Origin of the sequence: Micrococcus terreus (assembly GCF_900116905.1) — a bacterium.
In the GTDB taxonomy this organism is placed as follows: domain Bacteria; phylum Actinomycetota; class Actinomycetes; order Actinomycetales; family Micrococcaceae; genus Citricoccus; species Citricoccus terreus.
In genome coordinates, this window is the sequence record NZ_FPCG01000001.1 from 453,282 (window position 1) to 510,952 (window position 57,671).

The following is a 57,671-nucleotide window of genomic DNA, read 5'->3' on the forward strand; positions in this document are numbered from 1 at the left end:
CGGCGGGCCTCTGGTGTGCTGACCAGCTGCCAGGCGTCGCTGACCGCACGGAATTCGGCAGGGTCGCCGCCGTGGTCCGGATGGGTGCGGCGGGCGGCCTTGCGCCAGGCCGCCTTCAGGGCAGCCTCGTCCGCGTCGAAGGGGACGCCGAGGACTTCATAGGCCGAACGCTGGGTGCTCGACTGGTGCTGGGAGCGGTGGCGCGAGCCGTGGTCGGGCACGGGGCTCCCTTCGGATGAGCGGCCAGGCGGGGCGCGTTGCTGGAGCGTCCGGTGGACGGAACGCCCGTCCAGACTACCGGGGAGTCTCCCGGGCGGATGGTGGCGGAGGGGGCAGGGCATACTGACGCCATGACCACTTCAGGCCGTGTGCCGGTGACGCTCCTCGATCCATCTGCCGGGGCCTGGCTGGCTCAGCAGCTGGCTGAGGGCGCACAGCTCCGGCACGAGGTGACGCGCGTGGTGCCGAGAGGACGGCCACAGCCGTACGAGGCCTTCGCTCGGATCTTCCATCCCGTCCCCTGGACGTGCGAGTGGACGGCGGCGAACGCTCGATGCGTGGAGTCACTCGGGCTGGTGCCAGATCGCGTGCCGACTGAGCCCGGTGCCATGGCAGACGGGATGACCACCTGGGCGGAGGTGGCGGCGGATCAGGGGACCGAGGTGCACGCCTCTGCTCAGTGGGCCGACCTCGCCCGCGGTGAAGCCGGCGGGTTTGCCACCTCCCGGAGCTGCCCGGGGCTGGAATACGGCCAGGTGTCCGACGGGGAGTTCATCGGACCGGGGGCTGCTGCGCTCGCGGACGTGCTGCTGGCTCACACCTCCACACCCGTGGACCTGGTGCTGGGCCTCTGGGAGGGCAACGGCTCCTTGAGCGTCGGCGTGGATTCCGTTGCGGGTGTTGGTGCCGGCGGTCAAGGTGACTTCGTCGGGCACCCGCTGGGGAACAGCGCCGCGGAAGCCCTGCGGACCGGTGAGGGGCTGCTCAGTGTGATCGGTGGGTACCGGAGGTACCTGCTGGTGGGCGACGACGGTTCTCGCCTGCGCGATCCCGTGTGGGGTGGGCGGGCGGACCTGCCGGGCGAGGGTGTGCGTCTGTGGCCGAACCTGGCATGGCCGCCGGACCGGGCCTGGACGATGGCCACCGAGATCGACGATTGCTGGACGCTGGTCGCCGGGTCGTGGGACCTGATCCGGGCGCTGTGCTCGCATCCGGACCTGGAGGCGCTGCCGATCCGCCCTGACGCTGAGTTGGGACCCTTCAGCGATTCTGTGAACGGGCGCTCGCCGTCTGTCTGACGGGGGATCTGGTCTCCGTGGGACCTCCCGCCTCCGCCGCATGGTGGTGCCCTGGGGGAGTGCGGGTTCAATCCCCGCCACTCGCCTGCATCCTGCTCGTTCACGTGCGCCCGTGAGCGATTCCATGACTCGGTTCCGAGTCCTGCACAGGTGACGTGTTCGGCGTTCTCATCCCCGATCGGCTGGTCTGGGCCTTAACGTGTCTGGGCGGTGTGTTCGAATATCAGTACGAGGAGAACGGGTTCTCGTGAGGTCGGCTGGAGGAGGTGGTGGTGGTCGTGGCAGTGGTGGTGGATGAGGTTGCGGCTATGCTGCCTTCGGCTCAGCATGTCGATGCCTCTGCTTTGTGCCTGGGTGAGCTGCTGTCGCTGACTCGGCACCTGACTCGAGAGCTGACGGGGCGCCTCGCGCGCCCGGACTTTGTGGAGTCGTTGAATCCGGTGGTGGACCCAGCTGAGGCCTCGCCGGAGGCACAGGAACACCTGGCGGCCGAGGCGGTGACGTTGCCGGTGGTGCAGGAGCAGGTGGCTGCTCTGGTGCGGGTGGTGGAGGGTGCGGCGACGGCGGTGGCTGGTCATACGGCCCGGGTGTTTGAGGATCCTCAGGCCCGGCGCCGGTGGTTGGGGCTGCCTCAGGGCAAGACCGGGTTCCGGTCCTCGGCTGATTTCGTGGAGAAGACCCATCACACGCCGGCCCGGCAGACCCGGGAGCGGGAGAACCGGGCGTCCCAACACCTGACGGTCTCCTCGGATAGTCCAGAGGCTGGTGGTTCGCTTCCTGAGGTGTCTGGTGCGTTGTGGTCGGGTGCGGTGGACCCTTCTGTGGTGGATGTGATCACTCGGACCCTGGGCCAGGCCCGCCGGGCGGCGGCCACGGCGCGGGTGTCGAGATCTTGGGTGGAGCAGCAGGTGGCTGCGGGTGAGGTGGAGTTGATGGGTCGGGCGCGTCGGGAGTGTCCGGGGGTGATGGTCCAGGTGTGCAAGCGCTGGCTGGCAAGGTTCAACGACGACCTGGAGCGCACCACCGGTGAGCCACCCCAGCAGGTGGTGCATCAGGGGCGTGCTGCCCGGTTCGTGCGGGAGGAGGGCGGACTGTTCCTGTGGCACTTGTTCCTGACCCAGGCCCAGCATGAGATCTTCAAGACCGTGGCCTCAGCTGGTGCCAATCCGCGGGCCCGGAAGAACCAACAGGCCGCTGATGGTGGGCCTGCTGGTCAGGACGGTGAGCTGTCGCCAGATCTCTTGAGCCTGTTTGATCAGGCCACGCAGGGCGCAGAAGAACAGGACCGGGCCACTGAGGACGAGGTGTTCTGTGCTGGTGTGGCACCGTGGGTGGAGCGGACGGAGGAGCGGAATCGTCGTCAGGTCGATGCGGTGATCACCGCCCTGACTGCGGCGTTGCGGATCAAGGATTCGGGGTTGCCGGATACGGGTGGGTATGCCCCTCAGGTGATGGCGGTGATCGACTACGACACCCTGGCCGGCAGACTCTTGGACCACCCCGACCCACCACCACCACCGGAGATCCCCACGGAGCTGCTCCGGCCAAGGGAGCCCGGGTATGAGCCTCCGGGGAAGCCACCGCCGGGTGGGGTGGACTTACGGGGGTCTTTGGTGTCGACGGCGGGGTTCTCTGGTCCGATCGACCCTAGGGTGATCAGGGCGTGGGCCTGTGACGGGCAGATCCTGCCGGTGGTGTTGGGGGCTCAGGGGCAGATCGTGGATGCCGGGCCGGCTCGGAGGCTGTTCCCGGCCCCGTTGCGGCGGGCGATCATCGCCCGGGACCGGGGATGTGCTGCTCCGGGGTGTGGGCAGCCGGCGACCTATTGTCAGGTCCATCATGTTCAGCATTATGAGCATGGGGGTCCGACCACGGTGGAGAACGGGGTGCTGTTGTGCGAGCACCACCACCAGGCGGTGCACCATGACCAGTTCCGGATCCATATGCGCCACGGGGTCCCTTGGTTCGAGGACACCAGCTCCACCGCCCGGTCCAGGCAGGCCAGCTCGAGGACCGGTGCTGAGCCGGAGCTGACCCGCAACCAGTACTGGGCCGACCACCCAGACCCACCATGGTGAGATTCAGGGACGCTGGCGGTCGCCCTGGACGAGTTCCTGAGGAATGAGATCGGCATGACGGACACCGCGGAGCAGGCCGGGAGGAGCAGGTCACCATAATGAGGACATGAGCCACCCCACTATGTCGCAGCGACTGCTGCTGTTCATCAACCCGGCCTCTGGGGCGGGACGTGGCGTCGGCGCAGGAGCTGAGGCCGTGGCCCGATTCAGGAGTGCCGGTGCCGATGTCCGCGTGGTGGACACGGCACCACAGACGGGAACCGTGACCGGCCGAATGTCCGCCCACGGTGCTGTCACCCACGACGACGTGACGGATGCACTCCGTACGAGTATCCAGCGGGAACGACCAGACGCCGTGGTGGTCGTGGGTGGTGATGGCATGGTCCACGCTGCCGTGAACGTCCTCGCCGAGACGGAGATCCCCCTGGGCCTGATCCCAGCAGGAACAGGGAACGACTTCGCCAGGAACTTCGGCATCCACCGACTCTCCGTCCGTACTGCAGTGGAAGAGATCATGGCAGCACTCGTCGCCGGTCCCCGCAGCGTGGACCTGGCGAAAGTGGAACTGCGTCCGCTTCCACCGGCGAACACCGTCGTGCAGAAGACTGCCGCGGACGTTCGGTGGGTGGCATCAGGGGTCAACGTGGGGTTCGACGCCGTGGTCAACGATCGGGCCAATGCACTGCGCTGGCCCACCGGACGTGCACGCTACGTGGTGGCCGTGCTCCAGGAGCTGTGGCGGTACACCGCACCGGCACTGACCGTCACCACCACGGACCAACAGAGTGCCACTGAGGTCAGGACGGAGCGGACCTTCGTGCTCAGCGTGCTGAACGGCTCCTACTTCGGCGGCGGGATGAAGGCTGCCCCCGGGGCCAGCGTGGACGACGGCCTGATCGACACCCTGTGGGTTCCAGCCATGCGCCCGGCGAGATTCCTCCAGGTGTTTCCGCGCGTACTCTCCGGCGGCCATGCCACCGTCCCGGAAGTGCGTCTGGCGCAGGTGCAGACTGTGGACGTGGCGGCATCGGATGAGGAGAGCGGCAGGGCCGCCACTCACACCCGGGGAGACCGCCGAGCGGCATCCCTGCCGATCGTCCATGGCGACGGCGAAGCGATCGGCCGACTTCCTGTGCGGATCACGGCTGCGCCGGGAGCGCTGCTCCTGCTCGTGGGGCAGGAGACAGAACGACCGGGAACCCTAGACTGAGGCGGTGCGGATGAACAGCGTCTACCTCGACCACGCCGCCACCACCCCGATGCGGCCGGTGGCGCTCGAGGCGTACACCGAGGCCGCCCGTCGGCTCGGCAACCCCTCCTCACTGCACCGCTCCGGACGGTCCGCTCAGCTGCATCTGGAGGACGCACGCGATGCCCTCGCCGCCACTGTGGGGGCACACCCCTCCGAGGTGATCCTCACCGCCGGAGGGACCGAAGCGGACAACCTCGCGCTCAAGGGGCTCTACTGGGCACGGCGGTCCCAGGACCCGAACCGCACCCGGATCATCCTCACCGGCGCTGAACACCATGCCGTGCTGGACACCATCACCTGGTTGGAGCAGCACGACGGTGCAGAGCTGGTGTTCGTCCCCATGGACGCTGAAGGACGCGTGGACCTCGCGGCCTGGCAGGCTGAGTTGGCCGTGGCACCAGAGCAGACTGCACTGGCCACCCTGATGTGGGCCAACAACGAGATCGGCACCATCCAGCCCGTGGCTGAGGCCGCCACCATCGCAGCCGACCAGGGCGTGCCGTTCCACACCGATGCCGTGCAGGCCGTGGGTTCCATCCCGATCGACTTCGCGTCCAGCGGTGCCACCACGTTGGCCTTCAGCGGGCACAAGCTCGGCGGGCCGGTGGGCATCGGCGCCCTGCTCGTTCGCCGCGATGCCACGCTCACGCCCGTGCTGCACGGCGGGGGACAGGAACGCCAGATCCGCTCCGGCACCCTTCCGGTGGCCCTGATGGCCGGATTCGCCGCCGCCGCCACCGAGGCACACCAGCACCTGGACGCCGAGCGGAACCGGTTGGGCACCCTCCGGGACCTGTTGATCGAGAAGGTGCAGGCCGCCGTCGGGAATGCTGTGCTGCGCGGGGCGCAGGACCGGGACCCTGCCACGGGAGAGAAGCTGCCGGCGGGAACCCGGCGGCTGCCCGGGAACGCGCACTTCACCTTCCCCGGGTGCGAGAGCGACTCGCTGCTGTTCGGCCTGGACACCGCCGGAGTGGAGTGCTCAGCGGGATCGGCCTGCACTGCGGGCGTGGCCCAGCCCTCGCACGTGCTCACGGCCTTGGGACTGGACGAGGCCGAGGCGAGATCGGCCCTGCGCTTCACACTGGGGCATACATCCGTGCCTGCCGACGTTGACCACCTTTTGGACGTGCTGCCCGGCGTCCACCAGTCCGCCCTGACCGCGGGGATGGCCGGCCGGGTCAGCTCGATCCGCACCGCCAACAGCCACCTGGAGAGGAACTGAGCGCATGAAGGTCCTGGCCGCCATGAGCGGGGGAGTCGACTCCGCCGTCGCAGCAGCGCGGGCCGTGGATGCCGGCCATGAGGTGGTGGGCGTGCACCTGGCGCTCTCTCGCATGCCCGGAACCCTGCGCACCGGATCGCGCGGCTGCTGCACCATCGAGGACTCACGCGACGCCTGGCGGGCCTGCGAGAAGCTGGGCATTCCGTACTACACCTGGGACTTCTCCGAGCGCTTCGCCGAGGACGTGGTGCAGGACTTCGTGGACGAGTACGCGGCCGGCCGCACCCCGAACCCCTGCATGCGCTGCAACGAGCGGATCAAGTTCGCCGCCCTGCTGGAGAAGGCCCTGGCGCTGGGCTTCGACGCCGTCTGCACGGGGCACTACGCCAAGGTGGTGGAAGGCGAACAGGGCTTGGAACTGCACCGCGCCGCCGACTGGGCCAAGGACCAGTCGTATGTGCTCGGCGTGCTCACCGCGGAGCAGCTGTCCCACTCCCTGTTCCCCCTGGCCGACACCCCCTCCAAGGAGCAGGTGCGTGCCGAGGCCGCTGAACGTGGACTGACCGTGGCCACCAAGCCCGACTCGCACGACATCTGCTTCATCCCCGACGGCGACACCCGCGGCTGGCTGGCCGAGCGGGTGGAGATGAGCGAGGGGCAGATCCTCGACGCGCAGGGCCAGGTGCTCGGCACCCACCCCGGCGCGCAGGCGTTCACCGTGGGCCAGCGCAAGGGACTGAACATCGGGCGTCCGGCGGCGGATGGCAAGCCGCGGTTCGTGCTGGAGGTCCGCCCCAAGGACAACACCGTGGTGGTGGGTCCGCGCGAGATGCTCGCCGTGGACCGCGTGGCGGGCATCCGTCCCTCCTGGGCCGGCGCTCCCGTGTCGGAGGAGGCCACTGGAGACTGGTTCGACTGCCACCTGCAGGTGCGTGCGCACGGGGACCCGGTGCCGGCACGTGCCCGCGTGGAGCAGGGCTCTGACCAGCTTCCCGACGACGTCACACCCGTGGGTGCCACGGCGGCGGGATCCGCTGGGGTCCGGTGGGTGATCGAACTGCACGAACCGCTCCAGGGGGTGGCGCCGGGCCAGACGGCGGTGCTGTACCAGGGCACCCGGGTGCTGGGTCAGGCCACGATCGACTCCGCGGTGAACTCCGCCCGGCTCGGGGACGCCGTCCAGGGCTGATCCCGTACGCACGGCTCAATGGGCGGGGCAGACAGACGTGGACGCACTACGGTGGAACGCATGAGCGCCGAGTACGACCCGCACGCCAGTTCCCTGCAGACCTCCGCCGACCCCGCCGTCCTGGAGGAGCTGTTCGCGATCCGCGGCAGCATCGACAACATCGACGCGACGCTCGTCTATCTGCTGGCCGAACGGTTCAAGTGCACCCAGAAGGTCGGGCGGCTCAAGGCCGAGCATCAGTTGCCGCCCTCGGACCCGGACCGGGAGACCGCGCAGATCGACCGGCTGCGCAGACTGGCCACTGATGCGGACCTGGACCCGGCTTTCGCGGAGAAGTTCCTGAACTTCATCATCTCCGAGGTCATCCGTCACCACCGGGCGTTGGCCGAGGACACCGGCACTGTGCCCACTGTCCCCGCGCAGTCTGCGGACACCGGGACCGGACCACAGGCGTGAGCCCCGTCCGCGCCACCCTGACCGGCACCTGGCCCGGACCTGACGCCTCACAGGCCGTGGCCGCCGCAGTCCAGGAGCTCGGGGCTCCATACCTGCCGGTCATCCCGGAGCTGCCCGCCCGTGGGCCGGGTTCGGACCCCACGGGCCGCACCGCTGTGATGCTGGACGAGCTCGCCGTGGACCTGCAGCCCCACGGGTGGCGCCTCACGGACACCCCCGGCGTGGATGCCCGGCGTGGCGCGTCCACATGGCGTGCCGACCTGAACCGGCTGGCGGACGCGGTGGGAGAGACCGGCGTGGAACTCGAGGAGATCGTTCTGCGGATCGTCGGTCCCTTGACCCTGGCGGCTCGGCTGTGGCTGCCCGGCGGCGAACGCGCACTGTCCGATTCCGGCGCGCGCCGGGATGTGGCGGACTCGTTGGCCTCCGGCCTGGCCGAGCAGGTCCGTGTGGTCCAGTCGGTCACCGGGGCTCACCGGGTGACGGTGGTCCTGGCAGAGCCCGACGCCGGCCAGGTCCTGAGCGGGCAGGTCCCCACTGCCAGTGGGTACAGGACAGTGCGGTCAGTGCCCCGCGTGGAGGCGCGACGGGCCTGGTCCACGGTGGCGACGGCGGTGGCCCAGTCCGGTGGACAGAACGGGGCCGGGGTGATGTTCGCACCGGGTCTCGCCCAGGGCGACGACGACAGCGGACCGAGCTGGACCGATCTGGCTCTGCTGGTCTCAGAGTCCCTGCCCCCGGCGTCCGTGGTCGCCGTGGAGGGACCGGTGGCAGGCGGCGCAGTGGGTGAGGTGACCGCGACGGAGCCCACCGGATCGGACACAGCCCCACCGCTGCGAGGACTCGTCCTGCCCGTGCCCCGGCTCGAGGGGCCCGGGGCCGATCCTGCGCGCTGGGAGGTCATCGCCGGCTGGGTCGAAGCGGGCCGGACCGTGGTGCTGGGACTGGACCGGCCGTCGTCGGGAACTGCGGCGTATGCCGCCGTGGAGGCGACCGTCCGAGCACTGCTGAAGGACTGGGAGCGCATGGGCCTGGACGAGGAGCTGCTCGGTCACCTGGTGCTGCGCGGGCCCGGCCTGGCGGACACCACACCGGACCGTGCGCTGGAGGTGACCCGCGCTGTGGTGCGCGGAGCCGAGACACTGGAACGGATGCGCGTGGACGGCGAGCTGGCACGCTGACGGCAGTCCGGGTGGCTGAATCGCCGTGGCGGCCGAACCTCAGAGCCGACCGGCGGCCTTGAGCCGGAGGTAGGTGTCCGCCAGAGCCGGGGGGAGTTCGTGCGGGGGAGCGTCCACCACCTCCACGCCGAGCATCTCCAGCTCCCGCGCCACGGCAGCCCGCTCCAGTCCGGCCCGTTCGGCAGCCGCCGCCCGAAACACGGTCTCGGCGTCCTCGCGCACCTGAGACATCTGCTCCAGCTGCGGGTCGGACACCGCGGCCACCACCACCTGGTGATGCCGGGTCAGCGCGGGCAGGACCGGCAGCAGGCCCTCCTGCACGGAGGCGGCGTCCAGGGCGGTCAGCAGCACCACCAGGGACCGCTGCCGGGTCACCTGGGCCACCTCCACCGGGACCTGGGACCAGTCGGCGGCGAGCAGGATCGGCTGGACCGGGGCCAGCGCCGTGACCATCCGGTTCAGCAGATGCCCCTTCTCGGTGGAGGAGACGCGCGCTCGGACGGTGCGGTCCAACGCGACCAGGTCCACGCGGTCCCCACCGGCGGAGGCGAGCGCAGACAGCAGCAGGGAGGCCTCCATCCCGGTGTCCAGCTTGGTCTCCTCGTCCACGCGGGCCGCTGAGGCGCGGGAGGTGTCCAGCACGATCACCACGCGCCGGTCTCGCTCCGGCCGCCAGGTGCGCACCACCACGTCCTGGCGCCGGGCCGTGGCACGCCAGTCGATCGAACGGGCGTCGTCCCCGCGTACATAGTCACGCAGCGAGTCGAACTCCGTGCCCGCGCCGCGCACCTGGACCGCGGACCGTCCGTCCATCTCCCGCAGACGGGCCAGGCGCGACGGCAGATGCCGCCGGGAGCGGAACGGGGGCAGCACCATCAGCGTGCCCGGGCAGGGGTGGTCCACCTGGCGAGCGGCCACGCCCAACGGTCCCCACGACCGCACGGTCACCGTCTCGGTCCGCAGCGCACCCCGGCGCCGAGGCATCAGGGAGGTGACGTGGCGTCGTCGTTCTCCGGCCGGGATGTCCACCGGCTGCTCCGCATCCTGCTGACCTGCGGTGGGCTGCCAGATGTCCCGCAGGGAACCGCGCAGCCGACGCCGGCCCTGGTTCGTCACCAGGACCACGTTCTGCACCGTCTCGTCCAGTCGTGCCGAGGCGGGCAGCACACGCTCCAGCACCACCTGGCGGGGCGAGGCGGCCAGCAGCAGGTCGGCCAGCACCAGCACGGCCAGCGCCAGAAGACACCACCACACCGTGGAGGCACGCGGGATCAGGACCACCGGCAGCAGGCAGGCCAGCGCCACCGCGAGGAGTCGACCGGAGAGGACCATCAGCTCACCGGGGGACCGGGACGGAGGCGAGCAGACCGGAGATGACCTGGTCCGCGGTGACGCCGTCCAGCTCGGCCTCGGGGCGCAGACTCACCCGGTGGCGCAGGCAGGACAGAGCCAGCGCCTGGACGTCGTCCGGAGTGGTGAAGTCCCGTCCGTTCAGCCAGGCCCACGCCTTGGAGGTGTTCAACAGGGCGGTGGAGCCGCGCGGGGAGACGCCCAGCTGGAAGGACGGTGAGGTGCGCGTGGCGCGGGCCAGGTCGGTGATGTAGCCCAGCACCTCCGGGCCGGAGCGCACCCGGGAGACCGCCTCACGGGCCGCCACCAGGGTGTCCGCGCCGGCCACGGCACGCACCCCGGCGGCCTGCAGGTCAGAGGGGTTGAACCCGGCGGCGTGACGGGAGAGGATCTCCACCTCGTCCTCTCGCCCGGGCAGGTCCAGGGTGACCTTGAGCAGGAACCGGTCCAGCTGCGCCTCCGGCAGCGGGTAGGTGCCCTCGTACTCCACCGGATTCTGCGTGGCGGCCACCATGAATGGATCCGGCAGGGGTCGGGAGACCCCGTCCACGGACACCTGCCGTTCCTCCATCGCCTCCAGCAGGGCCGACTGTGTCTTGGGCGGGGTCCGGTTGATCTCATCGGCCAGCATCAGATGCGTGAACACCGGGCCCTCACGGAACTCGAACTCGCCGGACCTGGTGTCGTAGACCAGGGAGCCGGTGACGTCGCCGGGCATCAGATCAGGGGTGAACTGCACGCGCCGAGTCTCCAGGGACAGCGCCGCGGACAGGGACCGCACCAGCAGGGTCTTGGCCACACCGGGCACGCCCTCGAGCAGCACATGCCCCCGGCACAGCAGCCCGATCAGCAGCCCGGTCACCGCCGGTGCCTGGCCCACCACGGCCTTGCCCACCTCCTGGCGCACCTGGTGCAGGGCGTGACGCAGCTCGTCGTCAGAGGTGCCGGACAGGCTTCCCGACGACGGCCCGCGCGTGGGCGCTGGAGGGGTCACCTGGGGTGCCCGTCCGGTGGTGTCGGCCGGACCCGCCGAGCCGACGGGCTCGGCGGGATGCTGGCCGTGATCCGGTTCCGGGGAGTGGGGGGAGGTCATGGTGTGGTCTCGGGTCCTCTCGGGTCCTGGGTGCTGAGGTCAGTAGGGTGGGCCGGCGGCGCCGGCTGGGCCGGGCCGGCTGCGCCCAGAGCGGCGTGGACGGACTGCTCGAGCCCCTGCAGGGCGCGGGCACGGTCCACGAGTGCGGCGTTCGAGTCCACCGTGGACTCGTCCAACAGGTGGGCCACGGCAGCGGGGTCCTGTCCGGTCACGGCGGCCACCGCCGAACTGAGGGCCGGGGCGGTGGCGCCGCGGCCCAGGCGCTGCAGCCGGGCCAGACGGAGCCGGGTGGCCTGGTGCAGTGACCGTGCGGCCGCCCCCGCCTGGCCGGTGCTCTGGTAGAGCCGAGCACGGCCCACAGCCGTCTCCGAGGACGGGACCACCACGGGGAGCGGTTCGATCGCCAGGGGGCCGTGGCGGCGTCCGCGCCAGAGCATCAGCACCAGGGCACAGACCACCAGCCACCAGATGACCGGCCCCACCCAGGCCGGGAGCAGATCGGACGGGTTCGTCGGGGCCTCACCCACCGGCACATCCGCCAGGGTGGGCAGGTACCAGATCACGTCCTCGCCCTGGCCCAGCGTCCACAGTGCGACGACCGGATGGCCATGGTCGGCGGCGCCGGCGTTGGCGAAGACCTGAGCGGATCCGATCACCCAGGTGCCGTCGTCGGACCGGACCACTCCGTGGGCGGGCCGGACCTCGCCGGCGGGGGCGGCGATCCCGTTGAAGCAGCCGGTCCCACCGCGGTACAGGCGACCATCTCGCACCATCGACTCGGCCTGGCGAGCCAACGGCAGAGCACAGTCCGTCCCCGCGGTCAGGGGCTCCTCCGAGGGGGTCAGGCCGGGGCCGGTGGTGATGCCGGTGGCCAGCGCACGGATCTGGGCCAGGTCAGGTTCCACGAGCACGCGCCGGGCAGGATCTGTCCCCTCGGCCAGGCGGTCCAGCCCCTGGTCCGGCAGCAGCCCGGCGGGGTCGTGGAAGAGCAGAGTGGCCTCAGGGTGCTCCTGGGCCAGCTCGAGGGCCTGGTCCGCCGAGTCGGCGTGATGGATCCGGATCCCCTGTCCGCGCAGGACCTCGGCGATCGCCATGCCGCCGGCGGGGCGGGCGGACTCCGGATGCAGGGCACCTCCGGTGGGGGCCGGACGGAACAGGGCCAGCGCCCCCAGGATCATCAGCAGCGAGGCGACGATCAGCCACACCCGTCCGGCACGCCAGACGCGCGCGGCGACCTGAGAGCCGGAGGGGACGGACGGTGAGGGAACAGCGCTTCCCTGGACCTCGGCCTCCGCGGGCCCGGCCGGCCGGCTCACCGTGCCGCCGCCAGGTCGGATGCGGATGCGGCCGGCGCCGGAGCGGCCGCCAGACGGCGGTCCAGGTCCCGTGCCGCCAGGGCCTGCTCAGCGGTGGCGGTGGCGTGGTCGTACAGCACCGCGTTGAAGGCCTCGGCCACACGGTGCAGCTCAGCCTGTTCCTGAGGGAACACCCGGGCCAGCTCACGGGCCGCCTCACTGGCCGTGCGCCCGGGGCGTTCATCCACCACGGTGCGCACTTCGGCCTCGCGCACCGCGGCCCGGAACCAGCTGACCAGTGCCTGTCCGTGATCCGAGCGCGCATGCGCCCGTTCCGCGGCGGCACGGTGGTCCGCCGGGGTTGAGACCCGCTCTGTCAGCATGGCGCTGTCCCGACGACGGCCGCGTGCGTTGGCGCGGGGCCTGACCAGGATCAGCACGATGACGGCGATGACCACCAGCAGCACCGGGAGCACCCAGCTCGGCACGCCGGCGGCTCCCTGTCCCAGCGAGTCCAGCCAGTCCAACAGCTCTTCGAAGCGGTCTCTGATCCACTCCAGGACGGGGTTGGGCTGGGCGGCCTGATACCGGTCCTTGGCCAGCTCGTCCTCGAGCAGCCGACGAGCCTCCTCAGGCTCGGGCTGCCAGGGCTGCGCCGGGCGTCCTCGGGCAGCGGCGGCGGGAGTCACGGGGTCACCGACCGCCGCTCGGCCCCGCCGTCACAGGTCGTGGTGCCCGGCCGGGAACCAGATCGTCCGTGCCGGATCCGCCGGAGGCCGTCCCCGTGGTGGAGAACCGGGAGTCCTGGTCCCCGGTCCCGGACTGTGCGGCGATCTGGCCCAGGTCCAGGTCGAAGCTCTCCTGGCGGATGCGGTAGTCGATGTACAGCACGGCCATCACCAGGGTGAGGTAGGCGGTGCCCACGGACTGGATCAGGGTGGTGATCAGGGAGGAGACGATCAGGGAGAGCGCTGTGGCGTTCAGGAGCTCGTCCGCCGAGGCGCTCGAGGGATCAGAGGGGAAGAACAGCCCCAGGACACTGGTCAGGCCCCCGGAGATCAGCGAGACCGCGATGCCGACGATCAGGCCCACCAGCAGCAGAACGCCGAACGTGCGCCACCAGGAGCGGTTGGTCAGCCCCCAGGAACGGCGGACGCCGGCCCAGGGCCCGATCTTCTCGATCGCCACCGCGGCCGGTGCCAGCAGCACCTTGACGTAGATCCACAGGACCAGCGGCACCGAGGCGAACACCACCAGGAACCAGACCATGATCAGTGCACCGGGCGAGCTGTCGGAGGTGATGGCCGGCAGCAGGCTCAGGAACAGCAGTCCACCCAGGGCGACCATGTAGATGAGACCGGCCAGCAGGTAGAGGGCGCTCAACCCCACCAGGCTCCAGATCGTGGGTGCAGTGAGCCGCCAGGCCTGCCCCAGCCCGGTCTTCAGGCCCACGGCACCTCGGGCGAGCACCACGGAGAGCACGCCCTGGGCGATGGTCCCCAGGAACGTGGCCAGGATCGCCGCGGCGAGCAGCATGCCCCAGAACATCAGGACGCCGTTCACCAGCTCCCAGCTCTCAGCCGTGCTGGCCGTGCCGAAGGTCCCGCCCGTCGAGCTGAACAGATCGCTCTGTCCCAGCAGGTTCACCAGGTAGGCCACCGGCAGGCCCACCAGGATCGCCTCGGCCAGGGCCACCAGGAGCATGGTCCCCAGGACCGCGGCCGGACTCAGGCGCAGCGCGGCGAACGAGGCCTCCAGCACATCACCGAGGTTCAGCGGGCGGAGCGGAATGATCCCCGGTCGCTGAGCCATGGCATAGGAGGAGTGCTGGCCCGGTCCGCCCTGGGGGCCGACGCCGTACCCGGTTGATCCCGGGTGCATCGGCGGCGTGGGCTGGAGGGGAGCGGGGACGGGTGGGCCATAGGGATTGGCCGGGCGCTGGGGGGTGTCCGGCCCGCCAGGGGCTGACCAGCTGGAGGGGTTCGGAGACCCCTGTGGGGGACGCTGCGGCATCTCCGGAAGATGGTCGGGACGGTTCTGTGGATTCAAGGCGGTCCCCCCGAGGGCGTCGTTGGCGGTCAAGTCCAGGAGCCCGGTGAGGGGCGGTGATCGAGGCGATGAAGCGGTGTCCCAGGAGCGACCCACGGCTCGCCGTTCCGACGTCTCGACTATAACCGTCCACCGGCACGCCGTCCGATAGGCTGGGGCGGTGGCCTGAGGGGCCGTCGTCTCCGAGCGCAGAGCCTGGGTCTACGGTGCGCCTGCGGTCGGTGTTTGATGTCCGTGACAGCTCTGGTGTGTGTTCTGGGAGGGTACTCGTGGTGAAGGCCAAGATCCTGGTGGTGGACGATGACGAGGCGCTCTCGGAGATGATCGGCATCGTCCTGCGCAATGACGGCTTCGAGCCGACGTTCTGCGCAGACGGATCCCAGGCGTTGGCCGCGTTCCGTTCGGCCCGCCCGGACCTGGTCCTGCTGGACCTGATGCTCCCGGGGATGGACGGGATCGAGGTGTGCCGGGCCATCCGTGCCGAGTCGGACACCCCGATCGTGATGCTCACCGCCAAGTCGGACACCTCGGATGTGGTCCGCGGACTCGAGTCCGGTGCCGACGACTACGTGCCCAAGCCCTTCAAGCCGGCCGAGCTGGTGGCCCGCGTCCGCGCCCGCCTGCGCGAGGGAGAGCAGAAGGCCCCGGAGACCCTGCGGATCGCCGACCTGACGGTGGATGTGGCCGGACACCGGGTCTCGCGCGACGGCAAGGACATCGCCCTGACCCCCCTCGAGTTCGATCTGCTCGTCGCCCTGGCCCGCAAGCCGTGGCAGGTGTTCACCCGAGAGATGCTCCTGGAAGAGGTCTGGGGCTACCGCCACCAGGCTGACACCCGGCTGGTCAACGTCCACGTCCAGCGCCTGCGCTCCAAGGTGGAGGTGGACCCGGACAACCCGGCCGTGGTCCTCACCGTCCGCGGCGTCGGATACAAGGCCGGCCAGAACTGACCTCAGTGACCGATTCGACGCCCGGACCAGACGCCGAGGACCCCGGTCGTCCGGCCCCCGCGCGGTTGGACCGACCGCGTCGAGCCATGCGCGGGCAGGTCCGTGCAGCCCGTCACCGGTGGCGCACCTCCCTCCAGCTGCGCACGGTGGTCATCACCGCGCTGCTGACCCTGGTCTCGGCAGCCGTGCTGGTACTGTTCCTGACCCAGCAGATCACGGCGGGACTGTTCAACGCACGGTTCGACCAGGTGGAGTCCGAGGCCGTGCGCGGCCTGACCCAGGTCAGATCCGTGTTCGAGAACGCGGACACCACCGACGAGGACAGCACCGCGTCCCTGGTCACCCGCACCCTGGGCTCGCTGGCGGGGGACACCGGGGCCACCATCACGCGCAACTTCCAGCTCGTGCCCCTGGACCGGTCCCAGAACCTCTACGTGGGGCAGATGTCCTCTGGGCTGCCGTCGGATGTCATCCCCACCGAGCTCAATGATGCGGTGCGCAACGGTTCGGGCACATACTGGCAGTCCGTCGAGCTCCCCGCCGGCCCGGACTCCTCGGCCCCCGGTCTGGCGTTCGGCACTCAGGTGGTGCTGCCCCCGGGCAACGTCTATGCGCTCTATCTGGTCTACGACCTCTCCAGCGACCAGGCCACCCTGGACTACATGATGCGCGTGATGATCGTGGCCGGCGCCATGCTGGTGATGCTCAACATGCTGATCGCCCTGTACGTGACCCGGTCGGTGGTCCGGCCCGTGGGTCAGGCGGCATCCACCGCGGAATCACTCTCGGCCGGTGACCTCAGCGTGCGCATGGAGGTCCGGGGTGAGGACGAGATGGCGAGGCTGGGCTCTTCCTTCAATCAGATGGCGGACAACATCCAGGACCAGATCACCCAGCTGGCCGACCTCTCCCAGATCCAGCAGCGATTCGTCTCCGATGTCTCCCATGAGCTGCGCACGCCGCTGACCACCGTCGCCATGGCCGCCGAGGTCCTCTACGACTCCCGCGACGACTTCGACCCGGTCAACCGGCGCTCCACTGAGCTGCTCTACCACCAGGTCGAGCGGTTCCAGGCGCTGCTGGCCGACCTGCTGGAGATCACCCGGTTCGACGCCGGCGCCGCCACCGTGGCCGCCGAACCGACCGACCTGACCGAGCTTGCCGCGGACGTCGTCCTGACAGCCCAGCCGTTGGCCGCCAAGGCCGGCTCCACCATCTACCTGGTCCCGCTGGGCAGTGACTTCGTGGCCGATGTGGATCCCCGGCGCATCGAACGGATCGTGCGCAATCTGGTCAACAACGCGATCGAGCACGGGGAGGGGCGGGACGTGGACGTGGTGGTCGGGTCCGACGAGCAGACCGTGTCCGTGGCCGTGCGGGACTACGGCATCGGCATGACCACCGAACAGGCGGAGCACGTCTTCGACCGGTTCTGGCGTGCCGACCCGGCCCGCGCCCGGACCACCGGAGGCTCCGGGCTGGGACTGTCCATCGCCACGGAGGACACTCGGCTGCACCACGGACGGCTGGACGCCTGGGGCGAGCCCGGTGCCGGCTCGGCGTTCCGCCTGACGGTGCCCCGGCGCCGTGGTCAGACCGTGGACCATGCTCCGGTCGCGCTGCCCCCGCGGTTCGCCCCCGAGGAGCGGCGCCTGGCCACCGACCTGGACTTCGTCCACCCGGAGGAGACCCCCGTGGTGATGGACCGCATCCGCGAGCAGTCGCTGCAGCGCTTCCGTCCCCACCCCACCCCTCAGGACGGTGAGTCATGATCACCCCACGTCACCGGGCCGGCGTCGTGCTGTCCCTGCTGATGACCCTGGTGCTGGTCCTAACCGGGTGCGCTCAGATCCCGTCCCGGGGCCCGGTGGGGACCGCGGAGCCGATCGGCGGGACCGATGCCCAGCCCAACTACGTGTTCTCGCCGTCAGGCCCCACCCCGGGGGACAGCCCGGAGGAGATCGTCCGAGGCTTCATCACCGCCGGCACGGGTGTGCAGGACGACTACGCCACCGCCCGGGAGTTCCTCACCGCCGAGGCCGCGGCCACCTGGCAGCCCACCGCCCGGACACTCGTGTACTCCGCCCAGCCCAGTGTGGTGCCGGCCGGGGACGACACCGCGTTCAGCGTCCAGCTGGAGGTCGACTCGGTGGTGGACAACAGCGGGATCATGACGCATATGCCGGAGAGCTCCACCGAGGAGATCGACATGACCCTGACCGAGGTGGACGGTCAGTGGCGGATCGCCCAGGTGCCGGACGGGACGGTGCTGGAGTCCGCACAGTTCCGCGCCATCTTCGCCGCGCAGTCGCTGTACTTCTACAACCAGACCTTCACCTATGCGGTGCCGGACGTGCGCTGGTTCGTCAATCGGCCCGGCACCACCTCGGCCATGGTCTCGGCCCTGTTGGACGGTCCGGCGCCCTACCTCTCCGGTGCGGTGACCAGCGCCTTCCCACCCGGCGCGGAACTGTCACGGCAGTCCGTGCCCGTCAGCTCCGGATCAGCCAAGGTGGATCTGACCTCCACCTCGGTGGAGGGGACGGACAAGGCCACGCGGCGGCGGATGCTCGAGCAGATCACGCTGACCCTGGACGGACTGTCCACGGTGAACGACGTCGAGCTGACCGTGGATCAGGCCGAACTGGACATCGGGGAGTCCTCGCCGGACTTCACGCCGGCCACGGTGGACCCTGGAGCCGGCTCCACCCAGGTGGCGGTCGCCGATGACCAGCTGGTGTACTTCGAAGGCACCTCGGTCCTGCCGATCGGTGGGATGGCGGCGCTGGGCGGACTCATCCCGGTCGAGCCGGCCATGAACCTGGACGGCACCCGCTTCGCCTTCCTCACGGAGGACTCCGACGAGCTCTACGAGGCCACCACCGAGCAGCAGCTGCAGCTGATCCTGCGGGGCACGGGACTGACCCGTCCCAGCATCGACACCGAGGGGTGGATCTGGACGGTGGACCAGACCGAGTCCCCCCAGGTGGTGGCTGTCCGCGCGGGCAGCGGAGGCCAGGACCGGCGGGAGCTGAGCGCGGAGTGGCTGGGGGATCGTCAGGTGCACGCCCTGCGGATCTCTCGTGATGGAACACGGGCCGCCGTGGTGACCGGCGATTCGGAGTCGGCCAGCGTCTTCGTGGCCGGTGTGGTCCGGGACTCGGAAGGGGTGCCCCGGGGCCTGGGCACGCCCATCCGGCTCCAGGCCAGCGTCCCAGTCTCAGAGGTCGACTGGTCCTCGGAGCGGGAGCTGCTCGTCGCCGCACCGAGCGAGACCGACCCGGTGGAGGCCCAGCTCCTGGGGCTGGACGGCTCGCAGACCACCCTGAAGCCGCTGCTGGGGATGACCGGGTTCTCCGCTGCCCCGGGAGACAACTCGATCTACGCCGAGACGGAGGACGCCGTCTGGATGCGCCTGGGCACCAACTGGCGCGCCCAGTCCGGCCAGGCCTCGGACCTGTCCTACCCGGGCTGAGGTCCGGGCGGACGGCCGTCCACGCCCTCCTGCACAGCTGACCCAGATCGGCGGGATGTCTCCAGAAGGAGCCGCGGCACCCTCGGTCCCCTGGGCGCCCTGGTGGACTGTAACCATGGGACAGGGCACGACGACGGCCAGCGCGGTGGGCAGGCGATCTCGCCGATCCACGGGGTGGGCCCAGGCGGTGGACCGCGTGGTCACTTCCGTAGCAGCCCGCGCGATCGGCGGGGCCTGCGCGGACCTGATGGACCTGCTGCTGCCCTCGCTGTGTGCTGTCTGCACGCGTCCGCCGGGCACCCTGTGCCGGGACTGTGAGCCACGGCTGCGTGCCGCACTCCTGCATCCGTACCGGGCGGAGGAGGGAGCCGCTGCTCTGCCTCTGCTGGGCCAGGATCTGCTGCCGCTCCCGGTCGTGGCCACAGCGCCCTACCGGAATGAGGTGGCCGCGGCCCTGCTCGCCTTCAAGGACCACGGTCGGACCGGACTCTCCGTGGTGCTGCGTCCTGCACTGCATCGGGCCATGGTGGCCGCTGAGCAGCTGGTCCCCGGCGTGATCGGTGGGGATCCTCGCGGTCGGTGGCCCAGGGTGCTGCTCGTGCCGATGCCGGGCCGTGCCGCAGGGTTCCGCCGTCGTGGATACGATCCACTCGCCGAACTGCTGGCCGGCCCGCTCCCGCACGGCTGGGAGCTGCGCCCCGGTCTGCTCGCTCCGCGGAGGAGCCCGCCGCAGGGGATCGTCGCACTGCTGCGGTCCGGTGGAACAGGGCGCGCAAGCCACTCCGGGGCCACCGTCTCCGGCCGTCGCCGTCAGGGGCAGGGTCGCTTCCGGCCGACCCGTGCGGCGATCCAGCTGAGCTCGGACAGCAGGGCGGCACCCGTCCCGCCGATCGTGCTGGTGGACGATGTGATGACCACCGGTTCCACTCTCGCCGCCGCGGTCCAGGCGCTGGCCTCGACCGGCCTGGTCCCGGTCGGTGCCGTGGTGCTGGCCGCCGTCTCACCGCCTGCCGACCAGGACGAACGCCAGTCTGACCGAACATGATCTGGGGCTTAACTCCAGGTGACGGAAGGGCTAGTGTGGAATCACGGATTCGGATGCGGATCCGTCCAGCCGGCGGCGGGAAGGAGGACTTCTTCCAGCCGCCGTCGTGCGTTAAGCACCGGCTCAGTGCCGGCCCGCACGGGTTGGGATTCTTCGAGAGCCGACAGGCGCCAAGGAGGACACAATGACCATGGACGTCAACTACGTTGCCCGCAACATCGCCATCCCGGACCGTTTCCGGGAGTACGCCGAAGAGAAGTTCGACAAGATCGAGCAGCTCTCCACTCGTGCTCAGCGGCTGGAGATCAAGGTGGTGAAGGAGGCCCATCACCGGCACTCCGAGGGCAACGTGACCGTCGAGCTCACCGTGGTGGGCAAGGGCAAGGTCATTCGCGCGGAGTCCAAGGCCGATGACAAGTTCGCCGCCTTCGACACCGCCTTCGGCAAGCTGCTGGAGCGCCTGCGTCGTCTGCGTGATCGCCGCAAGGACCACCGCCGGGGCCAGGGCTCCGTGGGTCAGGCGACTGCGGATCTGCCGCCGGCAGACACCGGCACGCTCCTGGTGGACCAGGTCCTGCAGGCACAGCAGCAGCAGGAGCAGGATGCCGCGGAGGAGGCCGAGTCCGATGCACCGGTGCGCATCCGCGAGAAGGTGTTCCCCGCCACCCCGATGACCGCCGACGACGCCGTGGACGCCATGGAACTGGTCGGACATGACTTCTACCTCTTCGTGGACGCCGAGACCCAGCGCCCCTCCGCCGTCTACCGGCGTCACGGCTGGAGCTACGGAGTGATCAGCCTGGACCCGGACCACCAGGACGCCGAACCCCAGGAGGTCGAGCGCGGATACCGCGCCGCCGTCTGACCCTTCTGGGTCCTGCAGACACGGTGCCCGCCCCGCTCGGGGCGGGCACCGTCGTGTCAGGCCCTTTGGACCCCTCAGGAGCACCTTCGTGAGCACACCCCTGATCACCGCCTCCCAGGCTCGGCGCACCTCCCTGGCCGCCCAGCACCTCCACCTGCCGCGGCCGGAGCGGACCACCGGGCGCCATCTGGGACGGATCCTGGACCGCCTGCAGGTGGTGCAGATCGACTCCGTGAACGTGCTGGCCCGGGCGCACCTGATGCCGCTGTACTCCCGACTCGGCCCGTACCCCGTGGAGGCGCTGACCCGACGCTGGCAGCGCAGTCCGCGCACCTGGACGGAGTACTGGGCCCATGAGGCCTCGCTGGTGCCCAGTCCGTTGCGGCCGGCGCTGATCACCCTCCAGCGGCGTGAGTGGATGCGCGCCCACCGGATGGAGGAGTCCCGGCGAGAGGAGATCGCCGCACAGGTGATCGAGGTGCTGCGCTCATCGCGTCCGCTGACCGCCCGCCAGCTGGAGTCCAAGGTGCAGTCGGGGGCACGGTCCACCGGCCATTGGGGCTGGAACTGGTCGGACGTCAAGCGCGTGCTCGAGGACCTCTTCGTGGACGGCGTCGTGACCAGCGCTGGACGGACCGCACAGTTCGAACGCCGCTACGCACTGGCCGAACGCGTGCTTGTCCCGGACGCCCTGCCCGGCCCGGCGGGGCTGCCCTCCGCCGAGGAGGCGGCACTGCAGCTGGTGCGCGCCGCCGCACCTGCCCTGGGCGTGGCCACCCTGGCCTCCCTCGCCGACTACTACCGGATCCGGCAGGACCAGGTGCGTGGCGCCGTCGGGATCCTGGAGGGCACCGGAGAACTGGAACCGGTGCGCCTGCAGACCTGGAGCGGCACCGAGCGTCCTGCCTGGCGACACGCCGCGGCGCGCACGCCCCGCACGGTGACGGCCCGCGCCCTGCTCAACCCCTTCGACCCGCAGGTGTTCCACCGGCCGCGCGTGGAGGAGCTGTTCGGGGTGCGCTACCGGATCGGGATCTACACCCCGGCCGCCCAGCGCACCCGCGGCTACTACCCGCTGCTGTTCCTGCTCGGCGAGCACCTGGTGGCGCAGGTGGACCTGGCAGCGGAGCGCGCGGCCGGCCGGCTGAGCGTGCGCGGAGTCTGGTCCGAGCAGACCGGTCCCGACGACGGCCGGTCACCTCTGCGGGAGATCTCCCGGGAGCTGGTGGAGGAGTTGGCGCAGCTGGCCGGATGGCTGGGCCTGGGTGAGGTGGTGATGGCTCCGGAGGCGCCGGGGGACCTGGTGCCGGAGGTGACCAGGGCACTGAGGGAGCTCTCAGGCAACAGACCGTAGACTGAGCGGGTGCCCGGCCCGGACCCACGGCGTCGGGACGATCTACGACGAGCACTAAGAACGCCGGCATGCCGGTTCGCAGGCGACAGGGAGTCGACACACGTGGCATCTTTCATCGAGCGCATCCTCAAGACCGGGGACAAGAAGATCCTCAAGCAGTTGAGGGGGCTCGCAGACGCCATCAATGTCCTGGAGGACGAGTACCGGGAGCTCACCGACGCCGACCTGCGCGCCGAGACGGACCGCTACAGGGAGCGGGCTGCCGACGGCGAGAGCCTGGACTCGCTGCTTCCGGAGGCCTTCGCCGCTGTGCGAGAGGCCGCTGGTCGCACCCTGGGCCAGCGCCACTACGACGTCCAGATGATGGGTGGTGCCGCCCTGCACCTGGGCAACATCGCCGAGATGAAGACCGGTGAGGGCAAGACCCTGGTGGCCACCGCCCCGGCCTACCTGAACGCTCTCACCGGCAAGGGCGTGCACGTGATCACTGTGAACGACTACCTGGCCAGCTACCAGTCGGACCTGATGGGCCGTGTCTTCCGGTTCCTGGGCATGGAGACCGGGTGCATCCTCTCCAACCAGGACCCGGCCGAGCGGCGCCTGCAGTACGCCGCGGACATCACCTACGGCACGAACAACGAGTTCGGGTTCGACTACCTGCGGGACAACATGGCCTGGTCGCTGGACGAGCTGGTCCAGCGAGGCCACCACTTCGCGATCGTCGATGAGGTCGACTCCATCCTGATCGATGAGGCACGCACCCCGCTGATCATCTCCGGACCTTCTCAGGGCGATGCCAATCGCTGGTACACCGTCTTCTCCGGACTGGTCCCGCGCCTGACCAAGGACACCGACTATGAGGTCGACGAGAAGAAGAAGACCATCGGTGTGCTCGAGCCCGGGATCGAGAAGATCGAGGACTGGCTGGGCATCACCAACCTGTACGAGTCCGCGAACACCCCGCTGATCCAGTTCCTCAACAACGCCATCAAGGCCAAGGAGCTGTTCAAGAAGGACAAGGACTACGTCGTGATGGACGGCGAGGTCATGATCGTGGACGAGCACACCGGTCGCGTGCTGGCCGGACGCCGCTACAACGAGGGCATGCACCAGGCCATCGAGGCCAAGGAGGGCGTGCAGATCAAGGCCGAGAACCAGACCCTGGCCACGGTCACCCTGCAGAACTACTTCCGCCTCTACGACAAGCTCTCCGGCATGACCGGCACGGCCGAGACCGAGGCCGCCGAGTTCATGAGCACCTACAAGCTCGGTGTGGTGCCGATCCCCACGAACAAGGGCGTGCACCGCATCGACAAGACGGACCTGATCTACAAGAACGAGGTCGCCAAGTTCGACGCCGTGGTCGAGGACATCGTCGAACGGCACGAAGCCGGACAGCCCGTCCTGGTGGGCACCACCTCGGTGGAGAAGTCCGAGTACCTCTCCAAGCTGCTGGCCAAGGCTGGTGTGCGCCACGAGGTGCTCAACGCCAAGAACCACGCTCGTGAGGCGGCCATCGTCGCCCAGGCCGGCCGCAAGGGTGCGGTCACCGTGGCCACGAACATGGCCGGCCGCGGCACCGACATCATGCTCGGCGGCAACGCAGAGTTCGATGCCGTGGCCGAGATGCAGCGTCGTGGGCTGGACCCCGAGGAGAACGCGGAGCAGTACGAACAGGTCTGGCCGGAGGTGCTGGAGGCGGCCAAAGCAGCCGTGAGGAAGGAGCACGACGAGGTCCGTGAACTGGGCGGACTGTACGTGCTGGGCACCGAGCGGCATGAGTCGCGCCGAATCGACAATCAGCTGCGTGGACGTTCCGGTCGCCAGGGAGACCCGGGGGAGTCCCGGTTCTACCTGTCCTTGACCGATGATCTGATGCGCCTGTTCAATCCGGCGGCGGCCTCCCGGATCATGAACTCCTCCTCGGTGCCTGATGACATGGCGTTGGAGTCGAAGATGGTCTCCTCGGCCATTCAGAACGCACAGTCCCAGGTCGAGTCCCGCAACACCGAGCAGCGCAAGAACGTGTTGAAGTACGACGACGTGATGAACCGCCAGCGCGAGGCGATCTACACGGATCGCCGTCGCATCCTCGAAGGCGACGACCTGCACGAGAAGACTCAGAACTTCCTGGAGGACGCCATCGGGACGATGGTGGATGAGACCACCGCAGTCGGTTCGCCCACGGATTGGGACCTGGAGCAGCTCTGGACCGACTTGAAGCAGATGTATCCGGTGGGCATCGAGATCGACGATGTGCTGGAGGAGTCCGGGGGCCTGGGCCGGCTGAAGCCGGCTGACCTCAAGCGGGAGCTGGTCTCCGACGCCAAGCTGGCCTATGAGGATCGCGAGGCTCAGATCGGTTCGGAGGCCATGCGTGAGCTGGAGCGTCGTGTGGTGCTCTCGGTGATCGGCCGCAAGTGGCAGGACCATCTGCATGAGATGGACTACCTCAAGGAGGGCATCGGTCTTCGCGCCATGGCTCAGCGCGAGCCCCTGGTCGAGTACCAGCGTGAGGGCTACATCATGTTCCAGTCCATGATGGAGGCCATTCGCGAGGAGTCGGTGGGCTATCTGTTCAACCTGGAGGTCCAGGCTCAGCAGCCGGCCACCTCGCTGCCCGGGGTGCAGGACGGCCGTGGGGCCACCATGACCCCGGTGCTGAATGTGAAGGGGCTCGAGGCTCCGCGGCAGCCGGCCACGCTGCGGTTCTCCGCCCCGTCGGACTCCGGCGAGGTGACCACCCAGGTGCGTCGCACCGGTACCGCCGCGGAGAAGGACCAGGAGGGGGCGGCGCCGAACGCGCCGTCCGGCGGCAAGGGACGCGGCAAGCGCAAGCGCCGCTGACGCTCCTGCCGTCGTCCGTCCGGACGGGTCAGCCCATCTCGACAGCGGTGACCTTCCACCGGTCGCGGCGGAGTTCGATGCGCATGGCCAGGGCGCGGACTCGTCCACCGCAGCGCACGGAGGCGCTGGCCTCGAAGACGGTGGGGCTGACCTGGCAGCACCGCGCCTGCAGTGTGCGGGGGGAGGTCTGGGCGGAACGGTCGGTGCGGGTGCGCTCGGCCAGGTCAGCCCGGCGGGCCATCTTGCCGTACGTCTCCAGATCCAGCCATGCCGCCAGCTGACGGGCCGGCCTCAGGCCCCGTTCGGCCTCCACGCAGGCCTGGGCGACGATGCCTGCCAGGCTGCGGATATGCCGTTGCAGCTCGAGTTCTCGTTGCCGCAGTCCCTCCTCGCGCAGTGAGCGGTGCGGGGTGAACTGACCAGTCGGGGTCCGCAGTGCCGACGGAATGACGCCGGGTCCTGGGCCGACGGCGGTGTGAGTGGCCTCGGACGGGGTGGCGGTGGCGATGGTCATGTCTGCTCCTGGAGAGGTCTGGGTGGGGTCGGGGCGGTCGTCGTGTGGGTCATCGGTCGTCATGGTCGGCATCCCTGGATGCATCGGCGGTCAGGTCCACGCCGGGCTGGTCAGCACGGTCCCGGGGACCAGATGATGGGGGTCTGGACCGATGGTCTCGAGGTTGGCCCGGTGCCACGCCCTCCACCGACGGTCGATCTCCAGGTCCGTGGCATGAGGACCCAGCTCTTCGGCGGCGATGTCCCAGAGGCAGTCGCCCTGCCGGACGGTGACCGTGGGGGCGTCCGCGGTGGCGCGGGTCGTGGATCCCAGGGGGCGCGTTTGCGGAGGGGCAGGGGCCCAACCCGGTGACGGAGGCTCCACGGAATCGTCAGGCCCATGAGGCCTCGGGGCGTCCGAGCCCTCTGCAGAGACCAAGACAGGCATCGAAGCGACCTGATGCGTCCACCTCGGCGTGGGCTGCTCGGCCCAGTCTGACTGAGGCGTCTCGCGGACACTGACGGCTGCCGCCCGATCCGTGCCGCCCGTGTCGAGGCTGGGTGCGGCCCAGGCGCCGCCAGCCGTGGCCACCTGGACACCCAGGGCGACCGCCGCCACGCGCCGCAGGAACGCCGGGGAGAGTCGACGGCCCCAGGACGCCAGGACGGAGCTGCGCGCCCGAGTGCCCCCCGCGGCGAGCAGGGCGCCGGCCACAGCCACGATCCACCACAGGGCGATGAGCGCACCGAGCGCAGCCAGTCCTCCTGCCAGCCACTGCTCCACCGTGTGGAGCGGGCTGGCGGTGCGGGCCCCTGCCGTGAGGCCGACTCCAGCCCACCAGAACAACGGCCCTGACAGCGTGCAGAGCACAGTGAGGACCACGTCCTCCGCCCGAAGTCGTGCTGTGTGATCGGTCATCATCGTCACTCCCTCGTCAGGCCGTCCCGTACGGCATGTCCTGCACCATTGCTATCAGTGCACAGCAACCAGTGTCAAGAGACTGGAAAAGATACGAGACAACATCAACTGACATTAAATGACATCAAAGGGTGTGAGCAGGGCAGATCCGAGATTCGCGCCGCAGAGTCGGCTCTCCGGGCAGATCGACAGGCCAGGTGGCCCAGGTGTCTCTAGGATCGAGGTCATGAGGTGGGATGGACTGTTCGCAGATCTGGAGGCACAGCTGGCCCAGGCTGCCTGGCGGGAGACTGAAGCAGAGGCGGCCGAGCTCACCCGTGGGGAGGCGGCGTCGGTGCACCTGGTCGATCGACTGAGAGGTGCCGTGGGGCACCGGCTCGTGCTGCGCCTGGGAGGGGATCTGAGGGTGGAGGTCCAGGTCTCCACTGTGGGGCCAGCGTGGGTCGGAGGGACGGATCACGCCGGTGGCGTCCTGGTGCCCCTGGCCTCGATCCGGAGCGTCGATCACCGTCTCCCGATGGTGGCACCGGAACGGTCGGCCAGCGCCCGGGCCCTGGGAATCGGGGCGGTGTACCGCACCATGGCGCGGGCCAGGGTGCCGCTGGCGATCGTGGGGCAGGACGGACGTCAGCTCACTGAGGGCACGATCGACCGTGTGGGTGCAGACCACCTCGACGTGGCCCTGCACGCCCGCGACGAACTGCGTCGACGGCAGGCTGTGCGCGGTGTGTGCGTCGTGGCTTTCGACGCCATCGGCTACGTCCGGTCAGCTCAGGCGTCCGAGCTCTGATCGACCGGGGTCTTCTCGGCAGCACGGGACCGCGCCTTGTCCTGCTGCTCATGGTGCTTCTGCTCGATGAACTCGTCGAAGCGCACCTGATCCACGCGCCATTGTCCGCGCCCGCCGATCTGGATCGCCGGGAGTTCACCGCTGCGGACGAGAGCCCGGGTCTGGGCCATGGAGATCTGCAGGGTCTCGGCGACATCGGTCAGGGTGAGGAAGCGGGGCATCGGTCCTCCATCGTGCAGTGGCAGTGAGCCCGGGTGCCGGTCCCCAGGTCGTATCTGATGGTTCCATTCTCGCATCTGCGCGGCCCATCGCCGCCGCGTTGTCCACAGTCAAGCCTGCGGGGCCGCATTCCCACCTCGGAACTGATTAGGCTGGACCGGCGTCCTGAGGGGGCGTGAAGTCCACTTGACGACATGGTCGAAGCTGCGCATGGGCGGGTAGGGATCCCTGCTCCATGGGCTGACGACGAGGAGGTGCCCATGGAGGCGAAGAACGACGAGACGCCGCGACTGCGCAGACCGAGCTGGAAGGACCCGCGCCTGGTGGCCGGAATTCTCCTGGTGGTGCTCTCTGTGGTCGGCGTGGTGATGCTGGTCAGGTCAGTCGACCATTCAGTGGGATACTGGGTCGCCTCCCAGGACCTGGTCCCGGGGCGGGAGATCACCCAGGACCAGCTCACCGTGGTCCAGGCCCAACTGGGTGACGCCGCGGGTCTGTACCTCCGTGCTGACGAGCCCGCTCCCGTCGGCTCGGTGGTCCAGGGAGCAGTGCGACGCGGTGAACTGCTGCCCTCGGAGACGGTGGCCGAGGTCGACCCGGCCGGACGTCAGCCGGTCGCCGTCTCGCTGCAGGACCCTCTGCCAGCGGGTGTGGAGCCTGGCGATCGGGTGGATCTGTGGATCGCAGAGGCGGTCCAGAACCAGGAGTACTCCACGCCGGTGCTGGTGGCGGAGTCCGCTGAACTGGCCGAGGTCGGCGAGTCCAGTGGAGCATTCGGAGCCAGCACCAACATCGTCGTACAGATCCTGCTGGGCCCGGAGCAGCTGCCCACCGTGCTGGAGGCCAAGGCCAACGGTGCGAAGATCAGCGTGGTGCCCTCCGTGGGCGCAGGGACGGCGGGCTGATGCGCCACGTCCCTGTCGCGACGACGGTGTCGCCGGAACACGACCATGTCACGGCGTTGGAGCAGCTGCGGGGTCCGGTGACGGTCATCCGGCGCTGTGAGTCCTTGGCTGAGCTCGTCTCGGTCGCGCGTGCCGGACTGGCCGAGGCCGTGCTCGTGGCTGGCGATGTCGACCTGCTGACCCTGACCTTCCTGGAGAGCCTGGACGCCGGAACACATCGTCCGATAGCGGTGGTGGCCCTGGCCCCGAGCCCAGCCGAACGTGACCGGCTGGCGGGCTTGGGGGTGCCGGTGTTGGCCTCCGACGCGCCTGCCCAGGAAGTGGCCGATCTCGTCATCGAGTCGGTGGAGCAGACCCGCGCCACGGGATCGGCTCGTTGGCGACCGGCCACGGCAAGGGACTCGAGCGTCTCCCGGGAGATCGCACATCTGGAACGGCAGCTGTCCTCCGATCCGGTGGCAGACGAGGAGTCGGACCAGGCCCTCGTCAACGATGATCACGGGGCGACAGAGGAGGCCTCCTCGTCGTGTGAACGGCTGAGCGTGGGACCTGCCGCCCTCTTCTCGGGCGGCACCAGCCAGACGGCGTCTGTCAGTCAGGCAGTCAGGGAGTCGACCGCGGCGCCGGGAAGGGGCGACGGCGACGGCCCAGAGTCCCTGGCTGATGCAGATCAGAGCCATTCCGGCCCGGGGGACGGGCGCAGCACAGTCTGGCGACGCCTGCTGAACCGTCGCCGTTCCTCCAACGCTGAGTCGACCGAGAGCGCTGGACCGGACGGAACGGAGACCCAGGGCGGGGAGGGGAGCGGCCCTCGCATCACCACGGTCTGGGGTCCGGCCGGCAGCCCGGGACGCACCACGGTGGCGGTGAACCTGGCCGTGGAGATGGTGATGGAGGGACGGTCCACACTGCTGATCGATCTGGACACCTACGCGTCCGCGGCGGCCGTGCACCTGGGTCTGCTGGAGGAGACCGCAGGCATCGCCCGGGCCTGTCATGCCGCAGACCAGGGAACACTGAGTGGGGCGTCCCTGCGTCGCGCAGCCGCTACAGCACGCGTGGCCGGGGGAGCACTGGACGTGCTGACGGGCCTGACCCGAGCAGACCGATGGCCGGAGCTGCGCCGTCCTGCCGTGGAGACCGTCCTGGAGATCGCCAGACAGGAATGGCAGGAGATCGTGGTCGACGTCGGATTCTGTCTGGAAGAGGACGAGGAGCTCAGCTTCGACGTCCCGGCCCCTCAGCGCAACGCCGCGACCCGCGTGGGCGTCATGGCCGCCGACCGCATCCTGGCGGTCGGCACCGGTGACCCGGTCGGCCTGCCCCGCCTGATCCGAGGGCTGGACGAACTGGAGTCCACGGGCACCACAGCGGTGATCGAGGTGGTGCTCAACCAGATCCGTGCCGATTCCTCCGGAGTCGCCCCTCAGGCCCAGGTCCGGGCGGTCTGGGAGCGGTTCGGACCGGAGCGCGAGATCGCCGGGTTCCTGCCCTGGGACCGGAAGTCCCTGGACCGTGCCCTGCTGGGCGGACAAGTGCTCGCCGAGGCTGCCCCGAACAGTGCGCTGCGCAAGGCTCTGAGCCGCTGGGCCACCCCGGCCTGAGGCTGGACGTCTGCCCACCGACACACCCTCGGCACTGTGCATCTGTCAGTTCGCACCCCTGGGGGCCGGTCGATAGTGTGTCCCCCAGAGGCAACGGCGCCTCACCCGGGCAGAAGCCACCGCTGAGTCCGGGCTTCGTGTTGCTATGGAAGAGGTCACCACCCGACATGTCAGCATCGACACCCCTGTGGACCGATCAGCCCGCATCTTCCTCGCGAGGACTGACCGCTCTGACGGAGGCCTACTTCCAACACGTCTCGGACACCGACCTGGCCGAGGTCGACGACGACCTGCGTCGCGCCCTGGTGGAGGGTCAGCTGGAGCTGGCCGCAGAACGTCCTCACGGTGAGGCCGCCGTGCGGGTGAGCTCCAGTCGGTCCCGCGGTCTGGTGCAGATCGTCAACGAGGACATGCCCTTCCTGGTGGACTCGGTGATCGGTGAACTCACCCGGCAGGGACACTCCATCGGCCTGGTGGCCCATCCTGTCGTCATCGCCCACCGCGACACCGACGGTGGAACCCTCCGAGCGGTCCATGCGGTCCCCTCGCGTCAGGGGATGGCCAGCGGCGACACCACCGCCTCGCTCACCGACCTCGGCCCCCTGATGGCCTCCTCCGGACAGCGTGCCGGGGTGGAGTCGTGGATCGGGATCCAGACCACGGACGCGCTCACCGACGAGCAGGCGCGGGAGCTGACCGAGGGCATCTCCCGTGCGCTGCACGATGTCCGCGCAGCGGTGAAGGACTGGGACTCCATGCGTGCCTCGGCCATCACCGCGGCCCACACCCTGGTCCAGAACGCTCCGCAGAACGTCAAGGGCGTGCGTGCCAGCGCCGAGCTGCTGGAGTGGATGCAGGCCGGGCACTTCACGTTCACCGGCTACCGCCAGTACACGCTGCAGCACGGGGACAACGGACAGGTCCTGGTGCCGGTCGAAGGGACCGGACTGGGCATCCTGCGCGCCGAGGACCACCGCCCGCCAGCACCCCTGTCCACGGCCGGACGCAACCAGATCGAGGCGCCCTCGCCGCTGGTGATCACCAAGGCGAACTCCCGCTCACGGATCCATCGACCGGTCTACCTGGACTATGTGGCCGTCAAGACCTACGGCGAGAACGGAAGGGTCACCGGCGAGCACCGATTCCTCGGGCTGTGGGACGCCAGGGCCTACACCACCCCGGTCGGAGACATCCCGCTGGTGCGGGACAAGGCCCAGGCCGTGATGGAGCTGGCCGGCTTCCCTCAGGACTCGCACTCCGGTGCCGAGCTGCAGCAGATCCTCGAGACGTATCCGCGCGATGAGATGTTCCAGATCGGTGTCGAGGAGCTCTGGGACATCTGTCGGCAGATCCTGCAGCTCCAGGAACGGCGTCGGACCCGTCTGTTCCTGCGCCCCGACGTGTTCGGCCGGTTCATGAACGCCCTGGTCTTCCTGCCCCGAGACCGCTACAACACCTCGGTCCGCGGCCGGATCCAGGACCTGCTGATGGAGGCGCTGGAGGGGGAGTCGATCGACTTCCAGGTGCGCCTGACCGAATCCGTCCTGGCCCGGCTGACGTTCCGTATCCGCATGCCCAGACACCGTGAGATGGGGCCGGCCGTGGATGCGGCGGCCCTGGAGGCCCGTCTGGTCAACACGGTCCGGTCCTGGAAGGAGGGCGTGGACCAGCAGGCTGTGGTCGCCTTCGGCGAGGACTCCGGACTGGAGCAGGCCAAGCTCTGGGATGAGGCGTTCCCGGCCGAGTACCGGGTCGCCTACGAGATCGACGACGCCCTCCAGGACATCACCCGGTTCAACGCCCTGCCCGGTGACGGCACACCGGATGTGCATCTGGACCCGAGCGCGCCGGAGGAGGACGAGGCTCGTACGGCCCGGCTGAAGCTCTACTCCGATCGTCCGAGGACCCTCACCGAGATCCTGCCGGTCCTGCAGAACCTCGGGCTGGAGGTGCTGGACGAACGGCCCTACGAGATCACGCCCGACGACGGCCGGCGCTTCTACCTCTACGATCTCGGTCTGCGCTTCCCGCAGGGGCAGGATCCCGAGCAGGTCTCCGATCTGCTGGCCGATGCCGTCACCTCGGTGGCCATCGACGCCACGGAGTCGGATGCCTTCGACCGGTTGATCCTCAGCGTGGGGCTGCCGGTGCGGATGGTGGCCATGCTGCGCGGCTATGCCAAGTACCTGCGTCAGCTGGGAGTGGCCAACTCCTTCGGGTTCATGGCCGCCGCCCTGGCCGATAACCCGGAGGTGACCTCCGGGCTGGTCGGGTACTTCCAGGCACGGTTCGACCCACACCTGGACCAGGCCGACGACGACGGCCCTGTCGCCGGGGAGGCCCGGATCGCCGAGGCGGAACGTCGCCGGGAGGCGGTGGAACTGGCCTTGGAGAAGGTGCCCACCTTGGACGCGGACCGCGTGCTGCGGGCGTTCTTGACCGTCATCTCCGCCACCGAGCGCACCAACTTCTACCAGGGGCATGAGCGGCTCAGCGTCAAGCTCGCACCACAGCGGATCCCCTTCGCCCCGGAGCCACGACCCGCCCACGAGATCTGGGTCTACTCCCCGGAGGTGGAAGGCACGCACCTGCGCTTCGGATCCGTCGCCCGCGGAGGACTGCGCTGGTCGGACCGCCGAGAGGACTTCCGCACCGAGGTGCTGGGACTGGTCAAGGCCCAGCAGGTCAAGAACGCGGTGATCGTCCCCACCGGCGCCAAGGGTGGGTTCTTCGCCAAACGTCTGCCGGATCCTGCGGCGGACCGCGGCGCCTGGATGGAGGCCGGCCAGGAGGCCTACCGCACCTTCATCCGCGGCCTGCTGGACATCACCGACAACCAGCGCATCACGGCCTCCGGCACGGAGTACACCACGCGTGATCAGGTGATCCGCCATGATGGTCCCGATGCCTACCTGGTGGTTGCCGCGGACAAGGGCACGGCCTCGTTCTCGGACATCGCCAATGAGATCTCTGCCGACTACGGACACTGGCTCGGGGACGCCTTCGCCTCCGGCGGGTCGGTCGGATACGACCACAAGGCGATGGGCATCACCGCCCGGGGCGCCTGGGAGTCGGTCAAGAGCCACTTCGCCTCCTTGGGCCGAGACACCCAGTCGGAGGACTTCACCGTGGTGGGCATCGGTGACATGTCCGGTGACGTCTTCGGCAACGGCATGCTGCGCTCTGAGCACATCCGTCTGGTGGCGGCCTTCAACCATCTGCACGTCTTCATCGACCCCGATCCGGACCCGTCCACGTCCTTCGCTGAGCGGAAGCGGCTCTTCGAGCTTCCCCGATCCTCATGGTCGGACTACGACGAGTCGCTGATCAGCGAGGGTGGCGGGGTCTTCGACCGCCAGGCCAAGTCGATCCGGCTGACCGATCAGATCCGCACCCTGCTGGGTCTGCCGGACGGGACGGACTCCCTGGCGCCGAACGAGCTGGTGCAGGCGATCCTGCGGGCCGATGTGGATCTGCTCTACAACGGCGGCATCGGCACCTACATCAAGGCGGCCGAGGAGACCCACGCCGAGGTCGGGGATCGGGCCAACAACGCGGTGCGGGTCGACGGCGGCGAACTGCGGGCCACCGTGGTGGGCGAGGGCGGCAACCTGGGCATGACCCAGCGTGGACGGATCGAGGCCGCGCTGAACGGCGTGCTGCTCAACACCGATGCCATCGACAACTCCGCCGGGGTGGACTGCTCGGACCATGAGGTCAACATCAAGATCCTGGTGGATCAGCTGGTCGAGACCGGCCAGCTCCCCGCGCAGGAGCGGACCGAGCTGCTGGAGTCGATGACCGACGAGGTCGCGCACCTGGTCCTGGAGACCAACATCGATCAGAACATCCTGTTGCGCAATGACGCCCAGCGAGTGGCCGAGTGGCTGCCCAGCTTCGAGCGGCACATGGACTGGCTGGTCCAGCACGCCGGGTTGGACCGGGACCTGGAGTTCCTGCCCGGCGAGTCGGTCCTGGCCCAGCGCCAGCAGGAGGGGACGAACCTGACGACGCCCGAGCTGGCGGTGTTGGCGGCCTACGCCAAGATCAACCTCTCCGAACAGCTCCTCGAGACGGATCTGCCCGATGACCCGTGGTTCGAGTCCCGGCTGCAGCAGTACTTCCCGGAACCGCTGCGCGAGCGGTTCGCCGAGACCATCAGCCAGCATCCGCTGCGTCGCCAGATCATCGCCACGCTGGTGGCCAATGACGTGGTCAACACCGCCGGCATCACCTTCGTGTTCCGTGCGGGAGAGGAGACCAGTGCGCCCGTGGAGCAGATCGTGGCGGCCTACGCCGCGGTCAAGGAGATCTTCGACATCGGCGGGTTCACCGACCAGATGCGCGAGGTCCCGGCCACTGTGGCGGGCGAGGTCAAGGCCCGCACGCACCTGGACGCTCGTCGACTGCTGGACCGCGCGGTGCGCTGGTTCATCCATCACCGTGCTGATCTCACCCGGATCGGGGACGAGGTCGAGGTGTTCGCCGAGCACGTCCAGGCGATGACCGAGCGGCTCTCGGATCTGCTGACAGGTCAGGACGCCGAACGGTTCCAGTCCTGGTATCAGGAGGCCCTGGAGGACGGGCTGCCCGAACCGCTTGCGCGTCGACGGGCCGGTCAGTTCGAGTCCTACGGTCTGCTGGATGTGGTGCTTCTGGCCCGGCAGTCCGGGCACGAGCTGCAGGAGGTCGCCGAGGTCTACTTCAACCTCTACGCCTGCTTCGGCATCGATGACCTGCTCGAGCGCATCACGGCCCTCTCCCGGGAGGACCGGTGGCAGGCCCTGGCCCGCGCCGCCCTGCGGGAGGACCTCTACGCCCTGCTGGCGGACGTCGTCGCCGCGGTCCTGGACACGGATCCGGAGGAGCAGACCACGACGACGGCCGGCACCGCTGACGCCACGGCTCGGTTGGATGCCTGGTACCGGAACAATGAGTCTCGCCTGGCACGGGCGCGCGGTTTCCTGGAGGAGATGGAGCGTTCCGATGCAGAGGACGACATCGCCACCATGACGGTGGCCCTGCGCCAGATGCGCGCCATCACCTCACGCCAGAGTGGGCGCGACTGACCCCTCTCGACGGGCCCAGCTCTAGCCACGGACGCTCAGGTCGCCGCGGGTAGGCTGGGCCCATGGCGTTGCACACCGAACCCCTGGTGGGGCATCCCGCCCTGCAGGACGGTGACGTCGAATGGCTCCACCTGGTGGTGGGGGACTGGCAGCTGGTGGCGGATCTGGCCTTCGCCGATCTGGTCCTGTGGTTCCCCGTGGACGCGGCATCATCCCCTGCAGGCTCCGGTGACCGAAGCTTCGTGGCCTTGGCCCAGGCCCGTCCCCCGACCTCGCAGACCTCGCTGCACCGGGACATCGTGGGCAGCCGGGTGCGTGCCGACCTCCGGTCCCTGGTGGACCAGGCCTGGTCCACGGGCGAACCGCAGTGGACCGCGCCCAGTGCCTTCGCCCCGGACAGTGCCATGCGCGTCTCGGTCTGGCCCGTGCAGCACCGCGGTCGGACCATCGCGGTGATCACGGTGCATCAGGACCTGACCGGCCACCGGACCCCGTCGCGGTTGGAGCTGACCTATCGCCGCAGCGCCAAGGATCTGCTGGGCATGGCGGCCAGAGGGCACTGGCCGGATCCGCAGAACCATGTGGGCAGCAGCCACCGAGGGATGCCGCGGGTGGGTGACGGACTGCTGAGGCTGGACACCCAGGGGGTGGTCGAATTCGCCACACCCAATGCGGTCTCAGCCTTCAGGCGATTGGGGTATGACGACTCCCTGGAGGGGAAGTCGCTGGCCCGCATCGTCACCGATCTCCAGGACCAGCGTCGGCCCCTGGACGAGTCGTTGCCCCTCGTGCTGACGGGCAAGGCCACTGCCCGCGCCGATGTGGAGATCCGGTCGGTCAATGTCACGCTGCGCTCCGTGCCGTTGCGGGATGAACAGGGGCGCGCGGGAGCGATCGTGCTGCTGCGCGATGTCACCGAGCTGCGTCGCCGGGAGCAGCAGCTGGTCAGCAAGGACGCCACGATCCGGGAGATCCACCACCGGGTGAAGAACAACCTGCAGACGGTGGCGGCACTGCTGCGCATGCAGTCCCGGAGGATGAGTTCGCCCGAGGCTCGACAGGGACTCGAGCAGGCGATGCGACGGGTGGGAACGATCGCCCTGGTCCACGAGACCCTGTCCCAGGGGCTGGATCAGCAGGTGGACATGGATGCCCTGATCGGACGCCAGTTCCGGTTGGCGGTGGAGATCTCAGGTGACCAGCCTCAGGCGGAGGTCCACACACGCTTCGACGGAGGATTCGGCCAGCTGCACAGTGACCTGGCCACCCCGCTGGCGCTGGTGATCAACGAACTGGCCGCCAACGCGATCGAGCACGGACTGGCCGGGGCTCCTGGCGAGATCGGCCTGCGTGCGGAACGCCGCCAGGTGGGAGGGAACGAGACACTGCGGGTGGTGCTGTGGGATTCCGGCGGCACAGGACCGGCACCGGCCGTCAAGGACGGAGGGATGCCAGGAAGCGGCACGGGCCTCGGGCTGAAGATCGTGCACACCCTGGTGGAGGTCGACCTGCAGGGCACCATCGACTGGGCGCCTCGTGCCGGCGGTGGCACTGAGGTCACGCTGGATCTGCCCGTGGATGCGGCCCTGAGCTGAACCGATCCCTGAACGCCGTCGTCCCCGGCCTCCCTCGCGGAACGAGGGGGACCGGGGACGATCAGATCTGGTCGGTGAGCTGGAGATCAGGAAGCGCGGCGGGCGCGAGCGGCGCGGCGCTTCAGTGCGCGACGCTCGTCCTCGCTCATGCCTCCCCACACACCCGAGTCCTGGCCGGACTCGATGGCCCACTGCAGGCAGGTGTCGATGACCTCGCAGGTGCGGCACACGGCCTTCGCCTCCTCGATCTGGAGCAGGGCCGGCCCCGTGTTCCCCACCGGGAAGAACAGCTCCGGGTCCTTGTCCAGGCAGGCTGCGCGGCTACGCCAATCCATGCTGTCGGTTCACTCCTTCACAGCCGCTGCACCAGTGGTGCAGCGGCTCTATACTGGCCGAACGAGGTCACGGTCCCCTCTGGTGGAAGGACCGTGCGGGACACCCGGGGTTCCCTGTTCAGCCGATGGCAACAGAAAGGGGGCCGAGCGACGACCCCCGCAGAACAATCTCGAGTTAGTTTTCCACGGTCTGCCCGGCGCCACAAGGGTCTGATGTGTCCAAAGTGCGCTTTGAGCTGAGGGATTGGTCACATGCGCGAACTGTGACAAGCCCTCAACGTTGACCGCCGCACCAGCGAAAGGACCTGTTGTGCCCGCTTCGACCCCTGCTGTGGGATTGCGTCACCCGCTGGTGGTGGCGGCCGTCCTCGTGCTGTTCCTGCAGGCGGCCGCCGTGCTGTGGACGGCGGTGCGGTTCGCCCGTGACCTGGGCACGGGAGTGGCTCTGAACCTGGGCGGCCAGATCTTCCTCGTGGTGCTGGTGGCCCTGGGTGGGGTGTGGCTCGTGGCCGTCGCGATCGGCGTGTGGAGAGGTGGGGCCTGGAGCCGCTCGGCGGCCACCGTGGTGGAGCTGTTCGCGGTGATCCTCTCGGTCAGCTACCTCTCTGCCGGGAACTGGCTGATCGCGGCGGCCTTCCTGGTGCCGGCCGCTGCGGTGCTGGTGATGCTCTTCAGCGCCCCGGTCGGGCAGCACCTCTCCGGCGCTGCCCAACGCTGATGGATCAGTTGACGGGGCCGGTGTACTTCTCGCCCGGCCCCTTGCCGGGGGCGTCGGGGTAGGGGGAGGCCTCGCGGAAGGCCAGCTGCAGGCTGCGCAGCCCGTCACGCAGCGGGCCGGCGTGCTGGCTGCCCACTTCGGGCGCGGCGGCGGTCACCAGGCCGGCCAGGGCGATGATCAGCTTGCGGGCCTCATCCAGGTCCTTCTGCTCCTCGGCGTCCGGTCCCTCGGAGAGTCCGCACTTCACGGCGGCGGCGGACATCAGGTGCACGGCGGTGGTGACGATCACCTCGACGGCGGGGACCTCCTGGATGTCGCGGACCCGGTCCTCCACGGCCTCGCGGACCTCGTCTGGCGTGTGATTCTGCTGTGCGTCAGTCATGCTGGTAAGCTTCTCACAGACCAATCGGTCCACTGTGCACGTCCACGCCTCGGCGAGGGCTAGCTCTTGTGGTCTGATCTCTGAAAGTGGAGGCCACTCCCACCCGCGTCAGCAGCATGTCCGGTTCTCCGGGCCGAGTTGCCGGGTCACCGGTCAGGGTACGCTTCGGCGGATCCTGGATCGATGGGTCTGAGGGCACCAATGCCGTCGGCCGAGGCCTCCGTCTGCTCAGCACGGGGGCCTTTTCTGATGGCTCGTGTGCAGGCATGAGGAGTCGCGCGGGGACCGCGACCTCCGTCCACCGTCACCGATGTACAGGAGTTGCACGATTAGCGAGCCAAGAATCAACGAACGGATCCGCGTGCCCGAGGTGCGCCTGGTCGGCCCTCAGGGCGAGCAGGTGGGGATCGTGCGCATCGAGGATGCGCTGCGTCTGGCAGCCGAGGCCGACCTGGACCTGGTTGAGGTGGCGCCGGCGGCCAAGCCGCCCGTGTGCAAGCTCATGGACTTCGGCAAGTGGAAGTACGAGGCTGCGGTCAAGGCCCGTGAGGCCCGCAAGAACCAGACCAACACGGTGCTGAAGGAAGTCCGCTTCCGCCTCAAGATCGACACCCATGACTACGAGACCAAGGTCGGCCACGCCCGCAAGTTCTTGGGCGCAGGCGACAAGGTCAAGGCCATGATCCAGTTCCGTGGCCGCGAGCAGCAGCGCCCTGAGCTGGGCATCCGCCTGCTGGAGAAGTTCGCGCAGGACGTCGCCGACCTTGGGTCGGTGGAGTCCACGCCCCGCCAGGACGGCCGCAACATGGTCATGGTGGTCGGTCCGCTGAAGAACAAGGCTGAGGCCATGCGTGAAGCACGCAAGGGCCAGTCCAAGCCGGAGCGCTCCGGCGGTTCTCGTCGGGAGATCGCAGCCCGTGAGGCCAAGTCCAAGGTCGCCGCTGACACGTCGTCGGGGCCGCTCTCCAGCTCGATGTCCGACGCCATGCCGGAGGAGCTGAAGAAGCTGGCCCAGGAGCCTCAAGCCCCGGCCGAGGCGCCGAAGGCAGAGGCACCCCAGACCGAGGCTGCGCCGACGGAGCAGCCTGTAGCGCCGAAGGCTCCCGCCAAGGCTCCCGCCAAGGCTCCCGCCAAGGCTCCCGCCAAGGCTGCGCCCAAGGCTCCCGCCAAGCCCGCTGCGGCGTCGCCTGCCAAGCCGGCTGCGGCGTCGTCGGGAACGGCCAAGCCTGCAGCACCCAAGCCGGGATCGGCACCCAAGCCTGCGGCGCCGAAGCCGGGAGCTCCCAAGCCGGGAGCACCCAAGCCCGGCGGCCGCAAGTAGCCCACCAGCTCGGGCCGGAGACGGCCCACACCGTCTGACCGTGACCGGACCTCGTCCGGACAGGGTCCACACAGCACTGGCCTCCCATCGGAGGCCGGCCGACACGAAGGAGAACGGCAGCCATGCCGAAGATGAAGACCCACAGCGGTGCCAAGAAGCGCTTCCGCGTCACCGGCTCCGGCAAGCTGATGCGTCAGCAGGCCAACCGTCGTCACTACCTGGAGCACAAGCCCTCCACGCTGACCCGCCGTCTGGCCAGCGATCAGCTGGTCGCCAAGTCCAGCGTCAAGACCATCAAGAGGATGCTGGGCATCTGATCGCCCGCGGCCTCGGCCGCATCCAGACCAGCCAGCCCGCTGACGCAGAAGCACTGACGCAGCAGGGCACGATTTCAAAGGAGTACGCACGTGGCACGTGTGAAGCGGGCGATCAACGCCCACAAGAAGCGCCGGACCCTTCTGGACCGAGCATCCGGCTACCGCGGTCAGCGTTCGCGCCTGTACCGCAAGGCCAAGGAACAGCTGCTGCACTCGTATGTGTACAACTACCAGCACCGCCGCAAGCGCAAGGGCGACTTCCGCCGCCTGTGGATCACCCGCATCAACGCTGCGGCTCGTGCCAACGGCATGACCTACAACCGTTTCATGCAGGGCCTGAAGCTGGCCGGCATCGAGGTGGACCGCCGCATGCTCGCCGAGCTGGCCGTCTCCGACGCCACGGTCTTCGCCGCTCTGGTGAAGTCCGCCCGTGAGGCCCTGCCCTCGGACGTCAACGCCGCTCCGGCCAAGTGATGTCCGCCGGACGTGAGGTCCGGCCAGCAGATCCCCGCGATCGCATGCACACCGAGCGCCCTGATCAGGACGTGATGACCAACCCCCGGGCTGACCGGGTGAAGAGGGTCGCACGCCTGGCGGGGCGCTCGGCGCGTCTGCGGGAGGGACTGTTCCTGGCCGAGGGGCCGCAGTCCTCCCGCGAGGCGCTGCGGCTGCACCTGGGCGAGCTGCCAGCCAGGGCCTGGCGGCACGGGTCCGTGGTGGAGTCCGTGTACGTCTCGGAGTCCTGGGATGGGCACAACGACGGCCTGGCGGCCCTGGTGGACCAGGTCGTCTCGCTGCGGGTGCCGGTGCGGCGCGCCTCGGCTGAGGTGCTGGCCGCGATGAGCGATGCCGTGAGTCCCCAGGGGATCGTGACAGTCTGCCGAGTGCCGCAGGCGCTGCGCTCGGCTGACCGGCATGCCTCCTCGGATCGTCTGAGGGAACGGGTGGAGAACGTGGTGCCGGAGACGGCGCGGCTGGTGGCTGTGCTGTGCCGGGTGCAGGATCCGGGCAACGCCGGGACCATCATCCGTGCCGCCGATGCCGCCGGGGCCGACGCCGTGCTGCTGACCGGCGGTTCGGTGGATGTGCTCAACCCCAAGACGGTGCGCTCTACGGCAGGCTCGCTGTTCCACCTTCCGGTGGCCTCAGGTGTCGACGTGGAGCTGGCCGCGCAGGTGCTGGGGGAGCGTGGGATGCAGCTGCTGGCCGCAGACGGCTACGGCGAGGTGCGCCTGGACCGAGCGCCGCAGGGACTTCTTGAGGCGCCCTCGGCTTGGCTGTTCGGCAACGAGGCGCAGGGGCTGGACGAGGCAGAACGCGAGCTGGCCACGCATCGTGTGGCGGTGCCCCTGTACGGTGCGGCTGAGTCCCTGAATGTGGGCACTGCGGCCACCGTGTGCCTGTACGGTTCGGCGATGGCTCAGCACCAGGGAGCATGATGCACTCGGTCGCCTGATGTGGCCGAACGACGAAGGGCGCCTCCCCGATGGGGAGACGCCCTTGGTCTATGCGGTGGTCACCGCATCAGGTCCAGCTGATCAGGCGCGGTTGCCCGAGCGCGAGGAGATCCACTGCCAGATGAAGGCAACGATCACACCGCCCAGGATCGCGAAGATCCAGGTGCTGAGCTCGAAGAAGCTGTTGTTGACATCGATGTTGAAGATCGCCGAGGCGATCCAGCCACCGAGAAGTGCACCGAGGATACCGGTGACGAGAGCGCCGAGCCAGCCGCCGCCCTGACGACCCGGGAGGATCAGACGTGCGATGGCGCCAGCGATGAGACCAAGAACGATCCAGCCGATAATGCCCATTGGTATTTCCCCTTCTGGATTGGGATGTACAGCACGAGGGGTGTCTTCGCACTGCGGCGGGACCGTTGCGCCCACAGGTGCGCCTGCGGACAGTCCCAGCTGCAGAACAACTTATCAGCGAACTTCCAGGAAGGGCACGATTCTGGGCGCGTCGTGTCAAACATCTCAGTATATGCCTCGAGCGTCGAGGTTCTCATCTGTGACGCAGTCAGCGAAGTCCCAGGTCAGAGTGGGGTTCTGGGCCTGAGGTGGAATGCTGCGGGGGTGGACGAGCTGCGATCGTCGGCGTGTCGGCTGTGCGCGTGTCGCGATCGGGGCGCCGACGTCACGGGGACAGGCGGTTCGTACGCCGCAGCAGGATCCAGCTCAGAGCCAGTCCCAGGAACGCCAGGACGGCGCCGGCGGCGGCGGGGACCTGGAGGGTTGCTCCGCCTGCGATCACGGCCGCCCCGACCCAGGCGCCGGCCGCATTGGCCAGGTTCAGGGCTGAGTGGTTCAGCGCGCCTGCCAGCTGGGGCGACTGCGGCGCAGAGTCGACCAGCAGGACCTGGAGCGAGGGCACCAGGGCGGAGGCGCAGATGGCTGCGGCCATGAGCGGAATCAGGGAGAGCCACCACCAGGGGGCGGCCAGGCTGAAGGCGGCCAGCGAGACCGCGACCAGGCCCAGCGACCACTGCAGTGTGCGCACTGCGGAGCGGTCGGCCCAGGAGCCGCCCAGCAGGGTACCCACCACCATGCCGACCCCGTAGAAGCCCATCACCAGCGGGGCCAGGGAGAGGGGCATGCCGCCCACCTCCACCATGACCGGAACGATGTAGGTGTAGAGCGCGAACATGCCGGCGAAGCCGACGATCCCCACGGCAACGGCCTTCCACAGCGCAGGGGAGGCCATGCCGCCCAGCTCGCGCCGGATCGAGGTTCCCTCAGGGGCGGGAATCGTCGGGACGCAGACGGCGACGGCCAGGACCGTGGCAAGCCCGAAGACCCCGGTGACCACGAACATGGAGCGCCAGCCCAGTTCCTGGCCCAGCCACGTGGCCAGGGGGACGCCGAGCAGATTGGCCACCGAGAGGCCCGCCATGACCCAGGCGATGGCCTGGCCGCGCCGGGCAGGACCGGCCAGGTGGGCTGCCGCCAGTGCGGCCGCTGAGAAGTAGGCGCCGTGCGGCAGTCCGGAGATGAAGCGGGCCACCAGCATGGACTCGTAGGTGGGTGCCCACAGGCTGATCGCGTGGCCGACCACGAACAGCGCCATCAGCCACAGGGCTGACGTGCGCCGGTCCACGCGTGCCATGCCCGCGGCGAGCAGCGGGGCGCCCACCACCACACCCAGGGCGTAGGCGGAGATGAGCACGCCTCCCGCCGGCAGGTCCACGCCCAAGTCCTCCACGGCCTGGGGCAACAGGCCCATGATGGCGAACTCGGTGGTGCCGATGGCGAAGCCGCCCATCGACAGGGCGAGGACGCCAGCCAGGAGGGAGCGCTGTCGAGTGGTGGAGGGGGTCGGCACCGAACCAGACTACGGCCCGTCAGGCGCCCTTAGGATCGGGATATGACGAATCCCACCGCTGCTGCATCCCGCGATGACGGTGCCTCCACCGCAGTTCCGGCGAAGAGGCCCGTGGTGGGGGCTGCCATCCTGGACGAGTGGGACGCGCCGCACTGTCTGCTGGCCGCTCGACGCAGTGCTCCGGAGTCGCTCAGAGGCCTGTGGGAGTTCCCCGGGGGCAAGGTCGAAGCCGGGGAGGAGCCTCGAGAGGCACTGCTGCGCGAGGTGCGCGAGGAGCTCGGGGTGGAGCTGGAGCTGGGGGCCGAGATCGCGGCCCCTGACCCTGAGGGTTGGCTGCTGGCCAACGGGGCGAGGATGCGGGTGTTCCTGGCGGTCATCGCCTCGGGTGTGCCCCGTCCGCTCGAAGACCATGACCGGTTGGAGTGGACTGATCTGACGGACAGGGACCTGCACGCACTGGACTGGATCCCCGCGGATCGGCCGATCGTGGATGCACTGCTGGACCAGGTGGGGCTCAGCACGGCCTAGCCATGTCCGCTCAGAACAGGGCGAGCTGACGCGTGGATGCCCCGACCGCATCTCGCGGGGCAGGGCGCTGGACGGGCAGCGCATCCTGCTCGCGGGTCAATGCTGCAGACGGGGCCGTGCCGTCCGGTTCGGTGAGGCGGTGGGCGCCGTGCCGGTCCAGTCCGTGCCGCCGGATGATCTGAGCGGTGCGCCGAGCCAGTGCCCGCCGGTATGAGGCAGGGGCGTAGGAGCCGTGCCGGTACAGCTGGCGGTAACCGTCCAGCAGCTGCGGGTGCTGCTCGCTGATCCAGGACAGGTACCACTCCCGTGCCCCCGGGCGCAGGTGCAGGGCGCCAGCCAGGGCTGACTGGGCTCCGGCGGAGGCCACTGCGGACATCAGGTGGTCCACCGCGGAGTCGCTGTCCGTCAGCCAGGGCAGCAGTGGCATGGCCATCACCGTCACCACGGCGCCGGCCGAAGCCAGTTTCTCGATCAGCCGCAGCCGTGCCGCCGGTGAAGGTGTTCCCGGCTCCACCGCTTGGGCCAGGACAGGGTCCAGCAGGGCCAGGGACACGGAGACCTGGACGGGCACCTGCCGTGCGGCGGAGGCCAGCAGGGGGATGTCCCGCGAGAGCAGGGTGCCCTTGGTCAGCAGCGAGAACGGAGTTCCGGTGTCCGCCAGGGCGGAGATGATGCCGGGCATGAGCCGGTAGCGGCCTTCAGCGCGCTGATACGGGTCGGTGTTGGTGCCCAGGGCGACGGGCTCATGCCTCCAGGTGGGGCGTGAGAGCTCCCGGCGCAGCAGCTCCGGGGCATTGACCTTCACCACGATCTGCTGATCGAAGTCCTCTCCGGCGTCCAGGTCCAGATACGTGTGCGTGCCGCGGGCGTAGCAGTAGCGGCAGGCGTGGGTGCAGCCCCGGTACGGGTTCACCGTCCACCGGAAGGGCATGGACGAGGACTCGGGGACCTTGTTGAGCGCGGACTTGGCGACCACCTCATGGAAGACGGTGCCGGCGAAGTCCGGGGTGGTGATGGAACGCTGCAGGCCGGAGAGCGGCAGCAGTGCGGCTGGCGCGGCTGGAGTGCCGCCGCCGTCCTGCTCGGTGCCGCTCCCGGCCTGCAGAGTCTGCGCTTCCCATCGCATGGATTGATTAGAACACATGTTCGAACTCCTGTGCAAGGAACCTCGAGTCGGCCGGTAGCGTGGAGCCATGCTGAATGCCGACGCCCCCGTCCATGTCCTGCTCACCGGATTCGAGCCCTTCGGCGGGGACGCCCACAACCCCTCGTGGCCCGCCGCGCAGGAGGCGGCCACGCTGCTGCAGGAGCGCGGGGTGGCCGCAGCCGCAGCACTGCTGCCCTGCGAGTTCGCCGCCTCCGGGCCAGTGCTGGACGAGGCGCTGCGCCGGCATCAGCCTGAGGTGGTCATCGCCTGTGGGCTGGCGGGTGGGCGGGCGGCGGTCACCGTGGAACGGGTGGCGGTGAACCTGCAGGACGCACGTATCCCGGACAACGCAGGGCATCAGCCCGCTGGCACGGCGGTGGTCGACGACGGCCCGGTCGCCTGGTTCTCGACCCTGCCGGTCAAGCGCGTGGCGGGGTCCATCCAGGGCGAGGGGATCCCTGCGGAGCTCTCCCTGAGCGCCGGCAGCTTCGTCTGCAACCACGTCTTCGCGCACCTGATGAGCAGTGCTCCTGCCCATGATGTGCGTTGTGCCGGTTTCATCCACGTGCCCTGGGACGCAGAGCACGCCCCGGACGGCATCACCCAGACCCTGCCCGCCGAACAGCTGGCCCGAGCGCTCGCCGTGGCCGCCTTCCAGGCCCTGGACCCTGCGCCGGACCTGGACACCCCCGAGGGGACTCTGCACTGACCCGGTTCGGACTCCCGTGAGCTCAGGCCAGGTGACCTCCGGACGGACCCGACGGAGCGGTCGGCCCCTCACGGTCCACGGGGAACCGCCGGCCACGACTCGGCCACCGCACCGGACGCTCCGCGTAACCGCCTGCCTGCAGGCCGGCACCCCGCTCGAAGAGATTGCGCGAGGCCGTGTCCCCGGTGCGCAGCAGGGACCAGGCCACCGCCAGGCCGTAGAGCGGCAGGAAGGGCAGTCCCAGGCACCACGCCCACTGGGTGGCATGACGGGCCTCATGGGCCAGCAGCAGCGGCGTGATCCGGGTGCGCGGGCGGAAGAACACCACATTGCCCACCGTGAACGCCCCGCCGTCTGGAAACGACCACCGGTAGCCGTGCGCCAGGATCAGGCCGTCCGGTCCCCGCTCGATCCGGCACCCGGCGCACAGGGCGCCCACCAGGCCCAGCACGCTGGACAGGTTCGCCGCGTTCCAGATCTGGCGCACGCGCAGAGCCCACCTCAACCCTCGCTCAGGCGAGCCGGGAGGTTTCGGCGAGGGGCCGTCGTCGGGATGGAGAAGCGGGTCCATGTCAGCAGGGTACGGGTCGCGCAGACTCGGGGTGCAGTGTGCAACGGGGCAAACGCGTCCGGCAGGGCACTTAGACTGGATGAGGCCCTGGTGAAGCGGGGCCCACACGAGTCCAGACCACCACAGGGGCATGCAGTCTTATGACCGAATCCACGGATCAGGCTCCCGGGCAGAGGCCCGATCAGGAGATCTCACCGGCTGACGAGACCGCGGTGCAGGCCGCTGTCGAGCGTGCGCTGGCCGACTTCCAGGCCGCCGGCACCCTCGAGGAGCTCAAGACCGCACGGCTGGCGCACACCGGGGAGAAGGCCCCGCTGACCCTGGCCAACCGGGGAATCGGCAAGCTGCCCAAGGAGCAGAAGTCTGTGGCCGGCAAGCTCATGGGCGGCGCTCGCGGGCGGATGGAGAAGGCCCTGGCGGCCCGTACCGCGGTGCTCGAGGAGGAGCACGCCGCACGGATGCTGGTCGAGGAGACCGTGGATGTCACCCAGGCCGTGCGTCGCCGCCAGGTCGGCGCCCGCCACCCCCTGACCCTGCTCAGCGAGCGCGTGCAGGACATCTTCGTGGGCATGGGCTGGGAGATCGCCGAGGGCCCCGAGGTCGAGTCGGAGTGGTTCAACTTCGACTCCCTGAACTTCAAGCCGGACCACCCGGCCCGCGAGATGCAGGACACGTTCTTCGTGGACCCGCCCGAGTCCCACCTCCTCCTGCGCACCCACACCTCCCCGGTGCAGATGCGATCCATGCTCGAGCGCGGCGCCCCGGTCTATGTGCTCTGCCCCGGGCGGACCTTCCGCACCGATGAGCTCGACGCCACCCACACCCCGGTGTTCCACCAGTTCGAGGGCCTGGCCGTGGACAAGGGGCTGACCATGGCCCATCTGCGCGGCACCCTGGAGTACTTCGCCCGGCAGATGTTCGGGCCGGAGGCCAAGATCCGTCTGCGCCCGAACTTCTTCCCCTTCACCGAGCCCTCCGCCGAGATGGACATCTGGCATCCCGGAGCCAAGGGCGGCCCGGCCTGGATCGAATGGGGCGGCTGCGGCATGGTCCACCCCAACGAGCTGCGCGCCGCCGGCCTGGACCCGGAGGTCTACTCCGGCTTCGCCTTCGGCATGGGCGTGGAGCGCACCCTGATGTTCCGCAACGAGGTCCCGGACATGCGAGACATGATCGAGGGCGACGTCCGCTTCTCCCAGCACTTCGGAATGGAGATCTGATCACCCATGCGCATCCCGCTGTCATGGCTTCGTGAATTCGTCCCGGTCCCGGCGGACGCCACCGCCGAGGACGTCATGGCCGACCTGGTCACGGTCGGCTTCGAAGAAGAGGAGGTCCACCGCCCCCTCGATGAGATGTCCGGTCCGATCGTGGTCGGCCAGGTGCTGGAGATGGTCCCCGAGCCCCAGTCCAACGGCAAGACCATCAACTGGTGCCAGGTCCGCGTGGCCCCCGAGGGACAGCCGCAGACACTGACCGGTGAGGGGATCGATCCCTCCGGCGTGCAGGGGATCGTCTGCGGTGCCCACAACTTCTCCGTGGGGGACAAGGTGATCGTCACCCTGCCCGGTGCCGTCCTGCCCGGTGACTTCCGGATCTCCCCGCGCAAGACCTACGGACATGTCTCCGCGGGCATGATCGCCTCCGCACGGGAGCTGGGTCTGGGGGAGGATCATGACGGGATCATCGTGCTCTCCCGGATGGGCCTGGACCCGGAGATCGGCACTGACGTGCTCGAGCTGCTCCACCTGCGCGACGAGGCCGCCGAGATCAACGTCACCGCCGACCGCGGCTACGCCTTCTCCATCCGCGGTGTGGCCCGCGAGTACGCCCACGCCACCGGCACCGAGTTCACCGACCCCGCCTCACTGGTGTCCCCGCCGGAGGCGAACCAGGACGGACACGAGGTCCGACTCGAGGACCAGGCGCCGATCTACGGTGTCCCCGGCTGCGACCGGTTCGTGGCCCGCACCGTCACCGGGATCGACCCCAACGCGCCCACTCCGGCGTGGATGAGCGCGCGCCTGCGCCTGGCCGGGATGCGCTCGATCTCCCTGCCGGTGGACATCTCCAACTACGTCATGTGGGAGCTGGGGCAGCCCCTGCACTTCTATGACCGTGAGAAGCTGCATGGGCCGATCGTGGTCCGCCGCGCCCATGAGGGTGAGCGCCTGACCACGCTGGACGGCAAGGACCGTGCCCTCTCCACCGAGGACGTGCTGATCACCGACGACCGCGGACCGATCGGTCTGGCCGGGGTGATGGGAGGTGCCGAGACCGAGGTCACCGACGCCACCACCACCGTGCTGATCGAGTCCGCCCACTTCGACCCGGTGAGCATGGGCCGCACCCGCCGTCGGCACAAACTGCCCTCCGAGGCGTCCAAGCGCAACGAGCGCGGAGTCGACTGGGAGATCGCCGACGAGGCCGCCGAACGTGCGGTCCAGCTGCTGGTCGAGCTGGCCGGCGGCACCGCCGAGCCCGGTGTGACCGATGTGGGCACCCGCCCGGACCCCTCTGTGGTGCAGCTTCCCGCCGGGTTCCCCACCGCCCTGACCGGGGTGGAGTACACCGAGGAGCAGATCGAGCGTGTGCTCACCGACCTCGGTGCCACCGTGGAGCGTGGGCAGGATGCTGACGGGCAGACCACCTACACCGTGACCGCCCCGTCCTGGCGCTCCGACCTGGAGATCCGTGAGGACCTGGTCGAGGAGATCGCCCGTCTGGTCGGCTACGACCAGATCCCGTCCGAGGTGCCGGTGGCGCCGCCGGGCCGTGGGCTGACCCGCGAGCAGTCCCAGCGTCGCCGTGTCCTGCAGGGCCTGGCCGATGCCGGGCTGACCGAGGTGCTGGCCTACCCGTTCGTCTCCGAGGCCCAGAACCGGCTGTTCGGCTCCGTCACCGCTGAGGAGGGCGCCGCCCAGCGGATGGTCCACCTGGCCAATCCGATCTCCGCTGAGTTCGGCTACCTGCGCACCTCGCTGCTGCCGGGCCTGTTGGAGATCCTGCGCCGCAACCACTCCCGTGGGTTCCGCGACCTGGCGCTCTACGAGTCCGGGCTGGTCTTCCTGCCCAGTGAGCAGCTCGGCAGCGCCTCCATCCCGCCGCTGGGGGCACGCCCGAGTGAGGACGTGCTGGCAGACCTGAACGCCGGCATCCCGCACCAGCCGCGCCGGATCGCCGCCGTGTTCGCCGGACACGACTCTGCCCCCGGTGCCGGCCATGCCCCGCGCAGCTGGGACTGGCAGGACGCCGTGGGCACCGCGCTGGACATCGCCCAGATCCTGGGTGTCCCGCTGACGGTGGCCCAGGGCGCCCATCAGGCGTTCCACCCCGGCCGCACCGCAGAACTGCGCCTCGCAGACGGATCGGCGGTCGGCGTGGCCGGCGAGCTGCTGCCCAAGCTGCTGGAGACCTCGGACCTGCCTGCACGCACGGTCGCGCTCGAGCTGGACCTGGACGCCCTGATGGCCGCCGCCGCGGACGTCGTGGTGGCCGGACCGATCTCCACCTATCCCGCCACCAGCCAGGACGTCGCCCTCGTGGTGGACACGGACACCGTGGCCGGGGACGTGCTCGCCACCCTGCGCGAGGGCGCCGGAGACCTGCTGGAGGACATCGCCCTGTTCGACGTCTACACCGGCACCGGCGTGCCCGAGGGCAGCAAGTCCCTGGCCTTCACCCTGCGCTTCCGTGCCCCGGACCGCACGCTCACCGCGGACGAGGCCTCCGAGGCGCGTGCCGCCGCCACGGCACTGGCCGCCGAGCGCCACGGAGCCGTGCAGCGCTGAGCATGAGTGCGGACCGGCACCATCGCCACGAGCAGAAGGACGGAGCCTCCACGCCGGGGGCTCCGTCCTGGCATGTGGTCCTGACCGGCCCCCGCACCCCGGACCAGCGCCGTGAGGCGCTCGACTTCCTGGCCGTCTCGCGCGGGTTCCGCCCGGGCACCTGGGACGCGGTCCACCAGTGCCCGGAGTGCGGCAGCGACCAGCACGGCACCCCCTCGCTGCGGCTGACCTCCCTGGCGCGCAGGCGCCACGGCACCGGCCTTCCCGACGACGCCACGCCGGTTCCCTGCGTCAGCTTCAGCCGGGCCGGTGGCTGGCTGGCCACGGCGTGGCTGGAACCGGACGCGGCTCAGACCGGCTGGCGCATCGGAGTGGACATCGAGGTGGTCACCGGCCCAGCCTTCGCCACTGCAGACGGACTGGGCCCGGCGGAGAGCTCAGTGGGGTTCTCCGGTGCCGAGCAGCAGGCTGTGGCGGGGCTGCCCGAAGGCCAGCAGGCGGCCGTCCGCGCCACCCTCTGGGCCGTCAAGGAGGCCGTGGTCAAGGCACTGGGCACCGGATTCCGGGCCGACCCGTCCGAGTTGACGGTGGCCCGGACCGACCCTGCCACGGGCGGACTCAGACTCGAGGTCCCCGATCACCCGGAGGCCGTGGTGGTGCTGGGCACCGACTGGCCCGGCGGGGAGCTGCCGGAAGGCCAGGTCGGAGCGGTCGTCCTGCTCAGCGTGGGCTGAGGTCCTCCGGGAAGCCGGGCAGGGCCTTCACGAACAGCCAGGGGTGCATGACCTCGCGGACCCGCCCCTCCGGGATGCCTGCCGTGGAGAGGAAACGCTCGGCACAGGACAGGAACATCTCCGTGTCCACACTTCCGTGCAGATGTTCCTGCACCCAGGCCCGCAGCAGGGCGTCGAACAGCTCGGCACCCACCGTGCACCGCAGGGCGTACAGGGCCAGGGCGCCGCGCTTGTAGATCCGATCGTCGAACATCAGCTGGGCGCCGGGATCGGTCAGCACCAGATCCTGGGGCTGGGCGGCCAGCCTGCGCCAGGCGGTCTGCGCCTGCTCCCGGAGCGTGGCGTGGGCCGAGTCGGCACTCCAGACCCATTCGCTGTAGCAGGCGAAGCCCTCGTGCAGCCAGATGTCCTTCCACTGCCGTACGGTCAGGGCATTGCCGAACCACTGGTGCGCCAGCTCGTGGGCGATCAGCCGCTCCGAGGCCCACGTCCCGTCCAGATGATTGGCCCCGAAGATGGACAGCGAAGCCGACTCCAGGGGGATCTCCAAGGCGTCATCGGTCACCACCGCCGTGTACCGCTCATAGGGGTAGGGACCGTAGTGCCGCTCGAAGCAGGCCATCATCTCGTTCTGCAGGGCCAGCGCCCCCTGGGCCTGGCGCTTGAGCGCCGGGCTGACCGCCATGAACACCGGTGAGGCGACCTGACGCTGGGGCGTGAGGGGTCGTCGTCGGGACCCCGCGGAGAGCTCGGTGAGCTGGTACCGGCCGATCTGGACCGTGGCCAGGTACGCCGGGACCGGAGCGGTCAGCTCCCAGTCCCACTGCTCGCGCGAGGAGCGGCGCCGGTGACCGGACGGAACCCCGTTGCACACCGCCAGGTAGCCCGCGTCCGTGGTGATGCTGAAGCGGTAGGTGGACTTCACCGAGGGGTGGTCCACGCACGGGAACCAGGTGCTGGCGCCGTTGGGCTGGGCGGCCACCAGGACGCCGTCGGTCAGCTCCTCCCAGCCGACCTCACCCCAGGTGCCCCGGCGGAAGGTGGGGGTGCCGGAGTAGGGGATCTCCAGGTCCAGGTCCGTCCCGGCCGGCAGCTCCGTGGAGAGCTCGATCACCAGTCGATCCCGTCGCTTGACGGCCTTCTGGACCCGCACGGTGCCCGCTGAGGAACGGGCGGTGACCGTCCCGGGACGCAGCGGGGTGTGCAGATCCAGCTCGATCCGCCGCGTGGCGTGCTGGACGGTGCCGTGCAGCAGGGCCCGCCCGGAGATCCGATTGGCGGCCAGCTTGACCTCCACGTCCAGCTCATAGTGACGCACCGTGTAGTCCGGGGTGCCGTTGCCCGGGGTGTAGGGGTCCGGCAGGGCGGGGGAGTGGCCGTGCGAGCCGTGGGTGGCGGGTCCGGCGGTGGTGCCGGCGCTGGCGCTGCGGGGAGTCATGGTCTCACCTGTTCCTGTTGCTCCTGCTCCTTCTGTTCTCGTCTCTCCAGGCGTTCGATCGCCGCCTGGCGTCCCTTCACCTTGGGCCCCTTCCAGGGTCCTACCGGGTTGCCGATCCACCAGGAGTGGGGCGGGACGAACTCGCCGCGCATCACCAGGGACCCGGCGCCCACGGTGCCGGACTCGCCGATCCCGGCGGCCGGCAGGATCACCGAGTTGGGGCCGAGCGTGGAACCCGGTTCCAGCACCACGGTGTCTAGGGACATCACGCGGTCGTGGAAGAGGTGGGTCTGGACCACGCAGCCACGGTTGACCGTGGAGGAGTCGCCCAGGTGGACCAGATCGGCCTCCGGCAGCCAGTAGGACTCGCACCACACGCCGTGGCCGATCTGCGCTCCCAGCGCCCTGAGCCACCACACCAGGGACGGCGTGCCGGAGGCGGCGCGGCCGAACCAGGGTGCAGAGACCATCTCGATGAAGGTGTCCACCACCTCGTTGCGCCAGATGAACGAGCTCCACAGCGGGTGCTCCCCGGGCTGGATGCGTCCCATCAGCAGCTTCTTGGCCACCACGGAGGACCCGGCGGCCACCGCTCCGGCCACCATCAGCACGGCACCGCCGAGCAGGGCGGCCAGCCACCAGCCTCCCGGATCCGCACCGACGCCGGGGTCACCGGACGGACCGGAAGAGCCGCCGCCGAGCTGCGCCAGCCCGTCCAGGGCCAGCGCCACACCCAGGGCGATCACCACGGAGACCCACACGGGCACCATGCGCAGGCACTCCCAGGCGGTGCGCGCCCGCTTCAGATGGGCCGGCGGGGCGTAGGTCAGGGCATCGTCCGCGTCCACCTCGGTCCGGCGCAGGCGCACCGGGGGTGAGCCCAGCCAGGAGGACCCGGCCTTGGACTTCTTGGGGGCGGCCGAGAGCACCGCCACCAGGGAGTTCTTGGAGACCTTGCGTCCGGCCGCGACCATGCCGGAGTTGCCCACGAACGAGCGCTTGCCGACCTTGACCTCGTCCACGTACATCCAGCCGCCCGCCAGAGAGTAGGAGCCGACCATGGTGTCATCAGCCAGGAACGCGCCGTCACCGATCTCGGTCAACGAGGGCTGCAGGATCACGGTGGAGGCCTCCACGTTCTGACCCACGCGAGCACCGAGCCAGCGCAGCCAGACCGGGGTGAACCGGCCGGCGTAGAGCGGGAAGAGCAGGTCCCGGGCGGTGTCCAGGATGCGTTCGGTGGCCCAGACCTGCCAGCCCACCCGGGACCGCACGGCGTGGTGGCCGGGGGTGACCCCCACCGCGAGCAGTCGGACGGTCACCACAGTGAAGGCCATATTGGCCCCGAACCACACCAGCGCCATCAGCGGGGAGACCAGCAGCAGGCGCCAGGCCGAACCGAACAGGGTGCCCGGGGCGGTGCTCAGGGCCGGATCGGCGGACCAGTCCGGCCACCAGGTCAGAGACCACAGTCCCACCAGGGCGGCCAGCACTGCGGCCAGCACCGGAAGCAGGGCCAGCACCCCCGAGCCCAGTCCGGAGAGCACCAGCCAGCCGGTGGCCTTCGGAGGGGCGATGTTCGGTCCCTCGGCCTTGGCCTTGCCGCGGCGCTTCACGGGGGAGCCGGCGTAGTCCACGCCGGACTTGGTCTTGCCGGTCACGGTGGAGCCGGGTTGGATGATGGTCCCGTCCCCGATGCTGGCGCCGGGCATCAGGGTGGAGCGGGACCCGACGACGGCCCCCTCACCGATGCTGACGGGCCCGATGTGCACCACGTCGCCGTCGATCCAGTAGCCGGACAGGTCCACTTCCGGCTCCACCGAGGAATGGTCGCCCAGCTCCAGCAGACCCGTGACGGGAGGCACTGAGTGCAGATCCACTCCGGTCCCGATTCGGGCGCCGAGCAGACGCGCATAGGTGGGGACCCACAGGGCACTGCCCAGGGACACGGGGTCCACCAGGTCTGCGATGTGCTGGGCCAGCCAGAGCCGCAGATGGACCTTCCCCGAGCGCGGATAGGAGCCGGGCCCCACTTCCTTGAGCAGCAGCCGCGCGGCGGCCACGGAGAGCAGCATCCGACCGGGAGGGGAGACGAAGACCAGCCACCCGGCCAGCACCCACCACCAGGAGACCGTGGGAGCTTCCGGCAGGATGCCCCAGGCGGCGGCCAGATTGGACGCGGCGGAGAGATAGACCACCCAGCGCATCGCCACCAGGATGAACAGCGGAATGCCCATCAGAGTCTGGAACACCTGGGCCTTGCGAGCGGTGCGGACCACCGGGCGTGGCTCCACCGGCTCCTGCGGCTGGCCGGACCCGTCGGCCGTGTCGCCCGTGACCGCCTCCACCAGGGCGCCGGCGCGCGGGTGGGCGTACACGTCCCGCACCGTCACCATGGGGTGGCGGGTGCGCAGCCGGGAGACCAGCTGGGCCGCGGCCAGTGAGCCGCCGCCGGAGGAGAAGAAGTCGCTGTCCAGATCTGCCGGTGGTGCGCCGAGCACATCGCGCCATTGGGCGAGCACCCACCCACCGGGCGTGTCCTCGGGAAGGGGCAGGCCGCCGTCGGGATCTGCCGTGCCGGAACCCCCGCCCATGCCGGGCAGGGGCCAGGGCAGGGCGTCGCGGTCCACCTTGCCGGACGTCTTGGTGGGCAGGGTCTCGACGACGGCCAGGCGCGGCACCAGCGCGGCCGGCAGCACGCGCTCCAGCTCGGCCCGCAACGCCGTCAGGTCCGGCTCGGGGGAGCCCTCCGGCACTCCGAGGTAGCCCACCAGCAGCTGGGTGCCGGCCGGGGTGGTCTTCACCGCCGCGGCACCGCCGGCCACCCCGGGCAGGGCCTGCAGGGCAGTGTCCACCTCGCCGAGCTCGATCCGGCGTCCACCGAGCTTGACCTGCTCATCGGCACGGCCGACGAACAGCAGGCCCTCGGGGTCATAGACCACCAGGTCGCCCGAGCGGTAGGCCCGCTCCCACCCCAGGGAGGGGAACGGGGCGTACTTCTCCGCGTCCTTGGCCGGGTCCAGATACCGGGCCAGCCCCACACCGCCGATGATCAGCTCGCCGGTGGCCCCCTGCTCGACCGGGATCCCGGTGGCCGGGTCCACCACGGCCAGGTCCCAGCCGTCCAGAGGCAGCCCGATCCGGATGGGTCCGATCCCGTCCATCGGGGCCGCGCAGGCCACCACGGTGGCCTCCGTGGGGCCGTAGGTGTTCCACAGCTCGCGGTCCTCCTCGGCCAGGCGCGCGGCGAGCTCTGGGGGGCAGGCCTCGCCGCCGAAGATCAGCAGACGCACGTTCTCTAGAGCTTCAGGGGGCCACAGCGCGGCCAGCGTGGGGACGGTGGAGACCACGTTGACCGACCGGGAGACCAGCCAGGGACCCAGGTCCATGCCCGAGCGGACCAGGGAGCGGGGGGCTGGGACCAGGCAGGCGCCGTGCCGCCAGGCCAGCCACATCTCCTCACAGGAGGCGTCGAACGCCACGGAGAGCCCGGCCAGCACCCGGTCTCCCGGGCCCAACGGCTCCTGTTGGAGGAAGATCCGGGCCTCGGCGTCCACGAATGCAGCCGCGTTGCGGTGGGTCACCGCCACGCCCTTGGGGGTGCCGGTGGAGCCGGAGGTGAAGATGATCCACGCGTCGTCCTCCGGTGCGGGCGGACGCGGCGAGGGATGGGGAGCGGGACGGCGCTGGTCCGTGCGGATCTTCCCCTCGCTCTCCAGCACGCCGGCCACCCGAGCCTCGGTGAACACCAACCTGGCCCGCTCGTCCGGGTCATCGGCGTCCACGGGGACATAGGCCGCGCCGACGTACAGGGTGGCGAGGATGGAGACGTAGAGCTCCACCGTGCCGGAGCGGATCCGGATGCCGATCCGATCCCCGGCCCCGAGCCCGCGCAGATGCAACGTGCGGGCGGTGGCCTTGACCTCGTCCAGCAGCTCGGCGTAGGAGAGCACCGTCTCGCCGTCATCCAGCGCAGGGGCCTCCGGGTGCTGTTCGGCGCTGGCGGTGAGGATGTCGATCAGGGTCCGCGCCGGTGGGGCGAGGTGGGAGGCCGGGAACTGGGGAAGGTGGGGAGCGCTCACGACGATGTCAGTCCTGCTTTCGATGACCACGCTGACCGGGCACGGCGTCCGATCTCCACCTGTCAGTATCTCAGGGAACCAGCAGCACCTTGCCTGTGGTCTTCCTCTCCTCCAGATCTGCGTGGGCCCGTCCGGCCTCGGCCAGGGGGTGCTGCGCGCCGATCCTCAGGTCCAGGGTCCCGGCGGCGATCGCCTCGAACAGCTCCCCGGCCCGCCATGCCGTCTCCTCGGCAGTGCGGGTGTAGAACGCCAGTGACGGCCGGGTCACGTAGAGGGCGCCGGCCCCGTTGAGGCGCTGCAGGTCGAAGGGCGGAACCTGCCCGGAGGATCCGCCGAAGAGCACCAGGGTGCCCCGCACGCGCAAGGACTCCAGGGAAGCGTCGAAGGTGTCCTTGCCCACGCCGTCATAGACCACGTCCACACCCTGGCCATCGGTCAGCTCGCGCACCTTCTCGGCGAAGCCCTCGTACTCCAGCACGTGGGCGGCGCCGGCCTGACGGGAGAGTTCGCGCTTGGCCTCGGTCGAGGCAGTGGTGATGACGGTGGCCCCCAGGGAAACGCAGAGCTGGGTCAGCAGCAGGCCCACCCCGCCGGCGCCCGCGTGGATCAGCACCGTGTGGTCCGGCCCCACCTCCACGGTGGAACGGCACAGGTAGTGCGCGGTCATGCCCTGCAGAGGGACGGCTGCGGCCTGCTGCAGGTCCATCTGCTCCGGAACGGGCAGCAGCTGCTCGGCCGGTGCCACGAAGTGCTCGGCGTAGGTGCCCGTTCCGGCGGCGGTGGCCACCCGGTCGCCCACCTCCACGCCCTCCACGCCTTCGCCCAGTGCCACCACGGTGCCCGATCCCTCTGAGCCCGGCGTGAACGGGTAGTCCACGTCATACACCCCGGAGCGCTGGTAGGTCTCGATGAAGTTCAGTCCGGCCGCCGCGGTGCGCACCAGGACCTGTCCGGGGCCGGGCTGGGGAGCGGGCACCTCGGACCAGGTCAGTCCGTCCGGCCCGCCAGGCTGGTCGATCGTCACGGCGTGATGGGTCTGCGGGAGGTTCTCGGTCATGGGTCCACTGTAGTCGCCACCGGGTCTCACTATGCATAAATATTCCAACCACTGCATGAATGCCGTAGGATGGCGGCATGAGCATCACAGTCGCCGTCTCAGGAGCCAGCGGATACGCCGGGGGTGAGGTGCTGCGCCTGCTCACCGCCCACCCGGACGTGACCATCGGTGCCATCACCGCCCACTCCAACGCCGGCGAGCGCCTGGGGGCACTGCAGCCGCACCTGCACTCCTTGGCGGACCGTGTCCTTCAGGACACCACCGCCGAGGCCCTCGCCGGGCACGACGTGGTCTTCCTGGCCCTGCCCCACGGAGCCAGCGGCGCCCTGGCCGCCCAGATCGCCGAACGCTCGCCGGACACCCTGGTGATCGATGCCGGCGCTGACCATCGGCTCGAGTCCGCTGAGGCCTGGGAGCGGTTCTACGGCACCGACCATGCCGGCACCTGGCCCTATGGCCTGCCGGAGCTGCCGGGCCAGCGCGAACGGCTGGCCGGTGCCCGCCGCATCGCCGTCCCCGGCTGCTACCCGACGACGGCCCTGCTGGCCTTGACGCCGGGGTTCTCGGCAGACGTGCTGGAACCGCAGGACGTGGTGATCGTGGCCGCCTCCGGCACCTCCGGGGC

At 69.7% G+C, this 57,671-nt stretch carries 48 protein-coding genes (2 of these 48 cut by a window edge); 30 read left to right on the forward strand and 18 right to left on the reverse strand.

From position 1 onward, the window contains the following. Positions 1-221, reverse strand: the beginning of a protein-coding gene (locus tag BM355_RS02070) for a J domain-containing protein (RefSeq protein WP_177227796.1). The gene continues 847 nt to the left of window position 1, outside the view; only the first 221 of its 1,068 coding nucleotides appear in the window; it begins with the start codon at positions 219-221; its stop codon lies off the left edge, out of view. A gap of 129 nt (positions 222-350) precedes the next feature. Here BM355_RS02070 and BM355_RS02075 point away from each other — a divergent pair, with 129 nt between their 5' ends. From BM355_RS02075 to BM355_RS02105, 7 genes are all read left to right on the forward strand, one after another. Then, entirely contained in the window at positions 351-1,298 is a 948-nt protein-coding gene (locus tag BM355_RS02075) for a hypothetical protein (protein ID WP_143109384.1), read from the forward strand. A 269-nt stretch (positions 1,299-1,567) separates the two neighbouring features. Beyond that, entirely contained in the window at positions 1,568-3,376 is a 1,809-nt protein-coding gene (locus tag BM355_RS14760; RefSeq protein ID WP_281247548.1) for an HNH endonuclease signature motif containing protein, read from the forward strand. A 106-nt stretch (positions 3,377-3,482) separates the two neighbouring features. Further along, complete coding sequence (locus tag BM355_RS02085) at positions 3,483-4,586, forward strand: diacylglycerol/lipid kinase family protein (RefSeq protein ID WP_091693546.1); 1,104 nt, start codon at positions 3,483-3,485, stop codon at positions 4,584-4,586. 10 nt (positions 4,587-4,596) lie between these two features. Further along, positions 4,597-5,853, forward strand: coding sequence for a cysteine desulfurase family protein (locus tag BM355_RS02090; protein WP_091693959.1), 1,257 nt, complete (start codon positions 4,597-4,599; stop codon positions 5,851-5,853). 4 nt (positions 5,854-5,857) lie between these two features. Further along, positions 5,858-7,042, forward strand: a complete 1,185-nt coding sequence (gene mnmA / locus BM355_RS02095) for a tRNA 2-thiouridine(34) synthase MnmA (RefSeq protein ID WP_091693549.1) — start codon at positions 5,858-5,860, stop codon at positions 7,040-7,042. Between the two features lie 60 nt (positions 7,043-7,102). Then, complete coding sequence (locus tag BM355_RS02100; RefSeq protein WP_091693553.1) at positions 7,103-7,498, forward strand: chorismate mutase; 396 nt, start codon at positions 7,103-7,105, stop codon at positions 7,496-7,498. Then, positions 7,495-8,679, forward strand: a complete 1,185-nt coding sequence (locus BM355_RS02105; RefSeq protein WP_091693557.1) for a uroporphyrinogen decarboxylase/cobalamine-independent methonine synthase family protein — start codon at positions 7,495-7,497, stop codon at positions 8,677-8,679. The genes BM355_RS02100 and BM355_RS02105 overlap by 4 nt, the downstream gene beginning before the upstream one ends. 39 nt (positions 8,680-8,718) lie before the next feature. On the opposite strand, the gene BM355_RS02110 is transcribed toward BM355_RS02105, so the two are convergent. From BM355_RS02110 to BM355_RS02130, 5 genes are read right to left on the reverse strand one after another with little or no spacing between them, the layout of a single operon-like run. Continuing rightward, a complete protein-coding gene (locus BM355_RS02110) occupies positions 8,719-10,011 on the reverse strand; it encodes a DUF58 domain-containing protein (protein ID WP_091693560.1) in 1,293 nt (430 codons plus the stop codon). Positions 10,012-10,015: 4 nt separating this feature from the next. Continuing rightward, complete coding sequence (locus BM355_RS02115; protein ID WP_091693563.1) at positions 10,016-11,122, reverse strand: AAA family ATPase; 1,107 nt, start codon at positions 11,120-11,122, stop codon at positions 10,016-10,018. Next, positions 11,119-12,438 carry a DUF4350 domain-containing protein gene (locus BM355_RS02120; RefSeq protein ID WP_143109386.1) on the reverse strand — a complete coding sequence of 440 codons (1,320 nt, stop codon included), beginning with the start codon at positions 12,436-12,438 and terminating at the stop codon, positions 11,119-11,121. Before BM355_RS02120 ends, BM355_RS02115 begins: the two co-directional genes overlap by 4 nt. After that, entirely contained in the window at positions 12,435-13,106 is a 672-nt protein-coding gene (locus BM355_RS02125) for a DUF4129 domain-containing protein (RefSeq protein ID WP_091693570.1), read from the reverse strand. The genes BM355_RS02120 and BM355_RS02125 overlap by 4 nt, the downstream gene beginning before the upstream one ends. A gap of 4 nt (positions 13,107-13,110) precedes the next feature. Next, entirely contained in the window at positions 13,111-14,298 is a 1,188-nt protein-coding gene (locus BM355_RS02130; RefSeq protein ID WP_143109387.1) for a DUF7847 domain-containing protein, read from the reverse strand. A 440-nt stretch (positions 14,299-14,738) separates the two neighbouring features. On the opposite strand from BM355_RS02130, the gene mtrA reads away from it, so the two are divergent. From mtrA to secA, 7 genes are all read left to right on the forward strand, one after another. After that, a complete protein-coding gene (gene mtrA / locus BM355_RS02135; protein ID WP_091693964.1) occupies positions 14,739-15,416 on the forward strand; it encodes an MtrAB system response regulator MtrA in 678 nt (225 codons plus the stop codon). A gap of 86 nt (positions 15,417-15,502) precedes the next feature. Further along, positions 15,503-17,188, forward strand: a complete 1,686-nt coding sequence (gene mtrB, locus BM355_RS02140) for an MtrAB system histidine kinase MtrB (RefSeq protein ID WP_091693578.1) — start codon at positions 15,503-15,505, stop codon at positions 17,186-17,188. Next, positions 17,185-18,891 carry an LpqB family beta-propeller domain-containing protein gene (locus tag BM355_RS02145; protein ID WP_091693582.1) on the forward strand — a complete coding sequence of 569 codons (1,707 nt, stop codon included), beginning with the start codon at positions 17,185-17,187 and terminating at the stop codon, positions 18,889-18,891. The genes mtrB and BM355_RS02145 overlap by 4 nt, the downstream gene beginning before the upstream one ends. A 196-nt stretch (positions 18,892-19,087) precedes the next feature. Continuing rightward, positions 19,088-19,936, forward strand: coding sequence for a ComF family protein (locus tag BM355_RS02150; RefSeq protein ID WP_245760530.1), 849 nt, complete (start codon positions 19,088-19,090; stop codon positions 19,934-19,936). A gap of 184 nt (positions 19,937-20,120) precedes the next feature. After that, entirely contained in the window at positions 20,121-20,801 is a 681-nt protein-coding gene (gene hpf, locus BM355_RS02155) for a ribosome hibernation-promoting factor, HPF/YfiA family (RefSeq protein WP_091693585.1), read from the forward strand. An 88-nt stretch (positions 20,802-20,889) separates the two neighbouring features. Beyond that, entirely contained in the window at positions 20,890-22,155 is a 1,266-nt protein-coding gene (locus tag BM355_RS02160; protein ID WP_245760531.1) for a winged helix-turn-helix domain-containing protein, read from the forward strand. A gap of 102 nt (positions 22,156-22,257) precedes the next feature. Beyond that, positions 22,258-25,002 (forward strand): preprotein translocase subunit SecA, encoded by a 2,745-nt coding sequence (gene secA / locus BM355_RS02165; protein ID WP_091693589.1) that lies wholly within the window; start codon positions 22,258-22,260, stop codon positions 25,000-25,002. A 28-nt stretch (positions 25,003-25,030) separates the two neighbouring features. Here the strand turns inward: secA and BM355_RS02170 are convergent, their stop codons facing one another. Then, positions 25,031-25,516: an Rv3235 family protein gene (locus BM355_RS02170; RefSeq protein ID WP_091693594.1), complete on the reverse strand. Its 486-nt coding sequence runs from the start codon at positions 25,514-25,516 to the stop codon at positions 25,031-25,033. Between the two features lie 90 nt (positions 25,517-25,606). Continuing rightward, positions 25,607-26,413, reverse strand: coding sequence for a LysM peptidoglycan-binding domain-containing protein (locus BM355_RS02175; RefSeq protein WP_143109389.1), 807 nt, complete (start codon positions 26,411-26,413; stop codon positions 25,607-25,609). A 226-nt stretch (positions 26,414-26,639) separates the two neighbouring features. Here BM355_RS02175 and BM355_RS02180 point away from each other — a divergent pair, with 226 nt between their 5' ends. Then, a complete protein-coding gene (locus BM355_RS02180) occupies positions 26,640-27,203 on the forward strand; it encodes a hypothetical protein (protein ID WP_091693602.1) in 564 nt (187 codons plus the stop codon). Here BM355_RS02180 and BM355_RS02185 read toward each other — a convergent pair. Continuing rightward, complete coding sequence (locus BM355_RS02185) at positions 27,185-27,424, reverse strand: helix-turn-helix domain-containing protein (RefSeq protein WP_091693605.1); 240 nt, start codon at positions 27,422-27,424, stop codon at positions 27,185-27,187. The genes BM355_RS02180 and BM355_RS02185 overlap by 19 nt on opposite strands. A gap of 258 nt (positions 27,425-27,682) precedes the next feature. On the opposite strand from BM355_RS02185, the gene BM355_RS02190 reads away from it, so the two are divergent. The 4 genes from BM355_RS02190 (at position 27,683) to BM355_RS02205 (ending at position 36,595) form a co-directional block, all read left to right on the forward strand. Next, the gene (locus BM355_RS02190; RefSeq protein ID WP_091693610.1) at positions 27,683-28,327 is read left to right on the forward strand and encodes a CpaB family protein; all 645 of its coding nucleotides are present in this window, start codon (positions 27,683-27,685) and stop codon (positions 28,325-28,327) included. Next, positions 28,327-29,931 carry a CpaE/TadZ family protein gene (locus BM355_RS02195; protein ID WP_091693615.1) on the forward strand — a complete coding sequence of 535 codons (1,605 nt, stop codon included), beginning with the start codon at positions 28,327-28,329 and terminating at the stop codon, positions 29,929-29,931. Before BM355_RS02190 ends, BM355_RS02195 begins: the two co-directional genes overlap by 1 nt. Before the next feature lie 167 nt (positions 29,932-30,098). Beyond that, positions 30,099-35,000: an NAD-glutamate dehydrogenase gene (locus BM355_RS02200; protein WP_091693619.1), complete on the forward strand. Its 4,902-nt coding sequence runs from the start codon at positions 30,099-30,101 to the stop codon at positions 34,998-35,000. A gap of 62 nt (positions 35,001-35,062) precedes the next feature. After that, a complete protein-coding gene (locus tag BM355_RS02205) occupies positions 35,063-36,595 on the forward strand; it encodes a sensor histidine kinase (RefSeq protein WP_091693622.1) in 1,533 nt (510 codons plus the stop codon). An 86-nt stretch (positions 36,596-36,681) separates the two neighbouring features. On the opposite strand, the gene BM355_RS02210 is transcribed toward BM355_RS02205, so the two are convergent. Then, a complete protein-coding gene (locus BM355_RS02210; protein WP_091693624.1) occupies positions 36,682-36,930 on the reverse strand; it encodes a WhiB family transcriptional regulator in 249 nt (82 codons plus the stop codon). A gap of 310 nt (positions 36,931-37,240) precedes the next feature. Here BM355_RS02210 and BM355_RS02215 point away from each other — a divergent pair, with 310 nt between their 5' ends. Beyond that, positions 37,241-37,648, forward strand: coding sequence for a hypothetical protein (locus BM355_RS02215; RefSeq protein WP_143109390.1), 408 nt, complete (start codon positions 37,241-37,243; stop codon positions 37,646-37,648). A gap of 4 nt (positions 37,649-37,652) precedes the next feature. On the opposite strand, the gene BM355_RS02220 is transcribed toward BM355_RS02215, so the two are convergent. Further along, positions 37,653-38,030 carry a DUF1844 domain-containing protein gene (locus tag BM355_RS02220; RefSeq protein ID WP_091693631.1) on the reverse strand — a complete coding sequence of 126 codons (378 nt, stop codon included), beginning with the start codon at positions 38,028-38,030 and terminating at the stop codon, positions 37,653-37,655. Between the two features lie 361 nt (positions 38,031-38,391). Between BM355_RS02220 and infC the strand changes: the two genes are divergently transcribed. The 4 genes from infC to BM355_RS02240 all read left to right on the forward strand — a co-directional run bounded on the left by infC (position 38,392) and on the right by BM355_RS02240 (position 41,107). Further along, positions 38,392-39,351, forward strand: a complete 960-nt coding sequence (gene infC, locus BM355_RS02225) for a translation initiation factor IF-3 (RefSeq protein WP_245760532.1) — start codon at positions 38,392-38,394, stop codon at positions 39,349-39,351. A 122-nt stretch (positions 39,352-39,473) separates the two neighbouring features. Next, positions 39,474-39,668, forward strand: coding sequence for a 50S ribosomal protein L35 (gene rpmI / locus BM355_RS02230; protein WP_091693638.1), 195 nt, complete (start codon positions 39,474-39,476; stop codon positions 39,666-39,668). A gap of 90 nt (positions 39,669-39,758) precedes the next feature. Beyond that, positions 39,759-40,142 (forward strand): 50S ribosomal protein L20, encoded by a 384-nt coding sequence (gene rplT / locus BM355_RS02235; protein WP_091693641.1) that lies wholly within the window; start codon positions 39,759-39,761, stop codon positions 40,140-40,142. A 74-nt stretch (positions 40,143-40,216) separates the two neighbouring features. After that, on the forward strand, positions 40,217-41,107 hold the full coding sequence (locus BM355_RS02240; protein WP_245760533.1) for a TrmH family RNA methyltransferase: 891 nt from the start codon (positions 40,217-40,219) through the stop codon (positions 41,105-41,107). 99 nt (positions 41,108-41,206) lie between these two features. On the opposite strand, the gene BM355_RS02245 is transcribed toward BM355_RS02240, so the two are convergent. Further along, complete coding sequence (locus BM355_RS02245) at positions 41,207-41,479, reverse strand: GlsB/YeaQ/YmgE family stress response membrane protein (protein WP_091693647.1); 273 nt, start codon at positions 41,477-41,479, stop codon at positions 41,207-41,209. A gap of 325 nt (positions 41,480-41,804) precedes the next feature. Beyond that, positions 41,805-42,989, reverse strand: a complete 1,185-nt coding sequence (locus tag BM355_RS02250; protein ID WP_245760534.1) for an MFS transporter — start codon at positions 42,987-42,989, stop codon at positions 41,805-41,807. A gap of 42 nt (positions 42,990-43,031) precedes the next feature. Here BM355_RS02250 and BM355_RS02255 point away from each other — a divergent pair, with 42 nt between their 5' ends. Beyond that, entirely contained in the window at positions 43,032-43,517 is a 486-nt protein-coding gene (locus tag BM355_RS02255) for a (deoxy)nucleoside triphosphate pyrophosphohydrolase (protein WP_091693650.1), read from the forward strand. A 10-nt stretch (positions 43,518-43,527) separates the two neighbouring features. Here the strand turns inward: BM355_RS02255 and BM355_RS02260 are convergent, their stop codons facing one another. Beyond that, on the reverse strand, positions 43,528-44,643 hold the full coding sequence (locus BM355_RS02260) for an Rv2578c family radical SAM protein (RefSeq protein ID WP_091693653.1): 1,116 nt from the start codon (positions 44,641-44,643) through the stop codon (positions 43,528-43,530). Between the two features lie 67 nt (positions 44,644-44,710). On the opposite strand from BM355_RS02260, the gene BM355_RS02265 reads away from it, so the two are divergent. Then, positions 44,711-45,373: a pyroglutamyl-peptidase I gene (locus tag BM355_RS02265; protein ID WP_091693656.1), complete on the forward strand. Its 663-nt coding sequence runs from the start codon at positions 44,711-44,713 to the stop codon at positions 45,371-45,373. Between the two features lie 22 nt (positions 45,374-45,395). On the opposite strand, the gene BM355_RS02270 is transcribed toward BM355_RS02265, so the two are convergent. Continuing rightward, entirely contained in the window at positions 45,396-45,860 is a 465-nt protein-coding gene (locus tag BM355_RS02270) for a hypothetical protein (RefSeq protein ID WP_342715177.1), read from the reverse strand. Between the two features lie 224 nt (positions 45,861-46,084). On the opposite strand from BM355_RS02270, the gene pheS reads away from it, so the two are divergent. From pheS to BM355_RS02285, 3 genes are read left to right on the forward strand one after another with little or no spacing between them, the layout of a single operon-like run. Further along, positions 46,085-47,164, forward strand: a complete 1,080-nt coding sequence (gene pheS / locus BM355_RS02275) for a phenylalanine--tRNA ligase subunit alpha (RefSeq protein ID WP_091693663.1) — start codon at positions 46,085-46,087, stop codon at positions 47,162-47,164. Between the two features lie 6 nt (positions 47,165-47,170). Then, a complete protein-coding gene (gene pheT / locus BM355_RS02280) occupies positions 47,171-49,735 on the forward strand; it encodes a phenylalanine--tRNA ligase subunit beta (RefSeq protein WP_091693667.1) in 2,565 nt (854 codons plus the stop codon). 2 nt (positions 49,736-49,737) lie between these two features. Then, positions 49,738-50,469: a 4'-phosphopantetheinyl transferase family protein gene (locus BM355_RS02285; protein ID WP_091693670.1), complete on the forward strand. Its 732-nt coding sequence runs from the start codon at positions 49,738-49,740 to the stop codon at positions 50,467-50,469. On the opposite strand, the gene BM355_RS02290 is transcribed toward BM355_RS02285, so the two are convergent. The 3 genes from BM355_RS02290 to BM355_RS02300 form a co-directional block, all read right to left on the reverse strand. After that, positions 50,456-51,907, reverse strand: coding sequence for a M1 family metallopeptidase (locus BM355_RS02290; RefSeq protein WP_091693675.1), 1,452 nt, complete (start codon positions 51,905-51,907; stop codon positions 50,456-50,458). The two genes, BM355_RS02285 and BM355_RS02290, sit on opposite strands and share 14 nt — an antisense overlap. Next, positions 51,904-55,989, reverse strand: coding sequence for a Pls/PosA family non-ribosomal peptide synthetase (locus BM355_RS02295; RefSeq protein WP_245760535.1), 4,086 nt, complete (start codon positions 55,987-55,989; stop codon positions 51,904-51,906). Before BM355_RS02295 ends, BM355_RS02290 begins: the two co-directional genes overlap by 4 nt. 70 nt (positions 55,990-56,059) lie before the next feature. Continuing rightward, a complete protein-coding gene (locus BM355_RS02300) occupies positions 56,060-57,046 on the reverse strand; it encodes a quinone oxidoreductase family protein (protein ID WP_091693678.1) in 987 nt (328 codons plus the stop codon). Positions 57,047-57,123: 77 nt separating this feature from the next. Between BM355_RS02300 and argC the strand changes: the two genes are divergently transcribed. Next, positions 57,124-57,671, forward strand: the 5' portion of a protein-coding gene (gene argC / locus BM355_RS02305; protein WP_091693681.1) for an N-acetyl-gamma-glutamyl-phosphate reductase. 493 nt of this gene lie beyond the right edge of the window; 548 of the gene's 1,041 nt are visible here — the first part of the coding sequence; it begins with the start codon at positions 57,124-57,126; its stop codon lies off the right edge, out of view.

Bases quoted from the DNA above. Each gene is read 5' to 3' on its own strand.
- BM355_RS02075 (WP_143109384.1), top strand. From the start codon at position 351: ATGACCACTTCAGGCCGTGTGCCGGTGACGCTCCTCGATCCATCTGCC.
- BM355_RS02085 (WP_091693546.1), top strand. From the start codon at position 3,483: ATGAGCCACCCCACTATGTCGCAGCGACTGCTGCTGTTCATCAACCCG.
- BM355_RS02090 (WP_091693959.1), top strand. From the start codon at position 4,597: ATGAACAGCGTCTACCTCGACCACGCCGCCACCACCCCGATGCGGCCG.
- mnmA (WP_091693549.1), top strand. From the start codon at position 5,858: ATGAAGGTCCTGGCCGCCATGAGCGGGGGAGTCGACTCCGCCGTCGCA.
- BM355_RS02100 (WP_091693553.1), top strand. From the start codon at position 7,103: ATGAGCGCCGAGTACGACCCGCACGCCAGTTCCCTGCAGACCTCCGCC.
- BM355_RS02110 (WP_091693560.1), bottom strand. From the start codon at position 10,011: ATGGTCCTCTCCGGTCGACTCCTCGCGGTGGCGCTGGCCTGCCTGCTG.
- BM355_RS02115 (WP_091693563.1), bottom strand. From the start codon at position 11,122: ATGACCTCCCCCCACTCCCCGGAACCGGATCACGGCCAGCATCCCGCC.
- BM355_RS02130 (WP_143109387.1), bottom strand. From the start codon at position 14,298: ATGCACCCGGGATCAACCGGGTACGGCGTCGGCCCCCAGGGCGGACCG.
- mtrB (WP_091693578.1), top strand. From the start codon at position 15,503: ATGCGCGGGCAGGTCCGTGCAGCCCGTCACCGGTGGCGCACCTCCCTC.
- BM355_RS02145 (WP_091693582.1), top strand. From the start codon at position 17,185: ATGATCACCCCACGTCACCGGGCCGGCGTCGTGCTGTCCCTGCTGATG.
- hpf (WP_091693585.1), top strand. From the start codon at position 20,121: ATGACCATGGACGTCAACTACGTTGCCCGCAACATCGCCATCCCGGAC.
- BM355_RS02170 (WP_091693594.1), bottom strand. From the start codon at position 25,516: ATGACCATCGCCACCGCCACCCCGTCCGAGGCCACTCACACCGCCGTC.
- BM355_RS02175 (WP_143109389.1), bottom strand. From the start codon at position 26,413: ATGACCGATCACACAGCACGACTTCGGGCGGAGGACGTGGTCCTCACT.
- BM355_RS02180 (WP_091693602.1), top strand. From the start codon at position 26,640: ATGAGGTGGGATGGACTGTTCGCAGATCTGGAGGCACAGCTGGCCCAG.
- BM355_RS02185 (WP_091693605.1), bottom strand. From the start codon at position 27,424: ATGCCCCGCTTCCTCACCCTGACCGATGTCGCCGAGACCCTGCAGATC.
- BM355_RS02190 (WP_091693610.1), top strand. From the start codon at position 27,683: ATGGAGGCGAAGAACGACGAGACGCCGCGACTGCGCAGACCGAGCTGG.
- BM355_RS02195 (WP_091693615.1), top strand. From the start codon at position 28,327: ATGCGCCACGTCCCTGTCGCGACGACGGTGTCGCCGGAACACGACCAT.
- BM355_RS02200 (WP_091693619.1), top strand. From the start codon at position 30,099: ATGTCAGCATCGACACCCCTGTGGACCGATCAGCCCGCATCTTCCTCG.
- BM355_RS02205 (WP_091693622.1), top strand. From the start codon at position 35,063: ATGGCGTTGCACACCGAACCCCTGGTGGGGCATCCCGCCCTGCAGGAC.
- BM355_RS02210 (WP_091693624.1), bottom strand. From the start codon at position 36,930: ATGGATTGGCGTAGCCGCGCAGCCTGCCTGGACAAGGACCCGGAGCTG.
- BM355_RS02220 (WP_091693631.1), bottom strand. From the start codon at position 38,030: ATGACTGACGCACAGCAGAATCACACGCCAGACGAGGTCCGCGAGGCC.
- rpmI (WP_091693638.1), top strand. From the start codon at position 39,474: ATGCCGAAGATGAAGACCCACAGCGGTGCCAAGAAGCGCTTCCGCGTC.
- BM355_RS02240 (WP_245760533.1), top strand. From the start codon at position 40,217: ATGACCAACCCCCGGGCTGACCGGGTGAAGAGGGTCGCACGCCTGGCG.
- BM355_RS02245 (WP_091693647.1), bottom strand. From the start codon at position 41,479: ATGGGCATTATCGGCTGGATCGTTCTTGGTCTCATCGCTGGCGCCATC.
- BM355_RS02255 (WP_091693650.1), top strand. From the start codon at position 43,032: ATGACGAATCCCACCGCTGCTGCATCCCGCGATGACGGTGCCTCCACC.
- BM355_RS02260 (WP_091693653.1), bottom strand. From the start codon at position 44,643: ATGCGATGGGAAGCGCAGACTCTGCAGGCCGGGAGCGGCACCGAGCAG.
- BM355_RS02265 (WP_091693656.1), top strand. From the start codon at position 44,711: ATGCTGAATGCCGACGCCCCCGTCCATGTCCTGCTCACCGGATTCGAG.
- pheS (WP_091693663.1), top strand. From the start codon at position 46,085: ATGACCGAATCCACGGATCAGGCTCCCGGGCAGAGGCCCGATCAGGAG.
- pheT (WP_091693667.1), top strand. From the start codon at position 47,171: ATGCGCATCCCGCTGTCATGGCTTCGTGAATTCGTCCCGGTCCCGGCG.
- BM355_RS02285 (WP_091693670.1), top strand. From the start codon at position 49,738: ATGAGTGCGGACCGGCACCATCGCCACGAGCAGAAGGACGGAGCCTCC.
- BM355_RS02290 (WP_091693675.1), bottom strand. From the start codon at position 51,907: ATGACTCCCCGCAGCGCCAGCGCCGGCACCACCGCCGGACCCGCCACC.
- BM355_RS02300 (WP_091693678.1), bottom strand. From the start codon at position 57,046: ATGACCGAGAACCTCCCGCAGACCCATCACGCCGTGACGATCGACCAG.